General features: G+C 71.7%; 59 protein-coding genes and 1 riboswitch (1 of these 60 only partly in view). Of the genes, 36 read left to right on the top strand and 23 right to left on the bottom strand.

The annotated features are described in order from the left end of the window. Positions 1-33 precede the first annotated feature (33 nt). The 5 genes from AB0C38_RS27110 to AB0C38_RS27090 all read left to right on the top strand — a co-directional run bounded on the left by AB0C38_RS27110 (position 34) and on the right by AB0C38_RS27090 (position 3,373). Entirely contained in the window at positions 34-726 is a 693-nt protein-coding gene (locus AB0C38_RS27110) for an AzlC family ABC transporter permease (RefSeq protein WP_360678271.1), read from the top strand. Beyond that, positions 726-1,046 carry an AzlD domain-containing protein gene (locus tag AB0C38_RS27105; RefSeq protein WP_360678269.1) on the top strand — a complete coding sequence of 107 codons (321 nt, stop codon included), beginning with the start codon at positions 726-728 and terminating at the stop codon, positions 1,044-1,046. The genes AB0C38_RS27110 and AB0C38_RS27105 overlap by 1 nt, the downstream gene beginning before the upstream one ends. A gap of 222 nt (positions 1,047-1,268) precedes the next feature. Next, a complete protein-coding gene (gene pdxT, locus AB0C38_RS27100) occupies positions 1,269-1,889 on the top strand; it encodes a pyridoxal 5'-phosphate synthase glutaminase subunit PdxT (RefSeq protein WP_360678267.1) in 621 nt (206 codons plus the stop codon). Positions 1,890-1,930: 41 nt separating this feature from the next. Then, positions 1,931-2,686 (top strand): YebC/PmpR family DNA-binding transcriptional regulator, encoded by a 756-nt coding sequence (locus AB0C38_RS27095; protein ID WP_360678265.1) that lies wholly within the window; start codon positions 1,931-1,933, stop codon positions 2,684-2,686. A 135-nt stretch (positions 2,687-2,821) separates the two neighbouring features. Continuing rightward, entirely contained in the window at positions 2,822-3,373 is a 552-nt protein-coding gene (locus AB0C38_RS27090; protein ID WP_360678264.1) for a DUF4262 domain-containing protein, read from the top strand. Here the strand turns inward: AB0C38_RS27090 and AB0C38_RS27085 are convergent. After that, positions 3,370-3,810: a cupin domain-containing protein gene (locus AB0C38_RS27085; RefSeq protein ID WP_360678262.1), complete on the bottom strand. Its 441-nt coding sequence runs from the start codon at positions 3,808-3,810 to the stop codon at positions 3,370-3,372. The genes AB0C38_RS27090 and AB0C38_RS27085 overlap by 4 nt on opposite strands. 75 nt (positions 3,811-3,885) lie before the next feature. Here AB0C38_RS27085 and ruvC point away from each other — a divergent pair, with 75 nt between their 5' ends. The 8 genes from ruvC (at position 3,886) to AB0C38_RS27045 (ending at position 13,138) form a co-directional block, all read left to right on the top strand. Then, positions 3,886-4,512, top strand: coding sequence for a crossover junction endodeoxyribonuclease RuvC (gene ruvC / locus AB0C38_RS27080; protein WP_360678261.1), 627 nt, complete (start codon positions 3,886-3,888; stop codon positions 4,510-4,512). After that, positions 4,509-5,102, top strand: a complete 594-nt coding sequence (gene ruvA, locus AB0C38_RS27075) for a Holliday junction branch migration protein RuvA (protein ID WP_360678259.1) — start codon at positions 4,509-4,511, stop codon at positions 5,100-5,102. Before ruvC ends, ruvA begins: the two co-directional genes overlap by 4 nt. A 9-nt stretch (positions 5,103-5,111) precedes the next feature. Further along, positions 5,112-6,185: a Holliday junction branch migration DNA helicase RuvB gene (gene ruvB / locus AB0C38_RS27070; protein ID WP_360678257.1), complete on the top strand. Its 1,074-nt coding sequence runs from the start codon at positions 5,112-5,114 to the stop codon at positions 6,183-6,185. Positions 6,186-6,304: 119 nt separating this feature from the next. Beyond that, positions 6,305-6,712, top strand: a complete 408-nt coding sequence (gene yajC / locus AB0C38_RS27065; RefSeq protein ID WP_360678255.1) for a preprotein translocase subunit YajC — start codon at positions 6,305-6,307, stop codon at positions 6,710-6,712. Positions 6,713-6,930: 218 nt separating this feature from the next. Then, positions 6,931-8,733 carry a protein translocase subunit SecD gene (gene secD, locus AB0C38_RS27060; protein ID WP_360678253.1) on the top strand — a complete coding sequence of 601 codons (1,803 nt, stop codon included), beginning with the start codon at positions 6,931-6,933 and terminating at the stop codon, positions 8,731-8,733. A 1-nt stretch (position 8,734) separates the two neighbouring features. Further along, on the top strand, positions 8,735-9,964 hold the full coding sequence (gene secF, locus AB0C38_RS27055; protein ID WP_360678251.1) for a protein translocase subunit SecF: 1,230 nt from the start codon (positions 8,735-8,737) through the stop codon (positions 9,962-9,964). Position 9,965: 1 nt separating this feature from the next. Beyond that, positions 9,966-10,484 carry an adenine phosphoribosyltransferase gene (locus AB0C38_RS27050; protein ID WP_360678249.1) on the top strand — a complete coding sequence of 173 codons (519 nt, stop codon included), beginning with the start codon at positions 9,966-9,968 and terminating at the stop codon, positions 10,482-10,484. A 305-nt stretch (positions 10,485-10,789) separates the two neighbouring features. Continuing rightward, positions 10,790-13,138 (top strand): bifunctional (p)ppGpp synthetase/guanosine-3',5'-bis(diphosphate) 3'-pyrophosphohydrolase, encoded by a 2,349-nt coding sequence (locus AB0C38_RS27045; protein WP_360678247.1) that lies wholly within the window; start codon positions 10,790-10,792, stop codon positions 13,136-13,138. On the opposite strand, the gene AB0C38_RS27040 is transcribed toward AB0C38_RS27045, so the two are convergent. Further along, positions 13,135-14,397 carry an amidohydrolase family protein gene (locus AB0C38_RS27040; protein WP_360678245.1) on the bottom strand — a complete coding sequence of 421 codons (1,263 nt, stop codon included), beginning with the start codon at positions 14,395-14,397 and terminating at the stop codon, positions 13,135-13,137. The two genes, AB0C38_RS27045 and AB0C38_RS27040, sit on opposite strands and share 4 nt — an antisense overlap. 52 nt (positions 14,398-14,449) lie before the next feature. Here AB0C38_RS27040 and AB0C38_RS27035 point away from each other — a divergent pair, with 52 nt between their 5' ends. From AB0C38_RS27035 to AB0C38_RS27025, 3 genes are all read left to right on the top strand, one after another. Beyond that, positions 14,450-14,884 (top strand): MarR family transcriptional regulator, encoded by a 435-nt coding sequence (locus tag AB0C38_RS27035; protein ID WP_360678243.1) that lies wholly within the window; start codon positions 14,450-14,452, stop codon positions 14,882-14,884. A 152-nt stretch (positions 14,885-15,036) separates the two neighbouring features. Continuing rightward, positions 15,037-16,707 (top strand): hypothetical protein, encoded by a 1,671-nt coding sequence (locus AB0C38_RS27030; RefSeq protein ID WP_360678241.1) that lies wholly within the window; start codon positions 15,037-15,039, stop codon positions 16,705-16,707. Beyond that, positions 16,707-17,048 carry a hypothetical protein gene (locus AB0C38_RS27025; protein ID WP_360678239.1) on the top strand — a complete coding sequence of 114 codons (342 nt, stop codon included), beginning with the start codon at positions 16,707-16,709 and terminating at the stop codon, positions 17,046-17,048. The genes AB0C38_RS27030 and AB0C38_RS27025 overlap by 1 nt, the downstream gene beginning before the upstream one ends. On the opposite strand, the gene AB0C38_RS27020 is transcribed toward AB0C38_RS27025, so the two are convergent. Next, positions 17,041-17,877 carry an alpha/beta hydrolase gene (locus AB0C38_RS27020; RefSeq protein WP_360678237.1) on the bottom strand — a complete coding sequence of 279 codons (837 nt, stop codon included), beginning with the start codon at positions 17,875-17,877 and terminating at the stop codon, positions 17,041-17,043. The two genes, AB0C38_RS27025 and AB0C38_RS27020, sit on opposite strands and share 8 nt — an antisense overlap. A gap of 73 nt (positions 17,878-17,950) precedes the next feature. Between AB0C38_RS27020 and AB0C38_RS27015 the strand changes: the two genes are divergently transcribed. Next, positions 17,951-18,730 (top strand): enoyl-CoA hydratase-related protein, encoded by a 780-nt coding sequence (locus tag AB0C38_RS27015; protein ID WP_360678235.1) that lies wholly within the window; start codon positions 17,951-17,953, stop codon positions 18,728-18,730. Positions 18,731-18,732: 2 nt separating this feature from the next. Here the strand turns inward: AB0C38_RS27015 and AB0C38_RS27010 are convergent, their stop codons facing one another. The 6 genes from AB0C38_RS27010 to AB0C38_RS26985 form a co-directional block, all read right to left on the bottom strand. Further along, a complete protein-coding gene (locus tag AB0C38_RS27010) occupies positions 18,733-21,333 on the bottom strand; it encodes a glycoside hydrolase family 97 catalytic domain-containing protein (RefSeq protein ID WP_360678233.1) in 2,601 nt (866 codons plus the stop codon). After that, positions 21,330-22,355, bottom strand: a complete 1,026-nt coding sequence (locus tag AB0C38_RS27005) for a glycoside hydrolase family 88 protein (protein ID WP_360678231.1) — start codon at positions 22,353-22,355, stop codon at positions 21,330-21,332. Before AB0C38_RS27005 ends, AB0C38_RS27010 begins: the two co-directional genes overlap by 4 nt. A gap of 203 nt (positions 22,356-22,558) precedes the next feature. Next, entirely contained in the window at positions 22,559-23,137 is a 579-nt protein-coding gene (locus tag AB0C38_RS27000) for a hypothetical protein (RefSeq protein WP_360678229.1), read from the bottom strand. A 65-nt stretch (positions 23,138-23,202) separates the two neighbouring features. After that, the gene (locus AB0C38_RS26995; protein WP_360678227.1) at positions 23,203-23,982 is read right to left on the bottom strand and encodes a hypothetical protein; all 780 of its coding nucleotides are present in this window, start codon (positions 23,980-23,982) and stop codon (positions 23,203-23,205) included. Positions 23,983-24,094: 112 nt separating this feature from the next. Further along, on the bottom strand, positions 24,095-24,874 hold the full coding sequence (locus AB0C38_RS26990; protein ID WP_360678225.1) for an aminotransferase class IV: 780 nt from the start codon (positions 24,872-24,874) through the stop codon (positions 24,095-24,097). Further along, complete coding sequence (locus tag AB0C38_RS26985) at positions 24,874-25,749, bottom strand: peptidylprolyl isomerase (protein WP_360678223.1); 876 nt, start codon at positions 25,747-25,749, stop codon at positions 24,874-24,876. The genes AB0C38_RS26990 and AB0C38_RS26985 overlap by 1 nt, the downstream gene beginning before the upstream one ends. A 147-nt stretch (positions 25,750-25,896) precedes the next feature. On the opposite strand from AB0C38_RS26985, the gene AB0C38_RS26980 reads away from it, so the two are divergent. Together AB0C38_RS26980 and AB0C38_RS26975 are read left to right on the top strand one after the other, a co-directional pair. Then, positions 25,897-26,463, top strand: coding sequence for an MBL fold metallo-hydrolase (locus AB0C38_RS26980; protein WP_360678341.1), 567 nt, complete (start codon positions 25,897-25,899; stop codon positions 26,461-26,463). Between the two features lie 2 nt (positions 26,464-26,465). Beyond that, the gene (locus AB0C38_RS26975; protein WP_360678222.1) at positions 26,466-27,116 is read left to right on the top strand and encodes a hypothetical protein; all 651 of its coding nucleotides are present in this window, start codon (positions 26,466-26,468) and stop codon (positions 27,114-27,116) included. Here AB0C38_RS26975 and AB0C38_RS26970 read toward each other — a convergent pair. The 3 genes from AB0C38_RS26970 to AB0C38_RS26960 form a co-directional block, all read right to left on the bottom strand. Next, entirely contained in the window at positions 27,088-27,333 is a 246-nt protein-coding gene (locus AB0C38_RS26970; protein WP_360678220.1) for a hypothetical protein, read from the bottom strand. The genes AB0C38_RS26975 and AB0C38_RS26970 overlap by 29 nt on opposite strands. A 72-nt stretch (positions 27,334-27,405) precedes the next feature. Then, positions 27,406-28,980, bottom strand: a complete 1,575-nt coding sequence (locus AB0C38_RS26965) for a YibE/F family protein (RefSeq protein ID WP_360678218.1) — start codon at positions 28,978-28,980, stop codon at positions 27,406-27,408. A 200-nt stretch (positions 28,981-29,180) separates the two neighbouring features. Continuing rightward, positions 29,181-30,158 carry a GlxA family transcriptional regulator gene (locus AB0C38_RS26960; protein ID WP_360678216.1) on the bottom strand — a complete coding sequence of 326 codons (978 nt, stop codon included), beginning with the start codon at positions 30,156-30,158 and terminating at the stop codon, positions 29,181-29,183. A gap of 99 nt (positions 30,159-30,257) precedes the next feature. Here AB0C38_RS26960 and AB0C38_RS26955 point away from each other — a divergent pair, with 99 nt between their 5' ends. The 7 genes from AB0C38_RS26955 to AB0C38_RS26925 all read left to right on the top strand — a co-directional run bounded on the left by AB0C38_RS26955 (position 30,258) and on the right by AB0C38_RS26925 (position 36,600). Next, positions 30,258-30,962, top strand: a complete 705-nt coding sequence (locus AB0C38_RS26955; protein WP_360678214.1) for a DJ-1/PfpI family protein — start codon at positions 30,258-30,260, stop codon at positions 30,960-30,962. Between the two features lie 101 nt (positions 30,963-31,063). Beyond that, entirely contained in the window at positions 31,064-34,042 is a 2,979-nt protein-coding gene (locus tag AB0C38_RS26950) for a BTAD domain-containing putative transcriptional regulator (protein ID WP_360678212.1), read from the top strand. Between the two features lie 127 nt (positions 34,043-34,169). Continuing rightward, positions 34,170-34,652 carry a hypothetical protein gene (locus AB0C38_RS26945; protein ID WP_360678210.1) on the top strand — a complete coding sequence of 161 codons (483 nt, stop codon included), beginning with the start codon at positions 34,170-34,172 and terminating at the stop codon, positions 34,650-34,652. Positions 34,653-34,748: 96 nt separating this feature from the next. Beyond that, positions 34,749-34,910: an SPW repeat protein gene (locus AB0C38_RS26940; RefSeq protein WP_360678208.1), complete on the top strand. Its 162-nt coding sequence runs from the start codon at positions 34,749-34,751 to the stop codon at positions 34,908-34,910. Beyond that, positions 34,877-35,125 (top strand): SPW repeat protein, encoded by a 249-nt coding sequence (locus tag AB0C38_RS26935; RefSeq protein ID WP_360678207.1) that lies wholly within the window; start codon positions 34,877-34,879, stop codon positions 35,123-35,125. The genes AB0C38_RS26940 and AB0C38_RS26935 overlap by 34 nt, the downstream gene beginning before the upstream one ends. A 174-nt stretch (positions 35,126-35,299) precedes the next feature. Next, positions 35,300-35,914 (top strand): MFS transporter, encoded by a 615-nt coding sequence (locus AB0C38_RS26930; protein WP_360678205.1) that lies wholly within the window; start codon positions 35,300-35,302, stop codon positions 35,912-35,914. Beyond that, positions 35,899-36,600, top strand: a complete 702-nt coding sequence (locus tag AB0C38_RS26925; RefSeq protein WP_360678203.1) for a hypothetical protein — start codon at positions 35,899-35,901, stop codon at positions 36,598-36,600. Before AB0C38_RS26930 ends, AB0C38_RS26925 begins: the two co-directional genes overlap by 16 nt. Positions 36,601-36,603: 3 nt before the next feature. Here AB0C38_RS26925 and AB0C38_RS26920 read toward each other — a convergent pair whose 3' ends face one another. From AB0C38_RS26920 to AB0C38_RS26905, 4 genes are read right to left on the bottom strand one after another with little or no spacing between them, the layout of a single operon-like run. Continuing rightward, a complete protein-coding gene (locus AB0C38_RS26920; RefSeq protein ID WP_360678201.1) occupies positions 36,604-37,674 on the bottom strand; it encodes a DNA polymerase ligase N-terminal domain-containing protein in 1,071 nt (356 codons plus the stop codon). 53 nt (positions 37,675-37,727) lie between these two features. Continuing rightward, positions 37,728-39,740, bottom strand: a complete 2,013-nt coding sequence (locus AB0C38_RS26915; RefSeq protein WP_360678199.1) for an ABC transporter ATP-binding protein — start codon at positions 39,738-39,740, stop codon at positions 37,728-37,730. Continuing rightward, positions 39,737-41,470 carry an ABC transporter ATP-binding protein gene (locus AB0C38_RS26910; protein ID WP_360678197.1) on the bottom strand — a complete coding sequence of 578 codons (1,734 nt, stop codon included), beginning with the start codon at positions 41,468-41,470 and terminating at the stop codon, positions 39,737-39,739. The genes AB0C38_RS26915 and AB0C38_RS26910 overlap by 4 nt, the downstream gene beginning before the upstream one ends. After that, entirely contained in the window at positions 41,464-42,132 is a 669-nt protein-coding gene (locus tag AB0C38_RS26905) for a TetR/AcrR family transcriptional regulator (protein WP_360678195.1), read from the bottom strand. Before AB0C38_RS26905 ends, AB0C38_RS26910 begins: the two co-directional genes overlap by 7 nt. 346 nt (positions 42,133-42,478) lie before the next feature. Between AB0C38_RS26905 and AB0C38_RS26900 the strand changes: the two genes are divergently transcribed. From AB0C38_RS26900 to AB0C38_RS26860, 9 genes are all read left to right on the top strand, one after another. Beyond that, positions 42,479-43,720, top strand: coding sequence for an ATP-binding protein (locus tag AB0C38_RS26900; protein ID WP_360678193.1), 1,242 nt, complete (start codon positions 42,479-42,481; stop codon positions 43,718-43,720). Next, entirely contained in the window at positions 43,717-44,154 is a 438-nt protein-coding gene (locus tag AB0C38_RS26895) for a roadblock/LC7 domain-containing protein (RefSeq protein WP_360678191.1), read from the top strand. Before AB0C38_RS26900 ends, AB0C38_RS26895 begins: the two co-directional genes overlap by 4 nt. A gap of 92 nt (positions 44,155-44,246) precedes the next feature. Beyond that, positions 44,247-44,615: a DUF742 domain-containing protein gene (locus tag AB0C38_RS26890; RefSeq protein WP_360678339.1), complete on the top strand. Its 369-nt coding sequence runs from the start codon at positions 44,247-44,249 to the stop codon at positions 44,613-44,615. After that, positions 44,590-45,216 carry an ATP/GTP-binding protein gene (locus AB0C38_RS26885; protein ID WP_360678189.1) on the top strand — a complete coding sequence of 209 codons (627 nt, stop codon included), beginning with the start codon at positions 44,590-44,592 and terminating at the stop codon, positions 45,214-45,216. The genes AB0C38_RS26890 and AB0C38_RS26885 overlap by 26 nt, the downstream gene beginning before the upstream one ends. 34 nt (positions 45,217-45,250) lie before the next feature. Beyond that, positions 45,251-46,477, top strand: a complete 1,227-nt coding sequence (locus AB0C38_RS26880; RefSeq protein ID WP_360678187.1) for a styrene monooxygenase/indole monooxygenase family protein — start codon at positions 45,251-45,253, stop codon at positions 46,475-46,477. Between the two features lie 93 nt (positions 46,478-46,570). After that, the gene (locus tag AB0C38_RS26875) at positions 46,571-47,449 is read left to right on the top strand and encodes a Ku protein (RefSeq protein ID WP_360678185.1); all 879 of its coding nucleotides are present in this window, start codon (positions 46,571-46,573) and stop codon (positions 47,447-47,449) included. Positions 47,450-47,682: 233 nt separating this feature from the next. After that, the gene (locus AB0C38_RS26870) at positions 47,683-47,892 is read left to right on the top strand and encodes a hypothetical protein (RefSeq protein ID WP_360678183.1); all 210 of its coding nucleotides are present in this window, start codon (positions 47,683-47,685) and stop codon (positions 47,890-47,892) included. Between the two features lie 243 nt (positions 47,893-48,135). After that, positions 48,136-48,453, top strand: coding sequence for a metalloregulator ArsR/SmtB family transcription factor (locus AB0C38_RS26865; protein ID WP_360678181.1), 318 nt, complete (start codon positions 48,136-48,138; stop codon positions 48,451-48,453). Next, entirely contained in the window at positions 48,438-49,094 is a 657-nt protein-coding gene (locus AB0C38_RS26860) for a cation transporter (protein ID WP_360678179.1), read from the top strand. Before AB0C38_RS26865 ends, AB0C38_RS26860 begins: the two co-directional genes overlap by 16 nt. 30 nt (positions 49,095-49,124) lie before the next feature. Here the strand turns inward: AB0C38_RS26860 and AB0C38_RS26855 are convergent, their stop codons facing one another. From AB0C38_RS26855 to AB0C38_RS26835, 5 genes are all read right to left on the bottom strand, one after another. Next, positions 49,125-49,280, bottom strand: a complete 156-nt coding sequence (locus tag AB0C38_RS26855) for a hypothetical protein (RefSeq protein ID WP_086678182.1) — start codon at positions 49,278-49,280, stop codon at positions 49,125-49,127. Between the two features lie 122 nt (positions 49,281-49,402). Continuing rightward, positions 49,403-50,863, bottom strand: a complete 1,461-nt coding sequence (gene ahcY / locus AB0C38_RS26850; protein ID WP_360678176.1) for an adenosylhomocysteinase — start codon at positions 50,861-50,863, stop codon at positions 49,403-49,405. 97 nt (positions 50,864-50,960) lie between these two features. Then, positions 50,961-51,036, bottom strand: a riboswitch (S-adenosyl-L-homocysteine riboswitch). 31 nt (positions 51,037-51,067) lie between these two features. Beyond that, positions 51,068-51,550, bottom strand: coding sequence for a GNAT family N-acetyltransferase (locus AB0C38_RS26845; RefSeq protein ID WP_360678174.1), 483 nt, complete (start codon positions 51,548-51,550; stop codon positions 51,068-51,070). Continuing rightward, on the bottom strand, positions 51,547-52,251 hold the full coding sequence (locus AB0C38_RS26840; protein WP_360678172.1) for a hypothetical protein: 705 nt from the start codon (positions 52,249-52,251) through the stop codon (positions 51,547-51,549). Before AB0C38_RS26840 ends, AB0C38_RS26845 begins: the two co-directional genes overlap by 4 nt. A 57-nt stretch (positions 52,252-52,308) precedes the next feature. After that, positions 52,309-53,199, bottom strand: a complete 891-nt coding sequence (locus AB0C38_RS26835) for a diiron oxygenase (protein WP_360678170.1) — start codon at positions 53,197-53,199, stop codon at positions 52,309-52,311. An 86-nt stretch (positions 53,200-53,285) separates the two neighbouring features. Between AB0C38_RS26835 and AB0C38_RS26830 the strand changes: the two genes are divergently transcribed. Next, positions 53,286-53,933 (top strand): TetR/AcrR family transcriptional regulator, encoded by a 648-nt coding sequence (locus AB0C38_RS26830; RefSeq protein WP_360678168.1) that lies wholly within the window; start codon positions 53,286-53,288, stop codon positions 53,931-53,933. Here the strand turns inward: AB0C38_RS26830 and AB0C38_RS26825 are convergent. Further along, complete coding sequence (locus AB0C38_RS26825; RefSeq protein WP_360678166.1) at positions 53,930-54,955, bottom strand: DNA polymerase IV; 1,026 nt, start codon at positions 54,953-54,955, stop codon at positions 53,930-53,932. The genes AB0C38_RS26830 and AB0C38_RS26825 overlap by 4 nt on opposite strands. Positions 54,956-54,977: 22 nt before the next feature. After that, positions 54,978-55,139, bottom strand: the 3' portion of a protein-coding gene (locus tag AB0C38_RS26820) for a DUF3040 domain-containing protein (protein WP_360678164.1). Its footprint extends 102 nt past the window's final position; 162 of the gene's 264 nt are visible here — the last part of the coding sequence; its start codon lies off the right edge, out of view — the gene reads right to left on this strand; its stop codon occupies positions 54,978-54,980.

The raw sequence follows: 55,139 nt of genomic DNA, 5'->3' as shown, positions 1-55,139 counted from the left end.
CGAACACGGGTGCCTGTGTTCACCGTAGAACACATGCGTTCGATTTGGCGAACACTCGATCGGGGCCTCGCCCGCGACATCGGCCTGGTCTGCTTGGCCGATTGTCTCGTGGGGGCTTCCTACGGAGCCATCGCGGTGAGCTCGGGCTTCCCGCTGTGGCTGCCCATGCTGATGTCGGTGCTGGTCTTCGCCGGCGCGTCCCAGTTCATGTTCATCGGGATCGTGGCCGCGGGTGGCAACCCGTTCGCGGCCGTGCTCGCCGGGCTGCTGGCCAACGCGCGGCACCTGCCGTTCGGCTTCGCGATCGGCGACGTCCTGGGCAAGCGGTGGCCGGCCCGGCTGATGGGCAGCCACCTGATGAGCGACGAGACGGTGGCGTTCGCGATGTCCCAGGACGAAGCCCGGCGCCGCCGCGCGGCCTACTGGGCCTGCGGGCTGGGGATCTTCGTCTGCTGGAACGCCGGTGTGCTGATCGGCGCGTTCGCCGGGTCGGCGATCAGCGACACCGACGTCTTCGGCCTGGACGCCGCGTTCCCGGCGGTGCTGCTGGCGCTGGTGCTGCCGTCCCTGCGGGACAAGGCGACCCGGCTGCCGGTGCTGGTGGGCGTGGTGGTCGCGCTGGCCGCGACGCCGTTCCTGCCCGCCGGGCTCCCGGTGCTGCTGGCGCTGGCCGGCGTCGTCGTGGGTGTCCTGGCGAAGGAACCCGAACCGCAGGAGGTGCACTGATGGATGGGGTGGAGCTGCTGGTCGGCACGGTGGTGCTGGCCGTGGGGACGTTCGCGTTCCGGTTCGCCGGGCCGGTGCTGCGCACCCGGGTGAAGGTGTCCCCGAAGGCGGAGCGGCTGATGGCGCTGGCGGCGGTGGTGCTGCTGGCGGCGCTGGTCGCGGTCAGCGCGTTGACGGAGGGGCATGGTTTCGCGGGCTTCGCGCGGCCGGCGGGGGTGCTGGTCGCCGGGGTGCTGGCGTGGCGGAAGGCGCCGTTCGTGCTGGTGGTGGTGGCCGCCGCGGCGACGACGGCGCTGCTGCGGCTGGCCGGGGTTCCCTGATCGGTCCCGCTGTTGGCCGGTTGCTCGGGCCGGGGGCGCGAAGGTCCGGCGCGAGTTGGGCCGGTCGGCTGTCTGGCGTCATGAACGACTCTTTCATCGCGTCCGGCGCGGTGAAAGAGTCGTTCATGGCGTCCGTGGCGGCGGTCCGGGGCCGGGCTGACCTGCCGGGGAGGTGGCGGGGGAGGGCGTCTAGGCTGGTGGGAAGGTCTTTCGGGAGGTCGGGTGTCGTCGGAGCCGGTCATCGGTGTGCTCGCCATGCAGGGTGCCGTGCGGGAGCACGTCGCGATGCTGGAAGAAGCGGGCGCGCGGGCGAAGCCGGTTCGCCGGGAGGCTGAGCTGTCCGAAGTGGACGGTCTGGTGCTGCCCGGTGGCGAGTCGACAGCCATGTCGCGGCTGCTGGAGAGCTTCGAACTGCTGGAGCCGCTGCGCGCGCGGATCGCCGGCGGCCTGCCCGTCTTCGGCTCGTGCGCCGGGATGATCCTGCTGGCGCGGCAGACCCTCGACGGGCGGCCGGACCAGCAGCAGCTCGGCGGGCTCGACGTCGTCGTCCGGCGCAACGCCTTCGGCAGGCAGGTCGACTCCTTTGAAGCCGATCTCGACTTCGCCGGTATATACAGCCAGCCAGTGCACGCGGTGTTCATCCGGGCCCCGTGGGTCGAGAAGGCCGGAGACGGCGTCGAGGTACTGGCCACGGTCAGCGGCGTCCCCGGCCTGGGCGACGAGGCCGCTAGGATCGTCGCGGTCCGGCAAGGGGCGGTGCTGGCGACCGCGTTCCACCCGGAACTGACGCCCGACGTGCGGGTGCACCGGTTGTTCGTCGACCTCGTGCGACAGGCTGCTTGAGACGCGGTGCCCGGCCGGGGTACGGAACAGATGGAGGAGAGATGAGCGGCCACTCCAAGTGGGCCACCACGAAACACAAGAAGGCCAACCTCGACGCGAAGCGCGGCAAGCTCTTCGCTCGGTTGATCAAGAACATCGAGGTGGCCGCGCGGACCGGCACCGGTGGTGGCGACCCGGACGGCAACCCCACGCTCTACGACGCCATCCAGAAGGCGAAGAAGAACTCGGTCCCGCAGGACAACATCGAGCGCGCCCGCAAGCGCGGCGGTGGTGAAGAGGCCGGCGGCGCCGACTGGCAGAACATCACGTACGAGGGGTACGGCCCCAACGGCGTGGCGGTGCTGATCGAGTGCCTCACCGACAACAAGAACCGCGCCGCGATGGAGGTCCGCACCGCGCTCACGCGCAACGGCGGCTCCCTCGCCGACCCGGGCTCGGTCGCCTACATGTTCACCCGCAAGGGCGTCGTGATCGTGACGAAGGGCGACGCCACCGAGGACGACGTCCTCATGGCGGTCCTCGACGCGGGGGCGGAAGAGGTCAACGACCTCGACGAGACCTTCGAGATCGTGTCCGAAGGCGGCGACCTGGTCCCGGTGCGCAAGGCGCTGCAGGAGGCCGGCTTCGAGTACGAGTCGGCGGAGCTGACGTTCCTCCCGTCGGTCAGCGTCCCCTTGGACGCGGACGGCGCGAAGAAGGTCTTCAGGCTGATCGACGCCCTCGAAGACTGCGACGACGTGCAGAACGTCTACGCGAACTTCGATGTGTCGGACGAGGTGCTCGCCGAAGTCGGCTGAGTGCGAAAGCGAACGGGATGCGCCGCGGAACTTTCCGCGGCGCATTTCTTTTTCCCTTGCACCGCAGGGGATTCCGGGCCGTAGCCGGAACTTTTCCGGCCCGGGCACTGGGCGGGGGCGGGCTCGTCAGGCAGAATGTGCGCCGTGACCTCGACGACCCCCGCCGCTTCCGCCGACATCACCGCCGAACTCTCCGCGGACGAACTGCGCCTGATCGAATGGATCGAGGGGCAGGCGAAGGAACGCGGCAACGCGGTCATCACGGTCGCGGGCGACGACGAGGGCGCCGGCTACTGCTTCACCGCCTGCGCGTGGGCGCTGCACCACGTCCCCGAGGCGGTCGTCGTCGGGCTGCCCGACCAGATGGGCCAGGTGCTGCTCGACGCCTACGTCGACCGCGCGGCCAACGGGGAGATCTTCGAGGTCGGCAAGCGCTACGACGACTTCTTCGAAGGCGTCCCGGTCGTCCTCGAGCGCGTCAACAAGGGGCACTACCCCGAGTACTTCGGCACCGCGTTCCTCATCTACCCCGACGGCGACTTCCCGGCCCTGCAGCTGATCGTCGCCACGCCCGAGGGCAAGTTCCCCTGGCACCCGGACGCACCCGAAGGCTTCGCCCGGTGGCAGCTGGTGCTCACCGAAAGCGGCGACCCGGAAAGCTGGACCCCCGGCGTCGACGGTCCCTAGAACTTCCGCAGGTCGGCGGCCGCTTCCGGGTATCGCGAAGCGAGGTCCGCGGCGGCCGCGAACTCCACGCAGCCGTCCGTGTAGGGCGGTACGACGACGGTGCCGAGCAGGCTCCATTCCCCGCGCGTGACGGTGGCCTGCCAGGTCCCCGCGGGCACGACGACCTGCGGCCGCTCCCCGGCGGCGACGTCCGTCCCGAGCACCGGCCGCTCGACCGAGCCGTCCGGGTGCAGCAGCAGCATCGCCGCGGGCGCGCCCGCGTGGTGGGCGTAGACCTCGACGCGGTCCAGCCGGTGCGGCGCGGAGAGCTCCGGCGCGACGAGCAGGTAGTAGATCGCCGAGCCGGTCTCCGAACGCCAGCTCTGCGCCCATTGCCCGCCTTCGACGGGCAGCGGCTGAAGGCCCAGGTGGGTGACGAAATCCGACGGCTCCGGCATGTCTCCCATCCTGCCGCAGAAGCGCCCAGTAGCCTGCTAGCTCGAACTGGTGTTCGCGGCGGGAAGGAAAAACGGGTGCGGGTGCTCGGGGTCGACCCCGGTCTGACCAGGTGCGGCCTGGGGGTGGTCGACGGTGGCAAGGGCCGGACCGTCCGCTGTGTGGCCGTCGGCGTCGTGCGGACGCCGCCCGACGCCGATCTGGCGCACCGGCTGCTCGGCATCTCCGACGAGGTCGAGCGGTGGATGGACAAGTACAAGCCGGAGGCCGTGGCGGTCGAGCGCGTCTTCGCCCAGCACAACGTCCGGACCGCGATGGGCACCGCGCAGGCCGGCGGGGTGGTCGCCCTGGCCGCCGCGCGGCGGGGCCTGCCGGTCGTCTTCCACACGCCGAGCGAGGTGAAGGCCGCGGTCAGCGGGTCGGGCCGGGCGGACAAAGCGCAGGTCACCACCATGGTGATGCGCCTGCTCAACCTCGAGGTCGCCCCGCACCCCGCCGACGCCGCGGACGCGCTGGCGCTGGCCATCTGCCACCTCTGGCGCGAGCCGATGCGCGCCCGGCTCGCCGAAGCCGAGGCCCGCGCGGCCGAGATGGCCCGCACGCACAAGGCCCGGTTGGCCGCGGCCGCCAAGCAAGCCACGAAGAAGCCCCCACTGAAGCCCCCATTGAAGCCTGTTGTGAAGAAACCTGGAGCAGCACGATGATCTCGTCGGTACGCGGGGAAGTCCTGTCGGTCGGCCTGGACCACGTGGTGGTCGAGGTCGGCGGGGTCGGCTTCGCCGTGCAGGCCACCCCAGCGACCCTCGCCACCCTGCGCCGCGGCGAAGAGGCCCGGCTGCACACCGCGCTGGTCGTGCGCGAGGACTCGCTGACGTTGTTCGGCTTCGCCGACGCCGACGCGCGGGAGCTGTTCGGCCTGCTGCAGACGGTGTCCGGGATCGGGCCGCGGCTCGCGCTGGCCACCCTCGCCGTGCTCGACCCCGGCAAGCTGCGGGGCGCGCTGGTCGAAGGCAACATCACCGTGCTCACGTCGGTGCCCGGCATCGGCCGCAAGGGCGCCGAGCGGCTCACCCTGGAGCTGCGCGACAAGGTCACCGCGCTCGGCTCCGGCGACGCGCCCGCGGTCACCGCGCCCGGTGCGCTGCGCGCGGAGGTCGTCGAAGCGCTGGCCGGGCTCGGGTTCCCGGCGAAGCAGGCCGAGCAGGCCGTGGACAAGGTGCTCGCCGACGGCGACGGGCACACGACGTCCAGCGTGCTGCGCGCCTCGCTGACCACCCTCGGCCGGAAACGGTAGGGACGCTTCGTGGACTATGAGGCCGTGACCGAGGACGAGGACGACGCCCTCTCCGCATGGGCCCAAAGTGGCGACGGGGACATCGAGGGCACGCTCCGGCCCCGCAAGCTCGACGAGTTCATCGGCCAGCCGCGCGTGCGCGAGCAGCTGGAGCTGGTGCTGGAGAGCGCGCGCCGCCGCGGGGTGCCGCCCGACCACGTCCTGTTCTCCGGGCCGCCCGGGCTGGGCAAGACGTCGATGGCGATGATCGTCGCGGCCGAGCTGGGCGCGGCCATCCGGATCACTTCGGGCCCGGCGCTGGAACGCGCCGGCGACCTGGCCGCGATGCTGTCCAACCTCGCGCCCGGTGACGTCCTGTTCATCGACGAGATCCACCGGATCGCCCGCCCCGCCGAAGAGATGCTCTACCTGGCGATGGAGGACTTCCGGGTCGACGTCGTGGTCGGCAAGGGCCCCGGCGCCACGAGCATCCCGCTGGAGATCGCGCCGTTCACGCTGGTCGGGGCTACCACCCGGTCCGGTTCGCTGACCGGGCCGCTGCGCGACCGGTTCGGCTTCACCGGCCAGATGGAGTTCTACACCGACACCGAGCTGGACCTGGTCGTCCGCCGCGCGGCGACGATCCTCGACATCGCGATCGACCGCGAGGCCAGCGCGGAGGTCGCCGGCCGCTCGCGCGGTACGCCCCGGATCGCGAACCGGCTGCTGCGGCGCGTCCGCGACTACGCCGAGGTCCGCGCCGACGGCAAGGTGACCGTGAAGATCGCGCGGGCCGCGCTGGCCGTCTACGACGTCGACGAGCTGGGCCTCGACCGGCTCGACCGGGCCGTGCTCACCGCGCTGACCAGGTCGTTCGGCGGCGGGCCGGTCGGGATCTCGACGCTGGCGGTCGCCGTGGGGGAGGAGCCGACCACCGTGGAAGAGGTGTGCGAGCCCTACCTCGTGCGCGCCGGTATGCTCGCCCGCACCCCGCGTGGCCGGGTCGCCACCGCGGCCGCTTGGGAGCACCTCGGGATGGTGCCGCCAGCCGACCACCCGGGGCGCCCCGACCCGGGCGGGCTCTCGCCGTTCGCGCAGGACTGAGCGGCCCGAACCGGCGGGTGGGTGCTGGCGTCCGCGCTGGTACCTGGCACACTCGACAGGAGCACATACCCAAAAACCGGACATTTCGGCTGGGCCCGGAGTCCGTCGAACGGAGAATCATGCAACAGCTATTGCTGCCCCTGCTGCTCGTGCTCGTCCTCGCCGTGCCGCTGGTGATGAGCACGCGAAAGCAGAAGAAGCAGCAGGCGGCGCAGCAGGACCTGCAGAGCAGCCTGTCGGCCGGTGACCGCGTGATGACCACCTCGGGTCTCTACGGCACCATCGCCGATGCCTCCGGTGACAACACGATCGACATCGAGATCGCCCCTGGCGTCGTCACCACCTGGCTGCGGCTCGCGATCCGCGAGAAGGTCGAGCCGGTCGTCGAGACCGAAGAGGACTCGGTCGACGAGGTCGAGGCGCCCGCCGAAGAGTCGATCATCGAGTCGGGCTCGGGCATCAAGACCGACGACGAGCCGCAGACCACCGCTCAGGTGGCGCCGCCGCTGGAGCACGGCAAGAAGTAACCCCGCGGCAACCCCTGGGCAGGCCACGAAAACCACCGACGAAAGTCGGTACGGCCTCGCACGCCGGGCTCACGCAGCACCGAGTACTGTCTCGGTGCTGCGTGCGTGTCCGCCGTCATACCCGTGCCCGGGAGTGAATCGCACACAGTCCCTCCCGGTAACCCTCCGGGCGGGCACCGCAACTTGGGGTCCACCCCGTCCGAGGAGACCGAAGCACCGTGGCAGCTTCTGCCGGGCATCTCCGCCCGGGACGCTATCTCGCCCTGTTCGCCCTGATCGTGATCGTGCTGTACGCGCTGGTGTTCCTCACCGGCAACCACAAGCCGACCCCGAAGCTGGGCATCGACCTGCAGGGCGGCACCCGGGTCACGCTCACCGCCCGCACCCCCGACGGCGGCCAGCCGACCCGCGAGTCCCTGAACCAGGCGCGCCAGATCATCGAACGGCGCGTCAACGGGATCGGCGTCGGCGGCACCGAGGTCCTCCTGGACGGCAACAACGTCGTCATCACCGTTCCCGGCGAGCAGGGCGACCAGGCGAAGAACCTGGGCAAGACCGCGAAGCTGGGCTTCCGGAAGGTCGTCTCGAACGCGACGCAGCCGGTCGTCCCGCCGCAGACCACGCCGCCGCCGGCCACCGGGACCCCGAGCTCGGGCGCCCCCAGCAGCTCGGCGCCGCCTTCTTCGGGCGCGCCGACGGCGAGCTCCAGCGCTCCGCCGTCCAGCCCGGCCGCCGGTGGTGGCGGTGCCCCCGCCGCGGCGCCCGCGCAGCAGCAGAGCACCACGCCGGCCCCGCCGAGCAGCAGCACCACGCCGCCGCCCGCGTCGAGCCAGGCGCCGGCCCCTTCGGACGGCTCGGTGGACGCCGACACGGCGAAGGAGATCCAGGCCGCGAAGGCGCTCCGGCAGAACAAGGACCTGATCGGCGCCGACGGCCAGCCGAACCAGGAGCTCATCGCGCAGGCGATGGCGTCGCTCACCTGCGCGCCCAACGCCAAGGACCCGCTCGAGGGCAACGACGACCCGAAGCTGCCGCTGGTCGCCTGCGGTGACCACGACACGTACAAGTACCTGCTGGAGCCGGAGTTCCTGCCGGGCACCGAGATCGCGGACTCGAACTCGGCCTACGACTCGCAGCGCGGCCAGTGGACGGTGAACCTCAGCTTCAAGAGCGAGGGCACCAAGATCTGGGCCGACTTCACCTCGAAGAACCAGGGCCAGCAGGCGGCCTTCGTGCTCGACACGCAGGTCGTGTCCGCGCCGAACATCCAGGTCGCCATCCTCGACGGCAACACCCAGATCACCGGCAAGTTCACCCAGTCCGAGGCGAAGGACCTCTCGGACATCCTGAAGTACGGCTCGCTGCCGCTGTCGTTCGCGTCTTCGGACGCGACCACGGTGTCGGCGACCCTCGGCCTGGCTTCGCTGCAGGCCGGCCTCATCGCCGGCGGCATCGGCCTGCTGGTGGTCTTCATCTACTGCCTGTTCTACTACCGGCTGCTCGGCGTGCTCACCATCCTGTCGCTGGCCTTGTCCGGCGCGCTGGTGTTCGCGGTGCTCGTGCTGCTCGGCCGCTGGATCGGCTACACGCTGGACCTGGCGGGCATCGCCGGCTTGATCATCGCCATCGGGATCACGGCGGACTCGTTCGTCATCTACTTCGAACGGCTTAAAGACGAGATCCGGGAAGGCAGGACGTTCCGGTCCGCGGTGCCACGAGGCTGGGTCCGCGCCCGGCGCACCATCCTGGCCTCGGACGGCGTGAGCTTCCTGGCCGCGGCCATCCTGTACGTCATCGCCGTCGGCGACGTCCAGGGCTTCGCGTTCACCCTCGGCATGTCCACGGTGCTCGACCTCGTGGTCGTGTACCTGGTGACGCACCCGCTGGTGGCCATCGTGTCCACGTCGAAGTCGTCTTTCCTGTCCAATCCGAGGCACTTGGGTCTCGGCGCCGTGCAGCAAGTGGGTTCGCAGCGTAAGAAGTCGACCACGGTCGGCCGCGCGAACGTGAAGGAGGCCTGACGTGGCGGTCGAAGAACTGGGCACGGACGCCGAAGGCAACGCCAAGGCGAAGGTGAAGCCCGGCAAGAGGGAAAGCGTCTTCCACCGGCTCTACGTCGGCACCGGTGCGTTCGACGTCGTCGGCAAGCGCAGGCGCTGGTATTTCTTCTTCGGCGCGCTGGTGCTGGTGTGCCTCGCCTCGATGATCTTCCGCGGCTTCAACATCGGCATCGAGTTCGAGGGCGGCACGCAGGTCCAGATGCCGGCCACCGGCACTCACGGCGTGATCACCGAAGACCAGGCGAGGACGTCGTTCGAGAAGGCGCTCGGCCGTCCCCCCACGGAGACGCAGAAGGTCGGCTCCGGCGAGGCGTCGACCATCCAGATCCGCACCGACACGCTGGACGCGGCCGACGTCGCGAAGGTCAAGCAGGGCCTGTTCCAGGACCTGGGCCCGATCGGCAGCAACAAGCAGCCGAGCGTGCAGGCGATCAGTGACAGCGCGGTGAGCGCGTCCTGGGGCGGCGAGATCTCGCAGAAGGCGCTGCTCGCGCTCGCGGTGTTCCTCGTGGCGGTCGTCATCTTCCTGGCGATCTACTTCGACCCGCGGATGGCCGCGGCGGCGCTCATCTCGCTGCTGCACGACATCCTGGTCACGGCCGGCGTGTACTCGCTGGTCGGTTTCGAGGTCACGCCGGCGACCGTGATCGGCCTGCTGACGATCCTCGGGTTCTCGCTGTACGACACGGTGGTGGTGTTCGACAAGGTCCGCGAGAACACGCGCGGCCTGCTCGGGCTGACCCGCCGCACCTACGGCGAGGCCGCGAACCTGGCGCTGAACCAGACCCTGATGCGGTCGTTCAACACGGCGTTCATCGCGCTGCTGCCGATCCTGGGCCTGCTGATCGTCGGGTACATCCTGCTCGGCTCGGGCACGCTGCAGGACCTGGCGCTGGTGCAGCTCACCGGCACCCTGGTCGGCGTGCTGTCGTCGGTCGCGCTGGCGACGCCGCTGCTGGTCGACCTGAAGATGCGCGACCCGAAGTACAAGCAGCAGGCCGAGCGCGTCCGTCAGCGCCGGGTCATCCAGGAGCGCCGGGCGGCCGGCGAAGAGGACTTCGACGCTTCGGACGACGACGCCCTGGCGAAGGAGCTGCGCAAGGAGAAGGCGTACGCGGCCGCGGCCAGCGTCCCCGCCCGGATCCAGAAGCAGCGTCCGTCCGGCAAGCCCGCGGGCAAGCGGAAGCGCTGACGTGCGGCTGGACGACGCCCTCGGCCTGATCGCCGAGGTGCCGGACTTCCCGGAGCCCGGCGTGCTGTTCCGCGACCTGAGTCCGCTGTTCGCGGACGCGGGCGCGTTCAAAGCGGTGACCGACGCGCTGGCGGGCACCCTCGACCCCGGGGTCGAGGCGCTCGCCGGCGTGGAGGCCCGCGGGTTCCTCCTCGCCGCGGCCGTCGGGTACGCCCGCGGCCTCGGCGTGGTGCTGGTCCGCAAGCCCGGCAAGCTCCCGCGGGTGGCGGGCCGGGTGGACTACGCGCTGGAGTACGGCACGGCGACGGTCGAGCTCCCGGAGGGCGTGGTCCGGCCGGGCCAGCGCATCGCGATCGTCGACGACGTCCTCGCGACGGGCGGCACGGTGGCGGCGACGGGCAAGCTCCTGGAAGACGTGGGAGCGGTGGTCGACAGCGTGTCGGTGGTCCTGGAGCTGGCGGCGTTGCGGGGCCGGGACGTCCTGGCGAACCGGAAGGTCCACGCGCTCCAGGTCTGCTGACCTCCTGTTGGCGTGATCGAGCACGGAACCGGCGTGATTCAAGACCGAACTCGCGTGATCGAGGCCGGAACTCGCGAGTTCCGGCCTCGATCACACGGGTGACGGCTCGGATCACGTGAGTGACGGGCCGGATCACGTGAGTCACGGGCCGGGGCACGCGGGTTCCGGGTTCGCCACGCCGGGCGATCGGGTGAATCCGCTGGTCCGCGGCTTGGCATCCCCCTGAGCGGGCGCACCCGAGAGGGCCGCGAGACGCAACGGCTACCCTGGGGGTTCGAAGGCCGCACGAGCAGCAGGAGGTGCGGGTGAGCCAGGAGCTCGACGCCGCGGTGCCCCCGAAAGAGGGCGCGCCGCAGAACGGGCAGGCGGCGGCCCAGCCGTCCAGGCCGAACGGTGCGGCGCCGAACCCGTCCGCGACCCGGCGGGTCCGGGCGCGGCTCGCCCGGCGGATCACCGCGCAGCGCGCCGCCCCGGTCAAGCAGGTTCTCGAACCCCTGGCCGTCAGCCACCGCGAGCTCCACCCCAACGCCGACCTCGGGCTGCTGCAGCGCGCCTACGACGTCGCCGAGGAACTGCACCGGAGCCAGCGGCGCAAGTCCGGCGACCCCTACATCACCCACCCGCTCGCCGTCGCCACGATCCTCGCCGAGCTGGGTATGGACACCACGACCCTCGTCGCGGCGCTGCTGCACGACACGGTCGAGGACACCGGCTACGCCGTCGAGAGCCTGAAGGCCGACTTCGGCGAGAAGGTCGCCGAACTCGTCGACGGCGTCACCAAGCTGGACAAGGTCAAGCTCGGCACCTCCGCCGAGGCCGAGACCATCCGCAAGATGGTCATCGCGATGGCCAAGGACCCCCGCGTCCTGGTCATCAAGCTCGCCGACCGGCTGCACAACATGCGCACCATGCGCTTCCTGCCGCCCGAGAAGCAGGCCCGCAAGGCCCGCGAGACGCTCGAAGTCCTCGCCCCGCTCGCGCACCGGCTCGGCATGGCCACGGTGAAGTGGGAGCTCGAGGACCTCGCGTTCGCCATCCTGCAGCCCAAGAAGTACGACGAGATCGTGCGCCTGGTCGCCGACCGCGCGCCCTCGCGCGACATCTACCTGCGGTCGGTCATCACCGACCTGACCAGCAACCTCGTGTCGTCGCGGATCACCGCGAAGGTCGAGGGCCGGCCGAAGCACTACTACTCGATCCACCAGAAGATGATCGTTCGCGGCCGCGACCTGGACGACATCCACGACCTCGTCGGCGTGCGGATCCTGGTCGAGGACGTCCGCGACTGCTACGCGGCGATGGGTGTCGTGCACGCCCTGTGGCAGCCGGTCCCCGGCCGGTTCAAGGACTACATCGCCCAGCCGCGGTTCGGCGTCTACCAGTCGTTGCACACCACGGTGATCGGCCCGGACGGCAAGCCCCTCGAGGTGCAGATCCGCACCTACGAGATGCACCGCACCGCCGAGTACGGCATCGCGGCGCACTGGCGCTACAAGGAAACCAAGGGCACGCACAACGGCAACGCCGTGGACGTCGACGAGATGGCGTGGATGCGTCAGCTCCTCGACTGGCAGCGTGAGGCGGCGGACCCGGGTGACTTCCTCGAGTCGCTGCGCTACGAGCTGGCCTCGCGTGAGATCTTCGTGTTCACGCCGAAGGGCGACGTGATCACGCTGCCCGTGGACTCGACGCCGGTCGACTTCGCCTACGCCGTGCACACCGAGGTCGGGCACCGCTGCATCGGCGCCCGCGTCAACGGCCGCCTGGTGGCGCTGGAACGCAAGCTGGAAAACGGCGAAGTCATCGAGATCTTCACCTCGAAGGCGGAGAACGCCGGCCCGAGCCGCGACTGGCTGCAGTTCGCCGGCTCGCCGAAGGCGCGCGCGAAGATCCGGCAGTGGTTCGCCAAGGAACGCCGCGACGAGGCGATCGAAGGCGGCAAGGAAGCCATCACCAAGGAGATCCGCAAGGTCGGCCTGCCGATCCAGCGGCTGGTCTCCGCGGAGTCGATGGGCGCGGTGGCCACCGAGCTGCGCCACGCCGACATCTCGTCGCTGTACGCGGCGGTCGGCGAGGGCCACACCAGCGCGAAGCACGTCGTGCAGCGGCTGGTGGCCCTCATCGGCGGCGTCGACGCGGCGGAGGAGGAGCTCGCCGAGCGGGCCACGCCGTCCACGGTCACCCGCCGCCGCGGCTCCAACGACGTCGGCGTGGTGGTCAAGGGCGCCAGCGACGTCTGGGCCAAGCTCGCCCGCTGCTGCACCCCGGTGCCGGGCGACGAGATCCTCGGCTTCGTGACCCGCGGCGGCGGCGTTTCGGTGCACCGCACCGACTGCACGAACGCCGGCGACCTGCAGTCCCAGCCCGAGCGGCTGGTCGAGGTCGAATGGGCGCCGTCGGCGTCTTCGGTGTTCCTGGTGGCCATCCAGGTCGAGGCGCTCGACCGGCACCGGCTGCTCTCCGACGTCACGAAGGTGCTGGCCGACGAGAAGGTCAACATCCTCTCGGCGTCGGTGACGACCTCCCGTGACCGCGTCGCGGTCAGCCGGTTCTCGTTCGAGATGGGCGACCCGAAGCACCTCGGTCACGTCCTCAAGGTCGTCCGTGGGGTGGAAGGCGTCTACGACGTCTACCGCGTGACGTCGGCTTCCTAGGGCGTCCACGACCCATCGACCGCGACGCCGGCGGCCGCGGCGATCCGGTCGCGCGACTCCAGCAGCCGCGCGCGCAGGGCGGGCAGGTCGACGCCGAGCAGCCGGCCGTCGCGCTTGACTGCCTTGCCGGCGACGAAGACGCTGTCCACCAGGCCGGGATGACCGGCGGCGACGATCGTGCCGGCCGGGTCGCCGACGGGGAAGACCGAGAGGTCTTCGGCGTCGAGCAGGACGAGGTCGGCGTCCTTGCCGACGGTGAGGCTGCCGGTGTTCCGTCCGCACGCCCGGGCCCCCTCCACGGTGGCGAACCCGAGGACGTCCCGGGTCGTGACGCCGCCGCGCTCGGCGGCCAGGGCGGTGCGCATGGCGCCGAACATGTCCCCGCCGGCCGACGGGCAATCGTCGATCGACAGCGACGGCCGGAGCCCGGCGGCCAGCGCCCGGCCGGTCACGAGCGGCTCGAAGCCCATCTTCAGCTCGACGTCCGGGCTGATCGACACCGAACTGCCCGCGTCGGCCAGCATCGCCAGCTGGTCGTCGGAGAGCCCGTTGCCGTGCACGATGGTGGTGCGGTCGTCGAGCAGCCCGCGCTCGCGCATCCCGGCGATCGGCCGGTCGCCGTGCGGCCAGCCGCCGGTGCCGTGGACGTGGGTGCTCACGCGCAGCCCGAGTTCTCGGGCCAGCGCGACATCCGCGGCGGTTTCGTCCATTGTGGACACCACAGGTCCGCGCAGGCCCAGTGCCATGGCGTCGCCCGGCAGCGACGCCCGCACCCGCCGGATCTCCGGCGCGATGTCCGGCCCGTCGGCGCCGTAGCAGAAGATCGAGTGGCCGGGCGCGGCGTGCAGCGCCGCGATCGCGGCGTCGGCGTTCTCCGGGCGCCCGGCGCAGTGGAACCAGTCGAGCATGGTCGTGACGCCGGAGCTGAGCGCTTCGAGCCGGCCGAGGAGGTTGCCCAGGTACACGTCCTCCGGTTGATAGTGCGGTTTGAGCCGGCCGTGCACGGCGACGCGGTACTGGTCGAACGTCCAGTCCGCGCCGAGGCCGCGGAACGCCGTCTGCCAGGTGTGCCGGTGGGTGTCGACGAACCCGGGCAGCACGATCTTCCCGGTCGCGTCGACGACCTCGGCGGCGGCGCTGTCGAGCGTGGCGCCGATCGCGGCGATCCGGCCGTCCTCGATGAGGACGTCGCCGCGGGGGAGATCCCCCACGGCCGGATCCATGCTGACCACCAGGCCGCCGCGCAGGCGTGTCTTCATGAATGACCTTTCCCCAAGAGTTGACGTGTCAACTCTAGCGTAAACTGTCGTCATGGCGGATATGAGCTCTGCGGACTGGGAGTTCTGGGACACCTGGATGCGCGCCCAGCGGCTGCTCGTCCGGGAGCTCGACCGCGGCCTGCAGCGCGACTGCGGCATTTCGAAGGCCGAGTTCAGCGTGCTGATGACGCTGACCCGGCCGATGCGCGTCGGCGAGCTCGCCGACGCGCTCGGCTGGGAGAAGAGCCGCGTCGCGCACCTGCTGACCCGGATGGAGAATCGCGGCCTGGTGGCGCGGATCGAGGACGGCGCGACCGGCCGTCGCACCGGCGTCGAACTGACTGGCGAAGGCCGCCGGGCGGCGGAGAGTGCCACCCGGGTGCACGGCGCCACCATCCGCAGGCTCGTCCTCGACCGGCTCGCGCCCGAACAGGCCGAGGCCATCCAGGCCTGGGGCGAGCAGCTGATCGGCCGCCTGGACGACTAGCGCGGCGTCCACTTCGGACAGTGCCGGTCGGCCGGGAATGGCCGGACGGGGGTGCGCGGCGGTGTCCGAAATACCGTCACCTGTCCCGGATGTGCATGCTACGGTTTGCAAATTGCAAGGGTGGGTTTCCGGAATTCCCCGAGGGAGCACGCATGCCTCCTGGCTCGGCCGACGACACCACGCGCTACCTCTGCGCGGCCTCCTACCTCGATCACCGCTACGGCACGCGGGCGATCACCGAGTTCCTCGTCGAGCCGACCCGGCCGGTCCCGCCGTCCCCGGGCCTCGACGCGGGCCGCGTGCTCACCGAGGCCGTGCGGGCGCGGGCGCGCCGGAAGAACTACGACGGCCTGCTCGTGCTGCTCATGGCCGTTGTCATCGGGCTGTCGTGGGACAACCCGCTGCTGTACGGCTGGATCGTGCTGTCGGTCGCGCTCGTGGTCGTGCGGGCGGGGAAGAACCGGTACGGAACGGAGCGGGCGTTCACCCCGAAGACGCTCGCCGTCCTGGCCGTCGCCGTCGTGGCCGCGTTGCTGCTGCTGGTCTACTGGGACGAGATCTTCAGCTCCGGGAGCCGGTCTTCGTCGCGGTACTACGACCCGGACCTCTACGCGGTCACTTCGGGCGGCGACACCGCCCGGTACGTCATCGGCATCGTGCTCGCCGTCGTCGTGCTCATGGTCGTGACCTTCGAGCGCTGGTCGCTGTGGAACCTGCTGACGACGCGCTTCAAGCGCTTCGCCCCGCCCGCCCCCGACAGCGGCAGCCTCAGCGGGCTGTTCACCGAAGACTTCCGCGAGCAGCTCGGCCGCTTCCAGCGGGTCGACGAGTTCGCCGGCGCGCCCCTGGTGGTGTACCGCGGCTACAAACCGTTCGTGGGCGCGGGGTTCCGGCGCGACTCCTGGTCCATGGCGATCCCGCTGGAGCGGGACGAAGACGACGAGCGCGAGCCCGAGGACCGCCGCGAGCTCACCACCGAGACGCTGTACGAGGAGATCCGCGGGGCGATCGGCGACCTCCGCCGCTCGGCTGCGCTGTCCCCGGACCGCCGGCTGGGCTCGCTGACCGTGACCGAAGCGGTGTTCACGCCCGCCGCCGAGCTCGTCGACCACCTGGGGGAGGCCGAGGCCGCCGCCTTCCTGCCGGACATCGGGTACCCGCCCCACACCCGGCTGAGCGAGGCCGACGTCGAGCGGATCCGGCGGGAGCCGAAGGAGTGGGCGCGTTACTACCTGTGCTTCCAGGTGGAGACCTGGGACCGGGACCTGGTGCTCACGACGTTCCTGCACCTGGCGGTGGACGACACGACGCTCTACGTCGAGTGGACGCCGTTCATGCTGCCGCCGGTCCGGGCCGAGTACCGCGCCGTGGACAAGATGCGGCAGGAGTCCCTGCGCCCGTTCGGCCAGGGGCTGCTCACCTGGCTGGAGCTGCCGGCGAGCGTGCCGGGCCGGATCGTGAACCTGGCGTCGTGGATCCGGCAGCCGAGGCGTGAAGAGGGCGTCCTCGACCCGGAGCGCTACGGCGCCGCCGACACCCTGCGCGAGCTCGGCTCGGTCAACCTGTTCACCGACTACTTCCAGCTCGTCGACATCGAACGGTACGAGAAGATCATCGAGAGCCGGCTCCTGCCGACGATCGGCAAGCTGCTCGGCGACGCCGGGTTCTCGACGGCGAAGTTCGAGGAGCAGGCGAAGGTCGTCATCCACAACGACATCACCATCGGCGGCGACAACAGCGCCCCGATCACCCAGACCGGGCAGCGCGGCTCGCGGCCGCGCCCGCCCAAGACGGCCGGCCCGCCGGCCGGAGCGGAGGCCTGATGGGACACCGGATCACGAACAAGGTCAGCATCGGCGGCGACAACTCGGGCCGGATCACGCAGACCGGCATCGAGGGCGGCGCCGCCGAGGCCACGGTCTCCTCGCTGGTGGAGCTGATCGAGCGGCTGACGACCGAGGTGCGCGGCAAGGACCTCGCGAAGCAGGAGGTGCTGGAGGACACGCTGACCGACCTGGCCGGCGACCTGCGCGCCGGCGACGCCGCGGAGCCGGCGGTGGTGCGCAGCCGCTGGGAGAAGGTCAAGGGCCTGCTGGGCGGGGCGGCTCAGTTCTCCGAGCTGATCGCCAAGATCTCCGAGCAGGTGCAGAAGATCTTCAGCTGAGGACCTTCCGCAGCAGCGCGGTGACCTCGTCCGGCCGTTCCATGGCCGGGAGATGGCCGGTGTCGGGGAGTTCGACGAGCTCCGCGTTCGGCAGCGAACCCGCCAGGTGGTGGGACAGCTCGACGAGTCCCCGTGCGTCCGACGTCCCGATGACCACCAGGGCGGGCGTCGTGATCTCGCCGAGCCGGTGCCGGGTGTCCGGGATCCGCTCCGTCCACTGTGGAGCCGTCCAGTCGTGCCGGTAGACCTGCTCGCACATTTCCCGCACCAGGGCGACCATGTCGGCCGGCAGCGCGGAAACGTCGCGCTCCGGGCCGGCGACGAGGTAGCGGATGTTGGCTTCCGCCATGGCGCGCACGTCCGCCTCGTCGACATCGCCCTCACGAGCGGCGTAGCGGGCGAGCCGCTCGGCCGGGACGGTTTCGGCCATCAGCCGGGTGAGGTCCGCCTGCATGTGGTCCGGCCAGGTGTGCCCGGTGAGACCGGAGCCGAGCAGCACGAGCCGGGTGACCCGCTCCGGCGCGGCCAGGGCGGCGTCCAGCGCGCACGCCCCGCCCATCGACGCCCCGACCAGCGTGGCCTGCTCGATCCCCCAGGCATCGAGCAGGGCCAGCAGGTCCTCGTAGTGGGCGTACTCGCCGGGGCCGTCGGCCGTTTCGCCGAAGCCGCGGCGGTCGTAGCGGATCACCCGGTGCGTGGCGGCGAGCGCGGTGAACTGCGGATCCCACATCCTGCGGTCGCCGATCGCGGCGTGCAGCAGCACGACCGCGGGCCCCTCGCCCGCTTCGTCGTAGCCGAACGCCGTCCCGCCCACCTCGATCATCGTCATGGCCCCAAGCTAGCCACCCGACCGTGTCACACACCGCAGTTTTCGCTCAGGGCGAGAAGCTAGGGTGCGATCCATGACCGACGGATTCGATCTCACGCGCGACGGCGAAGTCGCCCGCCTGACCTTGACCCGGCCGGAGAAGATGAACGCGATCACCTACGGCATGTGGTCGGCGATCCCGGACGTCGTGGCCGAGGTGGAGGCCGACCCGGCGCTGAAGGTGCTCGTGCTCGCGGGCGCGGGGAAGCACTTCTCGGCGGGCGCGGACATCAGCGAGTTCGGCGAGCTGCGGACGACGGCCGACGGCGCGGCGAGCTACGACAAGGCGGTCGAGGGCGCGGTCGCGGCGCTGACCGCGATGCGCAAGCCGTCGGTGGCGATGGTCCAGGGCAACTGCATCGGCGGCGGCTGCCAGGTCTCGGTGGCGTGCGACTTCCGCTTCGCGGCCGAGGGGTCCCGGTTCGGCATCACCCCGGCGAAGCTCGGCATCGTCTACCACTTCGACTCGACGCGCCAGCTGGTGTCCCTCGTCGGGCCGGCGCACGCCAAGTACTTCCTGCTGTCGGGCGAGCTGATCACGGCGGGCCGGGCCCGCGAGATCGGGCTGCTCAACGACGTCTTCGCTCCCGAGGAGCTGGAGACCTCGACGCTGGAGTTCGTCTCGACGCTCTGCTCGCGCTCGCAGGCGTCGATCCGCGGGATGAACCGGATCATCGAGAAGATCGTGGCGGGGCAGGAGACCTCGGACGCGGAGGTCGAGGAGATCCGCTCCGAAGCCCTGCACGGCGAGGACTACGCGGAGGGCGTCGCCGCGTTCCTGGAGCGGCGCCCTCCGCGCTTCACCCACCGCTGACGTCAGGTGCAGGTCACCGTGGCGTCGGCCCAGTCGGCGTGGTCGGAGTCCTCGTCGTCCCCGCCGTCCGTCACCTCCAGCGTCAGCCGGCGGACGCCGGTGACGTCCGCGGTCACCGGCACCGCGCCGTCGGCGTCTCGCAGCACCGGGGTCTGGGCGAGCACCCGGCCGTCGCCCACGATCCGGAAGGCCACCGAGCCCTCCTTGCCCACTTCGTCGTCGAGACCGGTGACCGCCGAGAACGCCGTGCACGCTCCACCGAGCCAGACCGTCACCGAGCTGGGCGCGTTCGTGCCCAGGCCGTGCGCGTAGGTCTGCCCGGCGATGGTCAGCGGGTTCCCGTCGCCCTCGTCGGTGTCGCCGTTGGACCGGTCACGCTCCACCGGGCCCCAGCCGTTCGACGACGCCAGGAACGGCAGCCCGCTGACCTGCGCGGTCCCGGTGGGCGCCGGCGGCGGGATGAACGCGCTGGTCGCCGCCTCGACGTGCACCGGCCGGTGCTCGGGGTCGCCGCGGAAGCGGTAGGTCGCGGCGATCGGCAGGTCCGTCGTGCCCGCCGGGCCGCCGGTGAACCGCCAGGTGCCCGTCACGCTCTGGCCGGCGGACAGCACCGGCCGGAAGACCGGCTCCCCGGTAACGCGCCAGCCGGCCGGGGTGAGCGGTGCCAGTTCGACGTCGTACAGCGATGCTCCACCGCGCGGCAGCTCGAAGGTCGCCGAGACGTCGACGCTCGTGCCCTCCGCCGTCGGCGGCGTGACGCTCAGCCGGGTCGCGGGCACCTGCCGGACCTCTTGGTCGCAGGACGTCCGGCCGGGCCGCGCGGGGCAGAGGATCGTGACGAACCCGCCGTTCGCGGCCACCGGCACGGTCAGCTGCCCGCCCGCGGTGACCGTCGACTTCTCCCGCAGCAGCCCGGACGGCCCGTCGCGCAGGGTGTCGGCGAGCCAGCGGCCGTGGCCGAGGAAGTCCAGCGGCGCCGTCACCTTCGTGGCCGGCCCGGCCTCGATGCCGCCGACGAACCACCGGTCACCCGAGCGGCGCGCGAACACGGCTTCCCGCCCGGGCCGCCCGGACAGCAGCCGGGTCTCGTCCCACACCGTCGGCAGCTGGTCGAGCGTGTGCAGGGCCTCCGGCCGCGCTTCGTAGTTCTCCGGCTTGTCCGCGCCGTGCTGCCAGCCCGACTCGTAGACGAAGAACGTCGCCACCTCGTGCGCGTCCGTGGTGTCCCGGTCGGACACGACGAACGCGGTCGGCGTGTAGTCCATGCTGCCGACGACGTTGCGGGTGAACGGGAACATCGTGTTGGTGGCGGCCCGCGTCTTGAACTGCTCCGCGCCGCGGACGGCTTCGAAGCTCATCACGTGCGGCCAGGTGCGCTGGAAGCCGCGGGGGATGGTCGCGCCGTGGAAGTTGAGCATCAGGTGCCGGGCCGCGGTCGCTTCCGCGATGTCGTCGTAGAACCCGAACCGCGCCTGCGTGTCGGAGTCCATGAAGTCGACCTTGATCCCGGCCGCGCCCCACGACTCGACCAGCGGCAGCCACTTCGCGCGCTCGGCCTCCGTGTCGAGGGTGGTCCAGCGGAACCACAGGATCACCTCGACGCCGCGGGCGCGGGCGTACCGGATGACGTCCGGCACCCAGGAGGCGTCCCAGCCCTCGTCGATGAGCAGGTAGGGCCAGCCGTTGCGCGCGGCGAAGTCCGCGTACTGCTTCTGCCGCGCGGGATCACGCGGACTGTCGTGTTCGGACAGCCACGACCACGCGACCTTGCCCGGCCGGACCCAGGACGTGTCGGCGAGCTTCGACGGCGGCGCGAGGTCGTCGACCAAAGTGGACTCGGTGACCGTCGCCAGGTCGCCGGTGATCGCGACCCGCCACGGCGTGGCGAACGGCCCGGCCCCGGTGACGGCGGCGTCGGCGAGCTTGATCGCGTAGTTCGCCGAATCCGCCGCGTGCGTCAGCCGGGCACCCGAGTAGCGACCGTCTACATCGGACTCCGTCAGCAGTGTGTAGCCGCCGTCGCCGGTGTCGAACAGCGACGGGAAGCCGTAGTCGCCCGCCTGCGCGCTGCTCGCGGTGGTCTCGACGCGGACCTTCTCGTAGTTGGGGGAGTAGGGCAGCAGCCACGCCGGCGCCGCCGCGGGCAGGGTGAACGACGACGCCTCGCCGGTGATCGTCCCGCCGGCCGGCAGCACGTAGCGGTAGGCGGCACCGTCGGCGGCCGCGCGCACGACGACGTCGAGCCGCGTTTCACCCGCGCCGGCGAAGGACAACGTCGTCTCGGCCGCCCGTGCGTGCCGCTGCAGGCGCTTCCCGGTGGTCATCGGGTAGTGCTCGTCCACGATCCGGTCGGTGCGGCGGAGGAACCGCAGGTCCCGGGTCAGGTCGGCGGTCTTCGTCCGCAGGCCCAGCGGCGCCGGGGCGAGCACGGCCGCGGCTCCGCGGGACACCGCGAACGTCAGGCCGCCCTCGCCGGTGCGGGCGACCTCGGCGGTCACCGCGCCGGTGAGGCTCACGGTCCAGCGGTCGGCGGCGTCGGCGGGCATCGTGGCGACCAGGGTAGCCGCGCAGGCCACGACGAGCGCCAGGACGGCGCGCCTCATCGCCCGGCCTGCTCGTTCAGGTACAGGAACGCGCCGAGCCCGTGGAAGTCGTTGGTGACGCGCGGACGGTCGAGGTAGTAGCGGCCGTTGCCGACGTTGGTGCCGACGCTGATGTCGGTGATCGCGGTACTGCCGTCGGCGGCCGCGCTCACCTTGGCCAGCACGCCCGCGTAGCCGCGGTCGACCACCGGCCGGTACTCCTTGCCGACGTACCCGCGCTGCACCGCCTGGGAAAGCGTGTACGTGTAGAGGCTGGAGCAGGACGTCTCGGTCCAGTTGTCCACCGCGGTGGGCTTGACGGTCAGCTGGAACCACCGGCCGGTCGCCGGGTCCTGCCAGCGGCGGAACCCCTGGGCGAGGTACCGCACGACGCCGACGAGGGCGTGGCGCTGCGGGGCCGCCGCGGGCAGCGAGTCGAGGACGTCGACCGTCGCGGCGCCGAACCAGCCGACCGCGCGGCACCACACGTCCGGGGACAGCCCGGTCACCGGATCGGCCCAGCTCTGCTTTCGCCGTTCGTCGTAGGCGTGGTACAGCAATCCACTCGGATGGCGTAAATGCGCGAAATAGGTGAGGAGTTGTTCGGCCGATTCGGTGACGCTCGCCGGGTCGGCGAACGCCGTTCCGTAACGCGCCAGGAATGGGTCGAGCATGAATGCGCCGTCGGCCCACAGCTGACCGGTGAACGCGGTGTTGTGAATGAACCCGCCGTCGCTCGTGCGCGGATAGGTGGCCAGGCGGTCGTGGATCCGGCGGGCCGCGAGGGAGTAGCGCGGATCGCCGGTTTCGGCGGCCAGCACGAGGAAGACGTTCCCCGCCAGCATGCTGTCCAGGTCGTTGTACGGGTTGCCGGTGCTGCCGTCAGGCTTCACCTTCGCGGTGCCCCAGGCTTCGAGGTAGTCCAGGTAGCGCGGGTCGTGCGTGCGCTGGTGGACGCGGTGCAGGCCCAGCAGGAACAGCGCGTCGGTGTAGCCGAGGCCCAGCGACGCGGCGGGGTGCGCCGCCATCGTCGTGTCGGCCACGGCCCGCGACCAGTCGGGTGGCGCGGCGGCCGCCGGCCGGGAAAGTAAAGTCAGCCCGAGAACGGCGGCGAGAACGACGTGAAGCGCTTTCCGGAACGCCAAAGAACCCAGCTCCTTCGCTGCGCGGAAGAACGGTGCCGATCATCGATCTTGGGCGATCGTTCCGCATCCGGTCAACGGACAGCGCCGGACTAATAATATCTTCAGGAGTCCAGGTATTCGCGGAAGTGCTCGGCGACCACGTCGGTGACGCCCGCCGGATCGAGTCTGCCGTCGATTTCGATGACGCGGATCCCGAGCTCCCGCGCCGAGCGCACGGCCTGCGCCGCGAGCATCCGGTCGCGCGTCAGCCGGGTCCGCTGCCGCGGGATCGCCGGCTCGTCGGCGTGGTGGCGCAGCTGGTGCTGGCGGAACAGCTCGGTCGGCACCAGCACCACCATCCGGCTCGGCGAGTCGACGAGCGGCGCGACCAGCTCCGGGCGCAGCCCCCGGCCCTCGGCGACGATCGGCCGCGGTGACGTGAGCGCGCGCAGCTCGTCCAGGGCGCACTCGAACCGTTGCCGGAACTCGGCCAGCAGCACAGCCAGCTGGTCGCCGGCCGGGCCGTCCTCGGCAAGGGTGGTGTCGGCCGGTGTGGTGGCGGGCCGGGTCCGGTCGTCGTGGTGGTAGGTCGTCAGCCCGTGGCGCTCGGCCAGCAGCCGGGCGACGGTGGACTTGCCCGTCCACGGGGCCCCACCGATCCAGAGCGTCTTCCGCAGCGTCCCGAACGGATCCGAGGTCATCGTTCGACTATCGCGGCACCGGTGCTCCGATGGCCAGGGTTCGGGCGCTGGTTGATCCGTTCAGCTCAGGGCTGCTCGCTTTCCCCGTCGACGACGAGCACGGTGGAGCTGTCGGCGAAGTCCGGTTTCCCGCCGATCCGGAAGTGGAACCGCGAGCCGGGCCGGACCGCGGCGACCACCTGCGTCTCGGCCGTGCCGAGCACGATGATGGCGAGCTCGGTGGTGATCGGCTCCGGGTACAGCACTTCGGGCGGCACGATCGGGATGGGCAGGGTTCCGCTCACCGAGCCGGATCCGTCGTCGTCCTCGTCGTCGACGGTTTCGAACGGCGGCGGCGGGACGAGCCGCGGCCGGCGGCGCCACCAGAGCCCGGCGATCAGGCCGGTCAGCAGACCGCCGGTGCCGCTGACCGCGGAGGCGAGCCCGACACCGAGCCCCGAGGGTTCTTCGGCGGGTTTCGGCTGCGGGACGGCCGGGGGAGCGGCCGGCAGCGGGCCGAACTGCACGGCGGGGTCCTTGGCGTCCTCCGGCAACTGGAGAACCTGCCCGGGCTCGATCGCGGTGGGGTCGGTGAACGGCGTGCCGTCCGGGCGCGGCCGGCCCTGGTTCAACCGGAAGATCTCGGAGAACCGGTTCCCGTCGCCGAGGGCCCGCTCGGCGATCTTGAACAGCGTGATGTCGTCCGGGTTGTCGGCGTGCGGGACGATGTAGTACTTGACCGGCGGCGGCGGGGCCTGCGCGAGTGCGGGCCCGCCGGCGAGCACGGCGAAGAGGACACCCGCGGCCCCGGCCTGCCCGGCCCGTCCGAGAACGCGGCGTACCGCGGGAACCCGGTTTTCGGCCATGGTCGTCCCACCCTCTCCCCGGTGACCCCGGCGGGTTCCGGTGTTGCCCCGATACACGGGGCGGGAGCGGGTGTGGTTCAGATCTTGTGGTGCGGAGCGGGCGAGCGGCGGTTCAGATCTCGTCCCAGGGCACGGTTTCGTACGCCTTCGCGAGCAGCTCCACCGCGCGGTCCGCGGACGGCAGCACCAAGTCGTCGACGGAGGCGACCGCGCGCCCCGGGGTCTCGGAGTTCGTCACGAACATCGCGTCGAACTCGCGCAGGTCGGCGGGACGGACCTCGCGCGTCTCCTGGGGGACGCCCAGCCGGCGCAGGGCTTCCTTCTGCACCAGCATCGTGATCCCGGGCAGCACCGCGGCTTCCGGCCACACGACGGTGTTACCGGCCAGGAAGCCGGCGTTCCAGATCGACGCCTCGCTGATCCGGCCCGCGGGATCGACGAACAGCGCGTCGTCGTAGCCGGCCAGCTCGGCCTGGCGGGCGTGGTAGATGAGACCGAACGTGCCGAGGTGCTTCACCTGCGGCAGATCCCGTTGGTAGCGCACGGTCCCCAGGCGCAGCGGCGCCGGGTCGGGCGGGTGCGGCGGGAGCGTCCGGACCAGGATCTCCGGCTTCATCGGCTCGTCGAACGAGCGCGTGAGCACCAGGACCCGCACCGACAGCGCGGGTTCGCCGGCGATCGCCTGCCGGACGTGGGACCGCACGAGGTCGACGTCGAGGTCGCTGCCGAACAGCAGCCGGGTGCTCGTGGCGAGCCGCTCGAGGTGGAACGCGAGCCCGCGGACCCGCCCGTCCCGGACCTGCATCGCGGTGAAGTGACCGTAGGAGGTCATTCCCGCGACGAAGGCGTCCGGGCCGAGCGGGTCCCCGTTCAGCTCGATGCGTGCCGTCACTACTGGACGGTGACGCCCGTGAACTTGACCTGCTTCGTCGGCGCCCCGGTGCCGTCCTGCGGGTTCGGGTTCGCGATGCCCGCCTTGGCGACCGCGTCGAGAACCTTCAGGCCCTCGTCGCTGATGCTGCCGAACACCGAGTAGTCCGCCGGGAGGCCGTCGGCACTGCCGTAGACCATGAAGAACTGGCTGCCACCGGAGTTCGGGGCGGACGTCTTCGCCATCGCGAGGATGCCGCGGCCGTACTTGATCTCCGGGAACGCCTCGTCCGGCATCGTGTAGCCGGGGCCGCCCTGGCCGTCGTTCGACGGGTCGCCGGTCGCCGCCGGGTCACCGCACTGCAGCATCTGCAGGCCTTCGGTGCCGAGCCGGTGGCACATGGTGTCGTTGTAGAAGTTCTGCTTCGCGAGGCTGATGAAGCTCTGCACCGCGCACGGCGCGAGCGCCCGGTCGAGCGTCAGCGGGATGTCGCCCGCGGTGCTCTTCAGCGTCACGTTCACCGTGCCGGTCGACGGGACGTTCTTGCCGTCGGGCACGTTCACCTTCTTCGGCGCCTTGCCCGTCGTGTCGGCCTTGAAGTCGCACGTCGTCGGGTTCGGCAGCGCCGTCGCCCGCTTCGGCAGCTCCGTGCGCTGCGTCGGGATCTGGAGGTCGGTCGGCGGCGGAGCGGCCGAGGACGACGCCGCCGGGTCGGCGGTGCTGTCACCGCCGTTGGCGCTCACGATCCACACCACCACGCCCGCGACGACGAGCACAGCCACGCCGACGACACCAGCGCCGATCCTCCTGCGTCGCTTCTGCTGCTCCAATCGGCGCTCGAGCTGCCTCTCGAGCTTGCGCTTCGCAGCTTCGCGGCGCTGCTGGTTGGTCGCCACCCCGTACCCTCCAGGTTTCCGCTTGTGTCACACGTCTGAGGTAGCGGCAGTGTATGGGCACAGCCTGTGAGGACCATGTACAGGGCCCGCTAGTCTCAACCCGATCGTGATCGGCGCCATCCGGCGCGGATGTCCGGGAGGCGTTCGGTGCTCGTCGTCGGGTTCGGCAGCGGCCCGCTGCAGGCGAACTGCTACCTGCTGGCGGAGGCCGCCGGCAGGCCGTGCGTGGTCGTGGATCCGGGGCCGGAGGTGGCCGCGCCGCTGACCGCCGCGCTCGCCGAACACCGGCTGGTCCCGGCGGCGCTCGTGGCCACCCACGGCCACCCCGACCACGTCGCGTCGGCCGCCGCCGTCACCGCGGCCCACGGCGTCCCGCTGCACCTGCACCCCGCCGACGCGCAGGTGTACGACGGCGACAGCGTGCCGCTCGAAACGGGCACTTTCGCCGGTTTGGCCGTCGATGTCCGGCACGTGCCCGGGCACACGCCCGGGTCGGTGGTGCTGAGCCTGGCGACGCCCGAGGGCGGCCGGCTCGCGCTGACCGGCGACATGCTGTTCGCCGGGTCGGTCGGCCGCGGCACCGACGCCGAGTCGGTGCGAGCCCTGCTGGAGAGCCTGCCGGACGACACGGTGGTGCTGCCGGGCCACGGCCCGGCGACGACGATCGGCCGGGAACGCGCGGGCAACCCGTTCCTCGCCGGGACGGGGGCGTGAGCATGGCCGAAGAGACAGAGGCGTCGTCGGAACGGCTGGCGCTGTTCGAGGAGGACCCGCGCGGACGCCGTCGCCGCGGGATCTCGGGGCTGATCGGCGTGGTGATCGTCGCCGCCGCGTTCGGGGGTGTCGCGGGCCTGATCGGCGGCACCCTGATCGGGCTGGCCGTCGCCCTGGTGATCGCGCTGCCGCTGCTGTACGTGATGGCGGTGAGCATCCGGCGCCGCGTCTGGCTGGAGGGCTCGACGCTGCTCGTGCGCACCTGGGGGCTGCGGCGGGTCGACCTGGTCACCGCGACGCGCCTCGACCTGGTGATCGGGGACGTCCGCGGCTCCCGCACGGTGAGCCTGCTGGTCAACGCCGGCCAGCGGGGCAAGGTGGGGAAGGTCGACCTCGCGGTGTTCTCCGGGACCGGCGGCCGCGAGCTGGGCATCCTGCAGCTGCGGAAGCTGGCGAACGCGCTGATGAACAACGTCGAGGCGAACGGCCTCGTATTCGGGGAGCTGCTGGTCGCCGAGCTGAAGGCCGAGGCGCGCGGCTCCGGCGTGGCGGAACGCCCGCTCTACCGGCTGGCGTCGGTGGCGCCGTCGGGCAAGTACGTGCAGCGGTTCACGATGGAGGCCGTCAGCCGGTTCGTGGCGACTCTCGACTGAGCTCATCGCCGGCCTCGCGGAGCTGCTCGAGCTGGTAGACGAGCTCCGGCACCTCCTGCGCGATGTACGCCGCGAGGCGCTCGACGTGGTGCAGGGTGGCGCGGACGTCCTCGAGGGCGGCCGCGATGCGCGGCAGCGACTCCACGGCCTGGACGGTGGCGGTGACCAGCCGCAGGGCGCCGCGCACCACCTGGCGCGGGCCGACGAGCAGGAACATGGCGCCTCCCGGGTCGGGTGCCGCCTTCCTACCGCGTCCGGGCGTGGTTGTCGCGGCCGGGGTTCGCCGGTGTTACGGGTGGGACGGAACGGCTTTCTTGGTGCTGCTGAGGTACCCGGCCGGCTCGCGGGAGGCGATCAGCGCGGCCAGGATCGTCGTCACCGGGACGGCCGCCACGATGCCGACGCTGCCCGCGAGGGTCCGGATGATCTCCTGCGCGATCTCCTCGCTGCCGAGCAGCGCGCCCAGCCCCACGCCGGAGATCGACGAGTACAGCAGCACCGGCAGCGCGGCCCCGGCGTAGGCCATGACGAGCGTGTTGACCGCCGAACCGACGTGGTCGCGGCCGATCCGCAGGCCGGAGCGGTACAGCTCCTGCCAGGTCAGGTCCGGGTTGGCGCGGCGGAGCTCCCAGACGGCGCTGGTCTGGGTGACGGTGACGTCGTCGAGTACGCCGAGCGCGCCGATCACGACGCCGGCGAGCAGCAGCCCGCGCGCGTCGATGCCGTGGCCGAGCGACCCGATGAGCGTCGACGTGCTGTCGTCGAGCCCGGTGAGCGAAGCCGCGGCGGAGAAGATCGCCGACAGGACGCCGATGAGGGCGAGGCTGGCGAGCGTGCCGAGGACGGCCGCGGATGTTCTCGCCGTCAGGCCGTGGGTCAGGTAGAGCGCGATGAACATGATCGCGCCGGACCCGGCGATGGCCACTACCAGGGGGTTCTCGCCGGCGAGGATGGCCGGGAGGATGAACAGCGCGATCACGAGGAAGGACAGGCCGAGCGCGACGAGCGCGGCGAGGCCCTGCCAGCGGCCGAGCACCAGCACCGCGACCGCGAAGAGCGCGGCGAGCAGGAGCAGCGGGGTGCCGCGCTGGAAGTCGACGAGCTGGAAGCTGGCGGGGTCGGCGGCGTTCCCGCCGTTGTAGGCGAGCACGACGGCGTCGCCCGCGGCGAACCGCGGGGTGCTGGGTTCGATCGGGACGGTCAGCTTGAGCTGCTTCCCGCTCGCCGGGCCGTCGGTCATGGTGAGGTCGGTGGTCAGGCAGGGTTTCGCGTCCGGGTCCGTCTGGTCGCCGACCTGGACCTGACCCTGGGCGAGGCAGGGGCCGGTGGTCGTGGCGGTGATGTTCGCGGCCACGGGCGTGCCCTGCGGGACGACGCTCGTCGGGTCCGGCTTGCCCCACGGGTAGAGGACGATCATGCCGACGACGGTGGCCAGGGCGAGCGGGGCGAGCAGCCAGATCAGCAGGAGCCGGACCCGCTTCGACGCCGGGGCGGCGGGGCCGTGCCCGTGGCCGTGGCCATGGCCGGTTTCGGCGGGGGGCCCGGGCTTTTTCGCGGTGCGCGGGGTGGTTCCGGCCGGGACCCGCTGCGGTCCGGTGTCCCCGCGGCGGGCGGCGCGCTGGACGCGCTGCGGTCCGGTGTCGGTCCGCTTGTCGCCATCGGGGACGCGCTGGGCGCCGGTGGCAGGCACCCGCTGGGGTCCGGTGTCGGCGCGGCGCCGCACGGGGTCGGCGGCGCGGCGCGCGCTGTCGGGCGGCGTCCGGCGGACGGGTTTGCGGGGCGATCCGGCCGCCGAAGGGGACACCTCGTCCGTGATCCGGCGAATCGGGCCGGTTTCGTCGTCGTCCAGGTCGGGGCGGTCCACGCGCACATCCTGACAGCGGGATTCCCCGCCTCGCGCAAGGGGCCGCCGACGGCCCGGTTCGTCCCGATGCGCCGTGTCGTCCCCAGGATCACGCGTGTCGACCCTCCAGTCACGCGTGTCGGCCGCCCGATCACGCGAGCCGGCCGAGCCCCCGACGTGATCCGGAGGTCGACACGCGTGATTGCGGGGTCGACACGGCGTCAGCTGTAGGCCTGGCGGACGTGGACGCGCCGGTACGCCGACGGTGGGGTGTCGAAGTGGTCGAGGAAGGCCTGCCGCAGGGTCTCCGTCGAGCCGAAGCCGCAGCGGCGGGCGATCGTCGCGAGGGGGAGGTCGGTGCCGGACAGGAGACGGGCCGCGTGCTCGGTGCGGACCGTGCGGACGTACTTGCCCGGCGTCGTGCCCAGGTGCGCGTCGAACAGGCGGGTGAGCTGGCGGGTGCTGAGCCCGGCGCGGACCGCCAGCGCCGGCGTGCCGAGGTCTTCGGCGAGGTTCTCGGCGATGTACGCGGTCAGGTCGCGGACCTCGCGGTGCTCCGGCGGCGGGCCGGCCAGGAACAGGCTGACCTGGGCCTGGTTCCCCGGCCGCTGCAGGTACGTCACCAGGGAACGGGCCACCTCGCGGGCCAGCGTCGGCCCGTGGTCGGCCTCCACGAGCGCCATGGTCAGGTCGAGCCCGCTGGTCACCCCGGCGGCCGTGTAGACGTTGCCGTGCTGGATGTAGAGCGGCACCGGGTCCACCGTCACCGCCGGGTAGGCCTCCGCGAGCTTCGCCGCCCAGCGCCAGTGGGTCGTCGCGCGGCGGCCGTTGAGCAGGCCCGCCGCGGCGAGCACCTCCGCGCCCGTGCAGACCGACGCCACCCGCCGGCTGGTCTGGGCCAGCCGCCGGATGTGGGCCAGCACGCGCTCGTCGGACGCCGCCGTCGTGCTGCCCCAGCCGCCCGCGACGACCAGCGTGTCGAGGTCCGCCGCCACCTGGTCGAGCCGCAGGTGGGGCTGCAGGACGAGACCGGAGCACGTGCGGACGGCCTGGCCATCGATCGTGGCCAGCCGGATCTCGTACGGCGGACGCGCGCCGTGGCGGTTGGCGGCGTCGAGGACGTCCGCGGGGCAGGCGACGTCCAGCAGCTCGACGTCGGGAAATCCGACGATCGTGACCCGTCTGGGTGAGCCTGCCATGGATCGCACGCTAGCAGCCGGACCGGCGTTCAGACGCGGTTCGCAGGATTTCGGACATCTCCCGCCCGGTCGGCGCCGGCGGCCGCCAAGGTCGGCCGCATGACCGCTGAGCAGAAGACCCTCGCCTTCGTCGTCTACCCGGGGCTGACGCCGCTCGACCTGGTGGGCCCGCTCCAGGTGCTGAGCGCCCTGGCGCAGATGGATCCGGGCTTCCGGACCGTCGTGGTGGGCGCCACGAAGGACACCGTCGGCACCGACACACCGCTGAGCGTCGCGCCGAGCCACACCTTCGACGAGGTGCCGTCGCCCTACGCGGTGCTGGTGCCCGGCGGCACCGTGCCGACGCTGCAGGCGATGTCGGACGAGCGCCTCCTCGCCTGGCTGCGGACCGCGGCCGCCGGCGCCGAGCTGGTGACGTCGGTCTGCACCGGCTCGATGATCCTCGGCGCGGCCGGGCTCCTCGAAGGCAAGCGCGCGACGACGCACTGGATGTTCCGCGACCTGCTGACCGGCCTGGGCGCGACGCCGGTCGCCGAGCGCTGGGTCGAAGACGGCCGGGTGATCACCGCGGCGGGCGTCTCCGCTGGAATCGACCTGGCGCTGCACCTGGTGGAACGGCTGGCCGGGCGGCAGCTCGCGACGAACGTCCAGTTCGCCATCGAGTACGACCCGGAGCCGCCGCAGGGCGGCCTGGACTGGGCGAACCAGCCCTACGGCGACCTCAAGCCGCTGCGCGAGCACACGCTGCGGGCCGGGCTGGCGGACAACCCGGAACTACTGGACAAGCTGCTCGCGCACGCCTGAACCAACGTCGTCGGCCATCCGGGTGAACGAGGGAAATGCCAGACACCGGACGGCTACATTCAGCCCGCTCGATCAGGTGATCTCGCGGATGAGGTGTAGCCGTGCGGTTCCAGGTCCTCGGTCCGATGACGGCCTCCGTCGTGCTGCCGTCGGCGGCCCAGCCGCGGCGGCTGCTCGCCGTCCTGCTCGCGCGCGCCGGCCAGTTCGTCGGCCGCGACACCCTGGTCGACGAGCTGTGGCCGGACGGCGCGCCGTCCAGCGCCGCGGCGATCGTGCAGGTCACGGTGTCGAAGCTGCGCAAGACGCTCTCGCCGGGCCTCGGGGCCGCCGAGGCCGGGCAGCGCCTGCGCTCGGGGCCGCGGGGCTACGCGCTGGCCGTCGAGCCGGGGGAGCTGGACGCGGACGACTTCCTGACGCTGCTGTCCTCGGGCGCCGACGACCGGGCGCAGCGCCGGCGCGCGCTCGAACGGGCCTTGGCGTGCTGGCGGGGTGACGCGTTCGCCGACGTCGCGGGCGGGCCGCTGCTCGAGGCGCACAAGCTGTGGCTGGAGGACCGCCGCTCCGCCGCCTTGCTGCAGCTGGTCGAGCTGGAGCTCGCCGACGGCGACGGCCGGTCGGTCGTCGAGCGGCTCGACCCGGTCGTCGCGGCCCGGCCCGCCGACGAGCGGTTCGCCGCCCGGCTCGCGGCCGCGCTCGGCGCCGTCGGCCACCGCGAATCCGCCCTGGAGGTGCTCCGCCGGACGCGGCGGGCGCTCTGGGAAGAAGCGGGCGTCTGGCCGGGCGACGACCTCGTCGCGGTGTACCGCCGGATCGCCGGCACCGACTGGACGACGCCGGGGCCGCCCGCCCAGCTCCCGCCCGCGGTGCCCGACTTCACCGGCCGGGTGGCCGAGCTCGCCGACGTCGGCCGGGCGCTGCGCGGTCCGGGCCCGGTCGTGCTGCACGGGGCGGCCGGGGCCGGGAAGTCCGCGCTGGCCGTCCAGGCGGCCTGGCGGGCGCGCCGCCGGTTCCCCGACGGCCAGCTGACCGCTTCGCTGCGCGGCCCGGACGGCGCGCCCGCCGCCCCGGCGACCGTGCTGACCGGGTTCCTGCGCCTGCTCGGGGCGACCCCGGCGGAGCTGGCCGACCGCGCCGGCCTGACCGGGCTCTGGCGCAGCTACACCGCGGACCGGCGGCTGCTCGTGCTGCTGGAGGACGCCACGAACGAGGCCCAGGTGCGGGCGCTGCTGCCGAGCGGGCCCGGCTGCGCGACGCTGGTCACCGTGCGCCGGGAGCTGCCCGGCCTGTGCGGAGCGCACCCGGTCCCGGTCGCCCGGCTGTCCACAGAGGACGCGTGGGCGCTGCTCGCGGCGATCGCGGGGGAGGCCCGGTTGCGCGCGGAACCCGAAGCCGCGCAACGGCTTCTCGGCCACTGCGCCGGGCTCGCGCTCGCCGTCCGGATCGCCGGGGTGAAGCTCGCGGCGCGGCCGGACCAGCGCATCGCCGAGCCGGCCGCCCGGCTCGCCGACGACCGCCGCCGGCTCGACGAGCTGACCACGGGCGACCTCGGCGTCCGGACCGCCGTGACGTCGGCCCTGCGCGAACGGCCCGCGCCCGACCGGTACCTCCTTCGCCTGCTCGCCGCCTTCGCCGGCCCCGTCCCGGACTGGTGTGCGGCCGCGCTGCTGGACCGCCCCCTCGACGAGGCCCGCGACCGGCTCGAGGCCCTCGCCGCCGCGCATCTGCTGGAGAGGCAAGGAAAAGAGCACGCGCTGGGCGGGACGCGCTGGGCGGTGGCCCCGTTCGCCCGGCTCGTGCTGACCGAGGGTTCGCCGCCGGAGACGGACGGGGTCGCGTTGCGCCGCGCGTGCGAAGTCACCCTCGCCCTCGCCGAGCACGCCCGGGGCCGCCCGGCCGGCGCCGAGACGAAGCCGGATCCCGCCGTGCTGCGCCGGGTCGCGGCCGATCCGGTGGCCTGGGCGGCCGAAGAGACCGCGCACCTCGCCGCGGCCGCGCGGCTGGCCGGCGCGCACGGCTGGCACGACCTGACCGAACGCCTCGCCGACGCGTGCACGGCGCTGGCCGGCACCCCGTGGCTCGGCCACGCCGCCCGCGCCGTCTCGGTGCTCGGGCTGGCCGCGGCCCGCCGCCGCCAGGACCCGCACGCGGAAGCCGAGAAGCTCTACAACCTCGGCTCGGTGCACCTGCAGCACGGCCGCGGGCGGCAGGCGCGGAACTACTTCGTCATGGCCGGGAACCGCTTCCGGCAGCTGGATGACCCGCAGAGCACGGGCGCGGTGCTGGCCGCACTCGCCGACGTCGACCTCGACGGCGGTGACGCGCGGGCCGCCGAGGCCGCGCTGCTGGAGGCGCTCGAGCTCCTGCGCGAATGCGGCGACCGCCGCGGGCAGGCGGCCGCGGCGGCGCAACTGGGTTCGCTGGCCGAGGACGTCGGGGACGTGCGGCGCGCCGTCGAGAGCTTCGAGGTGAGCATGCTGCTCGCCCGGGAGTGCGACGACGGCCGCTGGCACGACCACGTCGCCAAGCGCTACGCCGACGTCCTGCGCCGCCACGGCGGCTGCGACCAGGCCGCCGACCTGCTCACCGGCGCCCTCGGCGGCACCGTCCGCACCCGCGAGCGGCACTGGGAGGCACACGTCCTGCGCAGCCTCGGCGAACTGCACACCGAGGCGGGGGAGCTCGGCGACGGCGAACGCTGCCTGACGCGCTCGCTGACGCTGTTCGAGCAGATCGGGCACCGGCACGCCGCCGCCTACACCCACCGCTGCCTCGCCGAGCTCGGCCGCCGCGCGGGGGACCCGGCGGGCGCGCGGTGGCACCTGCGCGTCGCGATGGGCGTGTTCCGGGAGCTGCGCGACCGCCGCGGCGCCGGGTACACCCTGCTCAGCCTGGGCCGGACCCACGCGGACGAGGGGGCCGGGCCGGAAGCCGCGCGGCTGCTGCGGACGTCGGCCGGCCTGTTCGAGGAGCTCGGGTTCCCGCTGTGGGAGCTGCGCGCGCTGCGGGAGCTCAACGCCGTCACCAGTGAATCCCCGGCACGGGACCGGACTCGTGAAGTCTTGACGAAGATCAGGACCTGACCCGCCGCCGCAGTGGTTCGCGCCCGCGCTGTTTGGCGAAGTTATGGCCCTCCCCACTTGGCTGCCGCCGTTCGGATCGTCGTACCCCAGGAGGCAAGGCATGCCGGGACAACGGATGCTCGCGCGCGTGGCAGTGGGATTGACCGCTTCGGCCGCGACGGTGGCGTTCGCCACCATCGGCACCGCGTCGGCGAGCGTCGAGGTCACCAAGCTCAGCCAGTCGGCGGCGGCGTCACAGCTGTCCGCGGCCGGGGTGACCCACTCGTCCAGCGGTGGCTGCACCACCCGCTCCAACTCGACCTGCACGTCCTACGACCAGATCAACCAGACCACGGTCACCGGCGTGATCACGCTGAAGCGGGCCAGCGGCTGCGCGGTCAACATCACCGGCGGCACCGAGGTCGGCCACGCGTCGGGCACCTACAGCCACTACAACGGCTACAAGGTGGACATCTCGCACAACAGCTGCATCGACAACTACGTCAAGAACACCTTCGCCTACATCGGGCTGCGCGGCGACGGCTACCCGCAGTGGAAGGCCGGCTCCGGCAACCTCTACTGCGACGAGGGCAACCACTGGGACATCACGTACTACACCTGCGGCTGCTGAGGTCCGGCGCCGGGGCCTGCCCGTCTCGAGGGCTGCGGGCAGGCCCCGGTCACCGGCAGCTACCGTCGGGTACCTCTCCGGGGTGGAGGTGAGGAGATGACTTCGCACAGCACCCCGGCGGGCCGGTCGCGGACCGCCGTGACCGGCGCGGCGGCCGGCCTCGTCCTGCTCGCTGGTCTCTACCTCGTGCTCGCGCCCTGGGTCGCCGGTTCGGAGGGGCGGGCGTGCTCGCGTTCAGCAACACCGTTGTCGGCGTAGTCCTCGTCGCGCTGGCGATCGCCCGGACCGCGACGCGGCGCCTGCGCCCGCTCGGCTGGGTCGTCCCGGTGCTCGGCGCGTGGGCGGCGCTTTCGCCGTGGCTGCTGCGGCACGCCGCGCAGACGCAGCCGTCGACGGCCGCGCTCGTCGGCAACGTGGTCGCCGGCGCGGTGGTCGTCGGGGCGGGCGTGGTCGTGCTCGTCCGCGCCGGCTGACCCCGCAGCCGGGGAGATGAGCCCACCGCCTCGCGGTTCGTACCGTCGGTCGCACGATCGGAACGAGCATGGGAGCGCGGATGACCCTCGCAGAATCGGCGCGGCCGGACTCGGCCGCGGCCCGCGGACCCCCGCCGCCTGGCGGCGCTCGTTCTGCTCTGCGCGGCCAACTTCATGGTGATCCTCGACGCCCAGAGCGTGATCATGGGCGTGCCGGTGATCGCGGCGGACCTCGGGCTCTCGCCGGTCGAGGCTCAGTGGATTCTTTCGGGCAACCTGCTGACGTTCGGCGGTCTGCTGCTGCTCGGCGGCCGGGCCGCCGACCTGCTCGGGCGCCGCCGCGTGTTCATGCTCGGGACCGCGTTGTTCCTGCTGGTATCGATCCTGTCCGCGCTCGCGGCGGCGGCGCCGCTGCTGCTGGCGGCCCGGGCCCTGCACGGCGTTTCGGCGGCCCTGATGGCCCCGACCGCGATGGCGATCCTCACCGACACCTTCCCGGAAGGCCGCGCGCGCAACCGTGCGCTGGCCACGTGGTCCGCGATCGCCGCGGTGGGCGCGACGACCGGCCTCCTGCTGGGCGGGGCGCTGCTCGACAAGCTGGGGTGGCAGTCGCTGTTCTACGTCAACGTCCCGGTCGCGATCGTGATGCTCGTGCTGAGCCCGGTGCTGCTGCGGGAAAGCCGGGACGCGTCGGCGTCGCGCACGTTCGACGTCGCCGGCGCGGTGCTCGGGACCGCGGCTTCCCGGTCCTCGGCCTGGGCGCGCTCTTCGTGGTGCTGGCCGGCCTGACGGTCCTGGTGGAGAAGCGCTCGGCGAACCCGCTGCTGCCCACGCGGTTGTTCCGCTCCACCAGCGTGCTGGGGGCCAACCTGCTGACGATCGTGGCGCTGGTGCCGGGCTTCGGCATGTCGGTCGTGCTTTCGCAGTACTCGCTGGGGGTGCTGGGCCACACGCCGATCCAGTTCGGGCTGAGCCAGTCGGCGATGCCGATCGCGTCGGTCGTGGGGGCGTTCGCCGCCCAGGCGGGCCTGGCCCGGCGCGGCGTCCGGCCGGTCGCGGTGACCGCGCTGCTGCTGCTCGGCGCGGGCTGTGCGCTGCTGGTCGGCATCTCGCTCGACGGCGCGTACCTCACGACGGTGTTCCCGGGCCTGGTCCTGTTCGGCCTGGGGCTGGGCGCGGGCCCGGTGGCGCTGGCGGCGGCGGCCCTCGCGGGCGCCACCCCGGCTGACGCGGGCATCGCGTCCGGCACGAGCACGGCCGCGTTCCAGATCGGCGGCGCGTTCGGGGTCGCGGTGGTGTCGACGATCATCGCCTCCAGCGCGGCCGCCACGCCCGGGCCGGCCGGCGCGCTGGCCGGGTTCCACCAGAGCCTGGTGGTCTGCGCGGTGGTCGCGGCCGCCGGAGCCGTGCTCGCGGTGGTCCTGCTGAAGAACGCGCGGGGTGGGCAGATCGCCGCCGTCCCGCGGGTGCACTGAGCCTCAGTTCCCGACGAACAGCCAGTCGCCGGAGTCGTCGCCGGGGCGGTACGGGCCGCCCGCCCGCTTGGCGACCACGCCCGGCAGGCCGTGCTGGCGGCTGGCGCCGAGGACGTCCTCGCCGCCGCCGGGGAAGTAGCGGGGGACCTGCCAGTGGCGGTCGGCGACCGGCAGGTCGTCCAGCAGCTCCCGGCGTGCGGTGTAGGGCAGGTCGAGCGTCGGCCTGCCGTCGAGGTGGAGGATGTCGGCGGCGAAGTAGAACACCGGGCAGTGGGTCTTGAGGCGCTTCGCCGCGGCGCCGTCGGCCCGGCGGCGTTCTTCGAGGCCTTCGGGGGAGGGCTTGCCGTCCTTCACCACGACGACCTCGCCGTCCAGCAGCACTTCCGTCGACCCGAGGTCTTCGCCCAACTTGTGCAGGTCCGGGTAGCGGCCGGTGACGTCGGCGCCGGATTCGTCGTGCGCGGTGACGCGGCCGCCGGAGATCTGCAGCATCGTGCGCAGGCCGCCCCACGCGAACTCGTAGGCCCACTCGCCGTCGTCCGCCGGCAGCTCGCCCGGGACCGCCCGCATCGGCTCGAGGAACTCCGGCGCGTCCTCGTGGCCCGGCTCGGCCGGGTCGAGGCGCCGCAGCATCCAGTCGCGGTCGTCGTCGGCGTTGTGCCGGTTGAGGAAGAGGTACTTGCCGCGCGCCCGCTCGCCGTGGAAGACGACCTCGACCTTGTGGTCGTTCCAGTGCAGGGTTTCGTACTTCCCGGTGTCCCACACGGTCATCCGGCCGCCGCCGTACTCGCCCGCCGGGATCTCGCCGTGGAAGGTGAGGTACTCCATGGGGTGGTCCTCGGTGTGCACCGCGAGCCGGTTCACCCCGGGCGCGAGCGGCAGGCCCCGCGGCACGGCCCACGACACGAGGACGCCGTCGCGTTCCAGCCGGAAGTCCCAGTGCAGCCGGGAGGCGTGGTGCTCCTGGATGACGAAGAGGTCGTTGCCGCCCGGTTCCGGCGGACCGTCGGGCCAGGGTTCGGGGGTGCGGTCCTTCCCGCGTTTGCCGCGGTACTCCTCGAGCCGGTCGGCCATCGGTGCCCGGTACCCCTTCCGCTGGAGAGCTTCCAGGGTACCGGGCCCCGGGGTCAGTCCGTCTCGGCCATGGCTTCGGCGAACTGCGCCGCGTACAGCCGCGAGTAGGCGCCGCCGCTGCCCAGCAGCGTCTCGTGGTCGCCGTGCTCGACGATCTGCCCGTGCTCCATCACCAGGATCACGTCCGCGTCGCGGATCGTGGAGAGCCGGTGGGCGATGACGAAGCTGGTGCGGCCCGAGCGCAGCTCGTTCATCGCCCGCTGGATGAGCACCTCGGTGCGGGTGTCGACCGAGCTGGTCGCCTCGTCGAGGATGAGGATGACCGGCTTGGCCAGGAACGCCCGCGCCACCGTGATCAGCTGCTTCTCACCCGCGCTGACCGTGCCGCCCTCGTCGTCGAGCACCGTCTCGTAGCCGTCCGGCAGGGTGCGCACGAACCGGTCGACGTACGTCGCCGTCGCCGCTTCGATGATCTCGTCGCGGGTCGGGTCGTCGGCGCCGTAGGCGATGTTCTCCGCGATCGTGCCGCCGAACAGCCACGCGTCCTGCAGCACCATGCCGGTCTGGTCGCGCAGCTCCTCGCGGTTCATCTTCGCGATGTCGACGCCGTCGAGCGTGATCCGCCCGCCGTCGAGCTCGTAGAACCGCATGAGCAGGTTGACCAGGGTCGTCTTGCCCGCGCCGGTCGGGCCGACGATCGCGACCGTCTGACCGGGTTCCACGGTCAGCGAGAGGTCGTCGATCAGCGGCTTGTCCGGCAGGTAGCGGAACGAGACGTCCTGGAACTCCACGCGCCCGCTGATCGCCGACGGCCGCTCCGGGTGCTCCGGCTCCGGCGCCTGCTCCTCGGCGTCGAGCAGCGCGAACACCCGCTCGGCCGAGGCGACGCCGGACTGCAGCAGGTTCGCCATGCTGGCGATCTGCGTCACCGGCTGGCTGAACTGGCGCGAGTACTGGATGAACGCCTGGACCTCGCCGAGCGTGAGGCTGCCCGACGCGACGCGCAGGGCACCGATCACCGCCACCAGCACGTAGCTCAGGTTGCCGATGAACATCATCGCCGGCTGGATCATCCCGGAGATGAACTGCGCCCGGAAGCTCGCCTCGTACAGCGTTTCGTTCTGCTTGTCGAAGATCGCCGCGGACTCGTCGCGGCGGCCGAACACCTTGACCAGCGAGTGCCCGGTGTACATCTCCTCGACGTGCGCGTTGAGCTTCCCGGTGGTGGCCCACTGCTTGATGAAGTTCGGCTGCGCCCGCTTGCCGATCTTCGCCGCCACGACGGCCGAGAGCGGCACCGTGAGCAGCGCGATCAGCGCCAGCAGCGGCGAGATCAGGAACATCATGATCAGCACGCCGATAACCGTCAGCAGCGACGCGACGATCTGCGACAGCGTCTGCTGCAGCGACATCGCCAGGTTGTCGATGTCGTTGGTGACCCGGGAAAGGACCTCGCCGCGCGGCTGGCGGTCGAAGTACTTCAGCGGCAGCCGGGCGAACTTCTCCTCGACGTCCTGGCGCAGCCGGTACACCGCCTGCTGCACCAGCGTCGTCGTCAGCCGGGCCTGGATCAGCCCGAAGAACGACGCGATGACGAACAGCGCCAGCACGGTCAGCAGGATCTGCCCGACCTTGTCGAAGTCGATGCCCACCCCGGGCACGAGGTCGACCCGGCTGTAGATGTCGGCGAGCGTGCCGTTGCCGCCGGCGCGCAGCCCGGCGACGACCTGCTCCTTGGTGACGCCCGGCGGCACCTGCTTGCCGAGCACCCCGGCGAGGATCGCGTCGGTGGCCTGGCCGAGGATCTTCGGCCCGATCACCGTCAGCGCGACGCTCACCGCACCGAGCACGAGCACGCCGATCAGGTACAGCCGCTGCGGGGCGAGCATCCGGAGCAACCGCTTGAGCGAAGCCTTGAAGTCGAGGGCCTTCTCCGGCGGGGCGCCGCCGGCCATCCACCGGCCGGGCCCGACGGTGGCGGCACCGGTGTTCTTCTGCCGTTCGGCGGTGGGCCGTTCCCCCGCTTCGGTGACGGCGGTCTTGGCGGAGTCTTCCGTGGTGCTCACGCCGCCTCCTGTTCGGTCAGCTGGGACAGCACGATCTCGCGATAGGTTTCGTTGCCGTCGAACAGTTCGTGGTGGGTGCCGGTGCCGACGACGCGGCCCTCGTCGAGGACGATGATGCGATCGGCGCCCCGGATGGTGCTGACGCGCTGCGCGACGATGATCACCGTCGCTTCGGCGGTCTCCGGGACCAGCGCGCGGCGCAGGGCGGCGTCGGTCGCGTAGTCCAGCGCCGAGAACGAGTCGTCGAACAGGTAGATCTCCGGTTTGTGCACCAGCATCCGCGCGATCGCGATGCGCTGCCGCTGTCCGCCCGAGACGTTCGTGCCGCCCTGGGCGATCGGCGCCTCGAGGCCTTCGGGCATCGACTCGACGAAGTCCTTGCCCTGCGCCACTTCCAGCGCGTGCCACAGCTCTTCGTCGGTGGCGTCCGGGTTGCCGTAGCGCAGGTTGCTCGCCACTGTCCCGGCGAACAGGTAGGGCTTCTGCGGCACCAGCCCGACCGCGCGGGCGAGCACCCCCGCGTCGAGGTCGCGCACGTCGACGCCGTCGACCTTCACCGTGCCCTTCGTGGCATCCATGAGCCGCGGGATCAGGTTGAGCAGCGTGGTCTTGCCGGTACCCGTCGACCCGATCACGGCGGTGGTCTCACCCGGCCGCCCGATCAGCGAGATGTCGCACAGCACCGGCTTTTCCGCGCCGGGGTAGCGGAACTCGACCCCGGAGAGCTCCAGGTGCCCGTGCACCGCGCCGGGCTTGATCGGGGACACCGGCAAGCGGACGCTCGACTCGGTGTCGAGCACCTCGCTGATCCGCTCGGCGCTGACCTCCGCGCGCGGCACCATCATGAACATGAACGTGGCCATCATGACCGACATCAGGATCTGCAGCAGGTAGGACAGGAACGCCGTCAGGGCCCCGATCTGCATGCTGCCGGAGTCGATGCGCTGCCCGCCGAACCACAGCACCGCGACGCTGGAGGCGTTCATCACCAGCATGACGATGGGGAACATCAGCGCCATCAGCCGCCCGACGCGCAGCGAGACGGTGAGCAGCCGGTCGTTCGCGACGTCGAAGCGCTCGCGTTCGTGCTTGTCCCGGACGAACGCGCGGATCACGCGGATGCCCATGATCTGCTCGCGCAGCACCTGGTTGATCCGGTCGATCCGCTCCTGCATCAGCCGGAAGGCCGGGCGCATCTTGGTGATGATCGTGCCGACCGCGATCGCCAGCACCGGCACGATCACCAGCAGCAGCGAGGAGAGCGGCACGTCGAGGTTCAGCGCCAGGATGATCCCGCCGACGCACATGATCGGCGCCGAGACCATCAGCGTCAGCGTCATCACGACCAGCATCTGGATCTGCTGGACGTCGTTGGTGGTGCGGGTGATCAGCGACGGCGTGCCGAACTGGCCGACCTCGCGGGCCGAGAAGTCCTGCACCCGGTGGAAGACGCCGGACCGGATGTCGCGGCCGACCGCCATCGCCGTGCGGGCGCCGTAGTACACCGCGCCGATCGAGCCGGCGATCTGGGCCAGCGTCACGGCGAGCATCACGGCGCCGACGCGCAGGATGTAGGGCATGTCGCCCTTGATCAGCCCGTTGTCGACGATGTCGGCGTTCAGCGTCGGCAGGTAGAGCATGGCGATCGTCTGCACGAGCTGCAGCGCCACGATCACCCACAGCGTGGTTTTGTACGGGCGCAGGTGACTGCGCAGGAGCTTGACTAGCACAACGGTTCCCCCAGTGATGTGGTGGTGGTGTTCGGTCCGGGTCGCGGTGCGGTGCCGCCGGTCAAGCTGGGCATCCCCGCCGCCAGCTCGTCCAGCAGCCGTTCCAGGGTCGGGAGGAACGGCTCGCCCTCGGTCATGAACCAGTTGACGAAGGCGACGCGGACGGCGCTTTCCACCGTGGAAGCCATCAGCCGGCACAGGAGGTGGTCCGCTCCACCCGCCCGCTTCGCGATGGTCTCGGCGAGGACGCGTTCGACCGCCGCGTGGGCGTTGAGGAACTCGCCGCGCAGCATGAGCTGGCCCATCAGCTCCCGGATACGCGCAACATACGCGCGATCCGGCTCGCCTTCACGCGAATATTGCTCGATCACCGCCTGCTTCACGGACTCCCAGAGCGGCTCGCCCTCCGGCCGGGCGAGCAGGGCTTCGCGCATCCCCTCGTGGCGGTCGACGACCATCGAGCAGACCGCCTGCTCCTTGCTGGAGAAGTAGTTGTTGAATGTGCGGGGCGAGACCCCCACCTCGGCGGCGATGTCCTCCACCCGCACGTTCTCCAGCCCGCGGTCCATCGAGAGCCGCAACGCGGCCTGCGCGAGCGCCCGGCGGGCCTCGCGCTTCTTGCGTTCCCGCAGCGTCAGCTTCGGTGGTTCGTCCGGCGGCATGAACAGAGTGTAGCGAAAAACTTGCGTGCCCCGCAAAAAAGTGCGTGGCCCGCAAAAATCAGGGCGAACCGGACATGGCCGGTTTTCGCCGTGCGAACCCGCGCTGCCTGCGGTATCGGCGTCCGTGTGCGCTCTGTTGCCACGCGCAATTTGCAAAAATGAGCCGAATGGCCTAGTCCACTGCGCTCACCAGGCGCGACGCTCCGGATCCGTGCTCACGGGGCGCGATCGCACGGGGACGGGTTGTGGACACGTCACAAGGCTTTCTGCTTCCATGTCGGTCGTCGCCGCCGGGGGTCGGCACGTCGCACCGCGTCCGAACTGAGCAAGGAAGAAGTGGGACCACATGGCCAGCCGGGCCCGGGAACTCCTGGATCGATCACGCGTCCTGCTGGACCGCTCGCGGGTCGCCGCCGCGCAGTACCTCACCGCGCCGCCGAAGCACCCCGGGTACGAGCCCTCGGCGGGGCCGGCGCTCGCGGCGCTGACGCCGCCCGTGGTGGTGGCGGAGGCGACGGCGGACGACGCCGTGCTGGCCGAGATCTGCGCCAGCGTGGCCCTGCGTGACCTCAACCTGCTCGACCAGCTCCTCGCCCGGCTCGAAGAGCTGGAGGCGGGGGAGGAGGACCACCACCGCCTCGCCGAGCTCTACCAGCTCGACCACCTCGCGACGCGGCTGCGGCGCAACGCCGAGAACCTGCGCGTCCTGGCCGGTCAGGAGACCGCCGACGACGCCGCCCGCGCGACCTCCTTGCTCGACGTCATGCGCGCGGCGATGTCCTCGATCGACCACTACGCCCGGATCACCATCGGCCGGGTCGTGAACCTCGGCGTCGTCGGCTTCGCCGCGGAGGACCTCGGCCGGGTGCTGGCGGAGCTGTTCGACAACGCCGCCAACCAGTCGTCGCCCAGCTCGCCGGTGAACGTCAGCGCCCACCTGACCGAGCAGGGCAGCGTGCTCGTCCGGATCGAGGACGAGGGCATCGGCATCCCGGCCGACCGCGTCGACGGCCTCAACGCGCGGCTGGCCGCCGGCGGCGACCTCGACGACGCCGCGGCGCGCCACATGGGTCTCGCGGTGGTCTCCCGGCTCGCCGCCCGCCACGAGGTCACCGTGCGCCTCGACCGGCGCAGCCCGCACGGCACGGTGGCCACCGTGCTGCTGCCCACCGGCATCGTGACCGAGCTTGCCGAGCACGCGTGGTCCGGCACCCGGACCGTGACGGTCGAGCCGGTCAAGGCCGCGACCGGCGAACCGGCCACCGCCGGCGAGCTCCCGCGCCGCCGCCCGGGCACCTTCCCCCGCGAAGAGCCGGTCACCGCGATCCCGCGCAAGCCCACCCCGCGCCCGCGGCCGGTCGAGCAGACCGGCGGGCTGACGGCCAACGGCCTGCCGCGCCGGGTGCCCGGCAGCATCCGCGGCGCCGCCCCCGAACCACCACCGCCACCGCCACCCCCGGCTTCGCCCGGCTCCGGGCACGACCAGCTGCTCGCCGACCTCGGCGCGTTCGCCGACGGCGAGCGGGCCGCCCTCGCCGAGAACAACCGATCCCAGCAGGACGAGACGCCCGGAGGAACCGCCTCGTGAGCGCCCCCCATCCGGCCCCGGCGGACTTCGCCTGGCTGCTCGACGACTTCGTGCGCAAGGTCCACGGCGTCAGCCACGCGCTGATCATGAGCGTGGACGGCTTCCCCCTCACCGCGTCCGACTCGGTCGCCGAAGCCGAGGCCGAGCAGCTCGCGGCGATCGCCAGCGGCCTGCTCTCGCTGGCCGGGAACAGCGCGGCGCTGTTCGGGAAGGGCGCCTGTGAGCAGATCATCATCCGGCTCACCCACGGCTACTTCCTGTTCATGGGCATCGGTTCCGGTGCCGGGCTCGCGGTGCTGACCTCGGGCGAGGCGGACATGAAGGTGGTCGCTTACGAGATGACCCAGTTCATCACCAACGCCGGCCACGCGCTCACCCCCGAGGTGCGCGCCGAACTGCGCCAGGTGCTCACCGCGCGCCGGCCTCGGGTGTGATCGGCATGCCCCACGAATCTTCCGGGGGTCCGGGTGGCGGAGCCCCCGGCCCGGGGCGAAGCCCCGGAGTGCAGCACGAGGATGTGATCCCCCTGTCCGACAAGGACACCGCCTTGCCGCGGCGCAGCCGCCGGATCCGGGCGTACGCGCTCACCGGCGGCCGCACCAGCACCCGCCACCAGCTGCTGGTGGAGACGCTGGTCTCGGTCCCGCAGTACGACCCGGCGCTGAGCGGCACGCTCATGCCCGAGTCGCGCTCGCTCTACGAACGCGCCCGGGCGCGGTGCTCGATCGCCGAGCTGTCGGTCGGGCTGGACCTGCCGCTGGGCGTGGTGCGGGTGCTGATCGGCGACCTCGCCTCGCAGGGCGCCGTGTTCGTCCACCCCACCGCGCACGCTTACCACCACGACACCAACGTCCTCGAGAGGATCCTTGATGGGCTCAAGCGGCTCCCCGCCTGAGGGCGATCTGCTGACGATCTCCGCGAAGATCGTCGTCGCCGGGGGCTTCGGTGTCGGCAAGACCACCTTCGTCGGGGCGGTGTCGGAAGTGCCGCCGATGAGCAACGAGGCGTGGATGACCGAGGCCGGCGAAGGCGTCGACGAGATCCCGCCCGGCGGCAAGTCGACCACGACCGTCGCGATGGACTTCGGCCGGATCACGCTGCGCCCGGACCTGCTGCTGTACCTGTTCGGCACGCCCGGCCAGGCGCGGTTCTGGTTCCTCTGGGACGACCTCAGCCGCGGCGCGCTCGGCGCGGTCGTGCTGGTCGACACCAGCCGGATCGAGGAGTCCTTCGCGGCGATCAACTACTTCGAGAACGACTCGGAGCTGCCGTTCGTGGTGGCGGTCAACCAGTTCGAGGGCATGCCGGTGCACGACCTCGACGAGGTGCGCGACGCGCTCGCGCTCGACCCGAGCGTCCCGCTGGTCACCTGCGACGCCCGCGACCGCGCCTCGACGATCGCCACCCTGACCGAGCTGGTCAGCCACACGCTGTCGCTGGCGGTGCTCTCCGGCCCGGCGGGCCGCGAGCTCGCCGGCAGTGCCCCGCACGCCTGAACCCCGCACGCCTGAACGAGGAGAGAAGAGCTTCATGCGCAAGGTCCTGATCGTGGGCGCCGGGCAGTCCGGGCTGCAGCTGGCCCTGGGGCTGCTGGCGAAGGACTACGACGTCACGGTGATGTCCGCGCGGACGCCGGAGGAGATCCGGACCGGGCGCGTGATGTCGACGCAGTGCATGTTCCACGACGCGCTGCAGCACGAGCGGGACCTCGGGATCGACCAGTGGGAAGCCGACACGGTGAACGTCGAAGGGCTCGGCGTGTCCGTGGCCGCGCCGGACGGCGGCCGCGCGCTCGACTGGTTCGCCGAGCTCGACGAGATCGCGCAGTCGGTCGACCAGCGGGTGAAGATGGCGGGCTGGCTCGAGCTGTTCGAGGACCGCGGCGGCAAGCTCGTCATCCACGGCGTGATGACGTCCGAACTGGACGCGCTGTCGAAGCTGTACGACCTGGTGATCATCTCGGCCGGCAAGGGGGAGCTGGTCCAGCTGTTCGACCGCATCCCCGAGCGGTCGCCGTACACGAAGCCGATGCGCGCGCTGTCGCTGGCCTACGCCCACGGTGTGCGCCCGCGGCCGGAGCACCCGGACAAAATGGCCGTGCGGTTCAACATCGTCCCCGGCGTCGGCGAGCTGTTCATGATCCCCGCGTACACGCTGACCGGGAACTGCGACATCCTCTTCTTCGAAGGCGTGCCCGGCGGGCCGCTGGACTGCTTCGACGACCGCCCGGGCCCGGCCGAGCACTTCGCGCGGATCCTCGACCTGATGAAGCGGTTCGTGCCGTGGGAGTACGAGCGCAGCCGCGACGCCGAGCTGACCGACGCGAAGGCCACCCTGGCCGGCGGCTACACGCCGGTGGTCCGCAACCCGGTCGGCACCCTGCCGGGCGGGGCGATCGTGCTGGGCATGGCCGACGTCGTCGTGGCGAACGACCCGATCACCGGGCAGGGCTCCAACAACGCGAGCCACTGCGCCGCGACCTACCTGGCCGCGATCGTCGAGCACGGCGACCGGCCGTTCGACACGGGGTGGATGGACGCCACGTTCGAGCGCTACTGGGAGTACGCCCGGCACGTCACCGAATGGACCAACGCGCTGCTCATGCCGCCGCCCCCGCACGTGTTCCAGATCCTCGGGGTGGCCGGCCAGAACCCGGCGGTGGCGCGGCGGTTCGCGAACGGGTTCACCGATCCCACGGACTTCCGGAACTGGTTCATGGACCCCGTGCTGTGGGAGAAGTACCTGGCAGAGGTCTAGCGCGCCGGGCGGCGCACTGTCGCGGAGGGACGTTTCGGGCTACGGTGGTCACGTAGCGTGAAGGCGACAGTGCGGTATATCGGAGGTGCGTGCATGCGGGCGATGTGGAAGGGCTCAGTGTCCTTCGGGCTGGTCAGCATCCCGATCCAGATGTACGCCGCCACCGAGAACAAGAACGTCTCGCTCCGGCAGGTGCACGAAGCCGACGGCGGCCGGATCCAGTACAAGCGGTTCTGCACGGTCGACGGGCAGGAAGTGCCCTACGCCGAGATCGCCAAGGGTTACGAGCTGCCCGACGGCGAGATGGTCGTGATCACCGACACCGAGATGGCCGAGCTGCCGCTGCCTTCGCAGCGCACGATCGACGTGCTGGAGTTCGTGCCGCTGGAGTCGATCGACCCGATCCAGTACGACCGGACGTACTACCTGGAGCCGCAGAAGAACGCGGTGAAGCCGTACATCGTGCTGCGGGACGCGCTGCAGAAGTCGAGCCAGGTGGCCATCGCCAAGGTCGCCGTGCGGCAGCGGGAGAGCATGGCGGTGCTGCGGGTGCACGCCGACGTCATGGTGATGACGACGATGCTGTGGCCGGACGAGGTCCGCGAGCCCGACTTCCCGTTCCTGCGCGACGACCCGCCGCAGATCCGGCCGCAGGAGGTCACCATGGCCGGGTCGCTGATCGACTCCCTCGCCGAGCCGGTGTTCGAGCCGGAGAAGTACCACGACCACTACCGCGAGGCCCTCGAGGAGATGATCGAGGCCAAGGTGGCGGGGGAGGAGACGACCAAGCCGGCGGCGGTCACCGCGAAGGCCGACGTGGTCGACCTGATGGCGGCGCTGCAGGCCAGTGTGGACGCGGCGAAGAAGTCCCGCGGGGCGAAGTCCACTTCGGAGGAGTCCGATGAGGACGAGGCCCCGGCCCCGGCGAAGAAGAAGCCGGCGGCGCGGAAGCGGGCGCCGAAGTCCGCCTGAGCCGCTCGGCCACGGCTTCCGCCACTCGGTTCGGCGGCCGGTGAAGGTCGCGAATGACTCATTCGGGACACCCGACGCCGCGAATGAGTCATTCGCGACGTCGTTCCGGCGCCCGAGCCTCGGACGGGTGGTCGCGGCGACACGCCGCCGTCCCGTTACCGGGTCCGCGTGCTTTCCGGTGGTACCAAGGGGTGCGAGCACACCGGGCACGAACGCGGAAAGGCGGGCCGGTCATGGAGTGCGCTTCTTGTGACGCCGGGATCGATCACTGCCACGGCACCCTCGTGGTGCACCCGGAAGGCGGATTCGCCGAGTGCACCGAACCGGCCTGTGAGGACGGTGACCGCGTCCGGCACGCGCTGATCGTCGACTGCCCGGCCATCGGCGGCGGGTGCGGTTGTGCCACTACGCCGAGGAAACCCCGGCTGCGCCAAGCTTCCTGAGCCTCCCGCCAGGATCGTGAAGGCCTTTCCGGCTGGCTTCGCCGCCGTCCGGGGAGGCCTTCACGGCGTCGGGGAACGATCAAGGGTGTAACACGATCGTGTATGCAGCTGTGTACACGGGCTGGGCGATGTGCTAACACTAACGGGGTCCTTCGGCTCTCCCTCCCCCTCGGAGCCGGAGGACCCTTTAATTTCCGCGGTGTCCCGTGTGGATACGTCAGCCGTCGGTGTACAGTTCAGCGCGTGGTGACCTGTGAGTCGCGGGAGTCGGCGCTGGCCCGGATCGGGAGCGCCCTGTCCGACCCGACCCGCTGCCGGATCCTGACCGCGCTGCTCGACGGTCCCGCCTATCCCGGACGGCTCGCCGTTGAGCTCGGGCTGAGCCGTTCGAACGTCTCGAACCATCTTTCGTGCCTGCGGGGCTGCGGGCTCGTCGTGGCCGGCTACGAGGGCCGTCAGGTGCGCTACGAGATCGCCGACACGCACCTGGCCCGCGCGCTGCGCGAGCTCGTCCAGGTCGTGCTGGCGGTGGAACCGCGGGAAGAATGCGAACCGGCGTGACGTCCGCCGAGTGCTCTGACGACTGTTGCACGCCGGTCACCGTGGCCCCGGACCGCCGGGCGGTGCTGGTGCGCCGGGTCCGGCTGCTCGTGACGGCGACCATCGCCTACAACGTCGTCGAAGCCGCCGTCGCGCTCGCGGCCGGCACCGCGGCCTCGTCCGGCGCGCTGGTCGGCTTCGGCTTGGATTCGGTCGTCGAGGTCGGTTCGGCGGTCGCGGTCGCCTGGCAGTTCTCGGGCCGGGACCCGGAAGCCCGCGAACGGCGGGCGCTGCGGCTGATCGCGCTGTCCTTCTTCGCGCTGGCCGCCTACGTGACGGCGGAGTCCGCGCGGACGTTCTTCACCGCGGCGGCACCGGAAAGCTCGGTCACCGGGGTCGTCCTCGCGGCGGTTTCGCTCCTCGTGATGCCCGTCCTGTCCGCCGCGCAACGACGGACCGGACGGGAGCTGGGATCCGCCAGCGCGGTAGCGGATTCGCGGCAGACTTTGCTCTGCACTTACCTTTCCGCGGCCCTGCTGGCGGGGTTGCTGCTCAACGCCCTGTGGGGCTGGTGGTGGGCCGATCCGCTCGTGGCCCTCTTCATCGCCTTCGTGGCGGTCAAGGAAGGCCGAACGGCCTGGCGCGGCGAGCATTGCTGCTGACGCCGTGCCAGGCCGTTCGCGAGTACTCGATCAGTACCAGTGCGCACGCCCACCGATCCGACGGCCCGTGCCGCCCAGGATGGCCAGTGCCACGCCGGCCACCGCGAGAATGATGCCGATGGTGTAAAGCACCGGGATTCCGACAATGAACCCGATGATCAGGAGAATTACACCGAGAACGATCACTTTGACACACACTCCTTCGCATGGGACCCACCGACCGAGAAGCCGGCCGGTGGATGCGCTGTCACGGGGAGGATGGCCATTTTCTCCACGCCGCAAACTGCGTCAAATGGAGCAATCTCGGATCAGTACCGGTAGTGATCGAGCTTGTACGGACCCTCGACGTCCACGCCGATGTACTCCGCCTGCGCCTTCGAGAGCTTGGTGAGTTTCACCCCGAGGGCGTCGAGGTGCAGCCGGGCCACCTTCTCGTCGAGGTGCTTGGGCAGCCGGTGGACGTCGGTGGCGTACTCGCCGGGCTTGGCGAACAGCTCGATCTGCGCGATCGCCTGGTTCGTGAACGAGTTCGACATCACGAAGGACGGGTGGCCGGTCGCGTTGCCGAGGTTCATCAGGCGGCCTTCGGAGAGCACGATGATCGCGTGGCCGTCCGGGAACGTCCACTCGTGGACCTGCGGCTTGATCTCGCTCTTGACGATGCCCGGCAGCTTCGCCAGCCCGGCCATGTCGATCTCGTTGTCGAAGTGCCCGACGTTGGCGACGATCGCGTTGTGCTTCATCCGGCTCATCTGGGCGGCCGAGATGATGCCGTAGTTGCCGGTGGTGGTGATGAAGATGTCACTGGTCTCGACGACTTCGTCCAGCTCCACCACGTCGAGGCCGTCCATCGCCGCCTGCAGCGCGCAGATCGGGTCGATCTCGGTGACCGAGACCCGGGCACCCTGGCCGCGCAGCGCCTCGACCGCGCCCTTGCCGACGTCGCCGTAGCCGCAGACGAGGACGCGCTTGCCGCCGATCATCACGTCGGTCGCCCGGTTCAGGCCGTCCACGAGGGAATGCCGGATGCCGTACTTGTTGTCGAACTTGGACTTCGTCACGGAGTCGTTGACGTTCATCGCGGGGAAGAGCAGCTCGCCGTCCTTGGCGAGCTTGTAGAGCCGCTTGACGCCGTTGGTCGTCTCCTCGGTGACGCCGCGGATGTCCTTGGCGATGCGGGTGAACCGCTCGCCGTCCTTCGCGACGCTGGCGCGCAGCGTCTCCAGGACGATCCGGTACTCCTCGGGGTCCTCTTCGGACGGTTGCGGGACGGCGCCCGCGGCCTCGAACTCGACTCCCTTGTGGACGAGCATCGTGGCGTCGCCACCGTCGTCGAGGATCATGTTCGGCGCCCGGCCGCCGGCGAACGCGAAGAGCTGGTCGGTGCACCACCAGTACTCTTCGAGCGTCTCGCCCTTCCACGCGAACACCGGCGTGCCCGCCGGGGCGTCGGCGGTGCCGTCCGGGCCGACGACGACCGCGGCGGCGGCCTCGTCCTGGGTGGAGAAGATGTTGCACGACACCCAGCGCACCTCGGCGCCGAGCGCGACCAGCGTCTCGATGAGCACGGCGGTCTGGACGGTCATGTGCAGCGACCCGGCGACGCGGGCGCCCTTCAGCGGCTGCGCGGCGGCGTACTCGCGGCGGATCGCCATCAGGCCGGGCATCTCGTGCTCGGCCAGCCGCAGCTGGGTGCGGCCGGCCTCGGCCAGCGCGAGATCGGCCACCGCGAAGTCGAGGCCGTTGCGGTTCTGCAGTTTGTCACTCATTCTCGGGATCTCTCCGGATCGAATCGCCGACAGCGGGACCGCCCGGGAGGGGTGACAGGGGGAAACCCATGCGTGTCACCGAAAAAGGCACCTCCCGTGCGGGAGGCGCCCTTGATCCTTGATGCCGGGCCGAGCGTGGCGGAAAGAGTTCCGTCGCAGCGCCTCTCGGCCCGTGACCAGGATGGCAAAGCCGCCGGGAAGCTGTCAAGCGAGGGAGCGCGCCATGAGAACGTCGTCGACGTCCGCGCCGCCGACGTGGAACTCCGCCCGCAGCACGCCTTCCACGACGAACCCGCAGCCCTCGTAAACCCGCCGGGCGGCGGGGTTGTGACCCAGCACGCGCAGCGTCACCTTGCGCGCGCCGCGCCGCCGCGCCTCGGCCACGGCGGCGTCGACGAGCTGCCGGGCGATGCCGAGCCGGCGCCGGTCCGGGTCGACGGCGAGCCCGCCGATCACCCGGACGTGGCGGTGGGCGGGGATGGGGAACCCCTCGTCGAGCCGGACGTAGCCGGCGACCGCGCCGTCGTGCTCCGCGACGAGGACGTCCTCGGGGCGGGTGCCGCCGTCGAAGAACGGCGTGCCGGGCGGGGGCGGGGGAGCGGGGGACACCGCCGGGGTCCAGGTGCGCTCGTCGAGCTTCGCGAGCGCGGCCTCGTCCTCGGCGCGGGCCGTCCGGATGGTGATCACTCGCCCAGTGTGGTCCACGCCTCGTCGACGATCCTGGCCAGCTCCTGGGGGTCTCGGTTGCCTTCGGTGCCCATGCTCCGCACCGTGACGGTCAAGCCGGGGCCGGTGCGCTGACAGTTGATCACGAACGAGCGTTCCGGGTCCGGGGCCGAGCCGGGTGCGGCCGGGTCGTTGTGCACCAGGCACTGCACGTCGCCGACGCGCACGAGCTCGGTGCTCGGCTTGGCCACGCCGAGCGCCTGGACGTCCTCGTACGGCGCGAACAGCTCCGGTGCGGGCGCACGCACAGCGACCAGCTGGAAGGACCGCAGCAGCCCGTCGTCCTGGTACTGCTGCACCACCGCGCCCGCGCCGGCGTTGGCCGCCGAGACCCGGGAGGCCGTCTCGCGGTCGGTCTTGTCGATGCGGTCGATCGTCGCCTTGCCGCGCACGGCGTCGACCTTCGCGATCGCGTCCTGGGCCCGGCTGAGCCCGCCCAGGCCGTTCGGCGCGGTCAGCGACCGGCCGCTCGGTTCGTCGCCGAACAGGCTCAGCGTCAGCCACGGCACCCCGACCAGGAACGCGCCCACGACGACGCCGATCAGGCCGACGACCAGGGGCCGGGCGAGTGGCGGGCGTGGCGCGGGCTGCGGTACCGGCGACTGCGGCTGCGGCGCGGGCGGCGGCCCGGCGGGGAAGTCCTGCGAGATGCCCTCGGTCACGAGGGAATCGTGGCGGAACCCGACATCCGGCGGGAAGGGAATTTCACGGACAGGGACTCAGATGAGATGCGCGCGCCGCCAAATGCCCTCGGAGCGGCCGCCGATCAGCCCCGCCTCGCGCAGGAACGGCACGATCTTCCCGGCCATCCAGCGGCGCGTTTCGTGGAAGTGCGGGTTCGCGAGCGCCGCGGCCCGGCCCTCGCGCGGGTCGATCCCGACGCTGCGGTAGACCCGCGGGTCGACCATGCTGTCGATCACGCCGAAGGCGACGAGCGCCGTGCGCAACCGGTGCCGCTGCAGCCCCGCCTTCGACAGCTTCGGCGTCTCCCGCAGCACCTCCTCCTTGGCGAACCGGACGTGCCGGGCCTCCTCGACGACGTGGATGCGGTTGACCGAGCGGATCAGCGGCTGGATGCCGTCGTCGTCCATCATCGAGCGCTGCAGCCGGTCGGTGGTCTCCTCGGCGACGAGCACGCTGGCGAACATCGACGGTCCGGCGGCGGTCGCGCCGAACACCTTCGCGGCGCGGTGCACGACCTTCGGGACGCCGTAGCGCGGCACGCCGAGCCGATCGGCGGTGCGGGCGAACATCACCGAATGCCGGGTCTCGTCGCCGATCTCGGTCATGGCGTACTGCGCGTGCTCGGTGCGCGCGTCGAGGTCGAAGACGTAGCGGGCGAGCAGCTGCATCAGGACGATCTCGAACCAGAGGCCGACGCTCATGATGCTGGCGATCTCGTGCTTGGACAGCTCGATCCGCTGCTCCGGCGTCAGCTTCGCCCAGAGGTCCGTGCCGTAGAGGGAGACGCGCTCCAGCGGCATGTAGGCCTTGCCCTCGGCGAGCGGCGCGGTCCAGTCGATGTCGACGTGCGGGTCGTAGGAGTTCTTCGCGGAGCTCTTGAGCAGACGAGCCGCGGTGACGTCCCGGTCCTGGGCCTCGACGCCCATGGCGGCCTCCGAAAGTAGGGGGTACACGCTGTACTAGCTACTTCGGGAGCGTACACCGGCTCGTGGGCCCTGAGTAGGCTTTCGCCGTGACCAAGATCGACGGGCGGGCGGCGCGCTGGGCGGGCCAGCAGGAGCGGCGACGCTCCGAGTTCGTCGACGCGGCCCTGGAAGCGATCGCCGAGCACGGCCCGGACGTCTCGACCGAGCAGATCGCCGAGCGCGCCGGCGTGGCCCGTACGCGCCTGTACAAGCACTTCGACGGCGCCGCCGACCTCCAGCGGGCGATCGCCGAGCGCGCGGCCGAGCTGGTGACGGCCGAGCTCCAGCCGCTCTGGCACCCGTCGGGGTCGCCGAACGAGATGATTTCGACGGTGATCTCGACCCACCTGCGCTGGCTGACCGAGCACCTCCACCTGCACCGGTACCTGGCCCGCGCGGCGCCGGGCCCGGTGGACGTCCGCGGCACGATCGCCCGCCACCTCAGCCGCCTGCTGACCGGCTACCTGACGGCGTTCGGCCTGGACGGCGCCCCCGGGGACACGATCGCGTTCGGCCTGGTCGGCTACGTCGAGTCGGCGACGACCCGCTGGCTCGACCACCCGGGCACGCTGAGCCTCGACCAGCTGACCGGCCAGCTCAGCGGCACGATCTGGGCGATGCTCGACCACACGCTCCGGGCGGGCGGGGTGCGGCTCGACCCGGACCGGCCCTTGCCGCTGCCGGAGGACCTTTAGTCCTCCCGCAGGAACTCCGCCCGCACCCCGAGCAGCCGCACCGCGCGGGTCAGCTCGAACATCGCCAGCACCTCCTGCGCCGCGCGGTCGATCTCGTCGGCTTCCGACGTCGGCTCGGGCAGGGTGATGCTGTGCGTGTGGGTCAGGAACGGCACGAACCGCACCTTCACCGCGACCCGCGCGGCCGGACGCCCTTCGTCGAGGACGTCCTGCCACACGCGCTTCGCCAGCGCCGACACCTCCGCGGCCATCTCCGCCGGGTCCGTGAGGTCGCGCTGGAACGTCGTCTCGCGGCTGCGGGAGCGGGCCACGTACGGCGTCGCGCTCACCTCCGCGTCGCTGATGCCGCCGCCGAGCAGGCGCAGCCACGGCCCGGTCTTCGGGCCGAACCGCGCGGCGAGCTCCGCCGGGTCGGCACCGGCCAGGTCGAGGACCGTGGCGATGCCCAGCTCGGCGAGCTTCTTGGAGGTCTTGCCGCCGATGCCCCACAGCGCGTCGGTCGGGCGCGCGGCCATGACGTCCCACCAGTTCGCCTGCGTCAGCCGGTAGATGCCGCCCGGCTTGCCGAACCCGGTGGCGAGCTTGGCCCGCAGCTTGTTGTCGCCGATCCCGACCGCGCACGACAGCCCGGTCTCGCGCGCCACGGCGTCCTTGATCGAGGCCGCCAGCGCCTCCGGGTCGTCGGTCTCCGCTCCGACGAATGCCTCGTCCCAGCCCAGCACCTCCACGACGACCGGGAGCTCCCGCACCGCGGCCATCACGTGCTCGGACACCTCGAGGTAGGCAGGCGGGTCACTGGGCAGGAAGACGGCGTCCGGGCAGCGCTTGGCGGCGATCCGCAGCGGCATGCCGGACTGGATGCCGAACTCGCGGGCCTCGTAGGACGCGGTCGCGACGACGGCGCGTTCGGTGGGGTCGCCGTTGCCGCCGACGACCACGGGCTTCCCGCGCAGCTCCGGCCGGCGGGCGATCTCGACCGCGGCGATGAACTGGTCGAGGTCGACGTGCAGGACCCACTTCACGGGCCCAGTCTGCCTCAGAACCTCAGATCCGGTGGCGCGCCACGTGGGTCCAGACGGTGCCGGTCAGGGCGAGGATCCCGCAGAGCGTGACCCCCGGGTCGGGCAGGACCAGCCCGAGGACCAGCAGGGTCACGGCGACGACGTCGACGGCGATCAGCAGGGCGCTGCGGAGCGCGCGCGACTT

The sequence above is a fragment of the Amycolatopsis sp. NPDC048633 genome (assembly GCF_040650695.1).
Taxonomy (GTDB): Bacteria; Actinomycetota; Actinomycetes; order Mycobacteriales; family Pseudonocardiaceae; genus Amycolatopsis.
Note: the sequence above shows the minus strand (reverse complement) of the source record. Positions and strands in the feature narration are given on the sequence as shown.

Coding starts and splice junctions, on each gene's coding strand:
- AB0C38_RS27110 (WP_360678271.1), top strand. CDS start 34: ATGCGTTCGATTTGGCGAACACTCGATCGGGGCCTCGCCCGCGACATC.
- AB0C38_RS27105 (WP_360678269.1), top strand. CDS start 726: ATGGATGGGGTGGAGCTGCTGGTCGGCACGGTGGTGCTGGCCGTGGGG.
- AB0C38_RS27095 (WP_360678265.1), top strand. CDS start 1,931: ATGAGCGGCCACTCCAAGTGGGCCACCACGAAACACAAGAAGGCCAAC.
- AB0C38_RS27090 (WP_360678264.1), top strand. CDS start 2,822: ATGTGCGCCGTGACCTCGACGACCCCCGCCGCTTCCGCCGACATCACC.
- AB0C38_RS27085 (WP_360678262.1), bottom strand. CDS start 3,810: ATGCCGGAGCCGTCGGATTTCGTCACCCACCTGGGCCTTCAGCCGCTG.
- ruvA (WP_360678259.1), top strand. CDS start 4,509: ATGATCTCGTCGGTACGCGGGGAAGTCCTGTCGGTCGGCCTGGACCAC.
- yajC (WP_360678255.1), top strand. CDS start 6,305: ATGCAACAGCTATTGCTGCCCCTGCTGCTCGTGCTCGTCCTCGCCGTG.
- AB0C38_RS27040 (WP_360678245.1), bottom strand. CDS start 14,397: ATGAAGACACGCCTGCGCGGCGGCCTGGTGGTCAGCATGGATCCGGCC.
- AB0C38_RS27035 (WP_360678243.1), top strand. CDS start 14,450: ATGGCGGATATGAGCTCTGCGGACTGGGAGTTCTGGGACACCTGGATG.
- AB0C38_RS27030 (WP_360678241.1), top strand. CDS start 15,037: ATGCCTCCTGGCTCGGCCGACGACACCACGCGCTACCTCTGCGCGGCC.
- AB0C38_RS27025 (WP_360678239.1), top strand. CDS start 16,707: ATGGGACACCGGATCACGAACAAGGTCAGCATCGGCGGCGACAACTCG.
- AB0C38_RS27020 (WP_360678237.1), bottom strand. CDS start 17,877: ATGACGATGATCGAGGTGGGCGGGACGGCGTTCGGCTACGACGAAGCG.
- AB0C38_RS27015 (WP_360678235.1), top strand. CDS start 17,951: ATGACCGACGGATTCGATCTCACGCGCGACGGCGAAGTCGCCCGCCTG.
- AB0C38_RS27010 (WP_360678233.1), bottom strand. CDS start 21,333: ATGAGGCGCGCCGTCCTGGCGCTCGTCGTGGCCTGCGCGGCTACCCTG.
- AB0C38_RS27000 (WP_360678229.1), bottom strand. CDS start 23,137: ATGACCTCGGATCCGTTCGGGACGCTGCGGAAGACGCTCTGGATCGGT.
- AB0C38_RS26995 (WP_360678227.1), bottom strand. CDS start 23,982: ATGGCCGAAAACCGGGTTCCCGCGGTACGCCGCGTTCTCGGACGGGCC.
- AB0C38_RS26975 (WP_360678222.1), top strand. CDS start 26,466: ATGGCCGAAGAGACAGAGGCGTCGTCGGAACGGCTGGCGCTGTTCGAG.
- AB0C38_RS26970 (WP_360678220.1), bottom strand. CDS start 27,333: ATGTTCCTGCTCGTCGGCCCGCGCCAGGTGGTGCGCGGCGCCCTGCGG.
- AB0C38_RS26960 (WP_360678216.1), bottom strand. CDS start 30,158: ATGGCAGGCTCACCCAGACGGGTCACGATCGTCGGATTTCCCGACGTC.
- AB0C38_RS26955 (WP_360678214.1), top strand. CDS start 30,258: ATGACCGCTGAGCAGAAGACCCTCGCCTTCGTCGTCTACCCGGGGCTG.
- AB0C38_RS26940 (WP_360678208.1), top strand. CDS start 34,749: ATGACTTCGCACAGCACCCCGGCGGGCCGGTCGCGGACCGCCGTGACC.
- AB0C38_RS26930 (WP_360678205.1), top strand. CDS start 35,300: ATGGTGATCCTCGACGCCCAGAGCGTGATCATGGGCGTGCCGGTGATC.
- AB0C38_RS26920 (WP_360678201.1), bottom strand. CDS start 37,674: ATGGCCGACCGGCTCGAGGAGTACCGCGGCAAACGCGGGAAGGACCGC.
- AB0C38_RS26905 (WP_360678195.1), bottom strand. CDS start 42,132: ATGCCGCCGGACGAACCACCGAAGCTGACGCTGCGGGAACGCAAGAAG.
- AB0C38_RS26900 (WP_360678193.1), top strand. CDS start 42,479: ATGGCCAGCCGGGCCCGGGAACTCCTGGATCGATCACGCGTCCTGCTG.
- AB0C38_RS26885 (WP_360678189.1), top strand. CDS start 44,590: ATGGGCTCAAGCGGCTCCCCGCCTGAGGGCGATCTGCTGACGATCTCC.
- AB0C38_RS26880 (WP_360678187.1), top strand. CDS start 45,251: ATGCGCAAGGTCCTGATCGTGGGCGCCGGGCAGTCCGGGCTGCAGCTG.
- AB0C38_RS26875 (WP_360678185.1), top strand. CDS start 46,571: ATGCGGGCGATGTGGAAGGGCTCAGTGTCCTTCGGGCTGGTCAGCATC.
- AB0C38_RS26870 (WP_360678183.1), top strand. CDS start 47,683: ATGGAGTGCGCTTCTTGTGACGCCGGGATCGATCACTGCCACGGCACC.
- AB0C38_RS26860 (WP_360678179.1), top strand. CDS start 48,438: ATGCGAACCGGCGTGACGTCCGCCGAGTGCTCTGACGACTGTTGCACG.
- ahcY (WP_360678176.1), bottom strand. CDS start 50,863: ATGAGTGACAAACTGCAGAACCGCAACGGCCTCGACTTCGCGGTGGCC.
- AB0C38_RS26835 (WP_360678170.1), bottom strand. CDS start 53,199: ATGGGCGTCGAGGCCCAGGACCGGGACGTCACCGCGGCTCGTCTGCTC.